The organism is Alkalibacillus filiformis (genome assembly GCF_030814115.1).
Lineage (GTDB): Bacteria > Bacillota > Bacilli > Bacillales > Alkalibacillaceae > Alkalibacillus > Alkalibacillus filiformis.
In genome coordinates this window covers 57,672-115,342 of record NZ_JAUSUP010000005.1, presented here as the reverse complement: position 1 = coordinate 115,342, position 57,671 = coordinate 57,672, and the positions used below count along the sequence as shown (strand labels likewise).

General features: G+C 38.0%; 58 protein-coding genes, 1 pseudogene, 1 riboswitch and 2 other annotated features (1 of these 62 only partly in view). Of the genes and pseudogenes, 25 read left to right on the top strand and 34 right to left on the bottom strand.

Annotated elements, in window-relative coordinates:
* Positions 1-123 precede the first annotated feature (123 nt).
* Positions 124-1,266 (bottom strand): M20 family metallopeptidase, encoded by a 1,143-nt coding sequence (locus tag J2R98_RS09675; RefSeq protein WP_307068446.1) that lies wholly within the window; start codon positions 1,264-1,266, stop codon positions 124-126.
* 166 nt (positions 1,267-1,432) lie between these two features.
* Here J2R98_RS09675 and J2R98_RS09670 point away from each other — a divergent pair, with 166 nt between their 5' ends.
* The 5 genes from J2R98_RS09670 (at position 1,433) to J2R98_RS09650 (ending at position 7,428) form a co-directional block, all read left to right on the top strand.
* Entirely contained in the window at positions 1,433-2,008 is a 576-nt protein-coding gene (locus J2R98_RS09670; RefSeq protein WP_307068444.1) for a sigma-70 family RNA polymerase sigma factor, read from the top strand.
* Entirely contained in the window at positions 2,001-3,122 is a 1,122-nt protein-coding gene (locus tag J2R98_RS09665; protein WP_307068442.1) for a DUF3221 domain-containing protein, read from the top strand. Before J2R98_RS09670 ends, J2R98_RS09665 begins: the two co-directional genes overlap by 8 nt.
* A gap of 247 nt (positions 3,123-3,369) precedes the next feature.
* Positions 3,370-5,100 (top strand): ABC transporter ATP-binding protein, encoded by a 1,731-nt coding sequence (locus J2R98_RS09660; RefSeq protein ID WP_307068440.1) that lies wholly within the window; start codon positions 3,370-3,372, stop codon positions 5,098-5,100.
* Positions 5,090-6,922 carry an ABC transporter ATP-binding protein gene (locus J2R98_RS09655; RefSeq protein WP_307068438.1) on the top strand — a complete coding sequence of 611 codons (1,833 nt, stop codon included), beginning with the start codon at positions 5,090-5,092 and terminating at the stop codon, positions 6,920-6,922. The genes J2R98_RS09660 and J2R98_RS09655 overlap by 11 nt, the downstream gene beginning before the upstream one ends.
* Before the next feature lie 281 nt (positions 6,923-7,203).
* Positions 7,204-7,428 carry a DUF3892 domain-containing protein gene (locus tag J2R98_RS09650; RefSeq protein WP_307068437.1) on the top strand — a complete coding sequence of 75 codons (225 nt, stop codon included), beginning with the start codon at positions 7,204-7,206 and terminating at the stop codon, positions 7,426-7,428.
* Positions 7,429-7,478: 50 nt separating this feature from the next.
* On the opposite strand, the gene J2R98_RS09645 is transcribed toward J2R98_RS09650, so the two are convergent.
* The 7 genes from J2R98_RS09645 to asnB all read right to left on the bottom strand — a co-directional run bounded on the left by J2R98_RS09645 (position 7,479) and on the right by asnB (position 14,674).
* Positions 7,479-8,291 (bottom strand): RsiV family protein, encoded by an 813-nt coding sequence (locus J2R98_RS09645; protein WP_307068435.1) that lies wholly within the window; start codon positions 8,289-8,291, stop codon positions 7,479-7,481.
* Between the two features lie 101 nt (positions 8,292-8,392).
* A complete protein-coding gene (locus tag J2R98_RS09640) occupies positions 8,393-9,955 on the bottom strand; it encodes a BCCT family transporter (RefSeq protein WP_307068433.1) in 1,563 nt (520 codons plus the stop codon).
* A gap of 45 nt (positions 9,956-10,000) precedes the next feature.
* The gene (locus tag J2R98_RS09635) at positions 10,001-10,723 is read right to left on the bottom strand and encodes an amino acid ABC transporter ATP-binding protein (RefSeq protein ID WP_307068431.1); all 723 of its coding nucleotides are present in this window, start codon (positions 10,721-10,723) and stop codon (positions 10,001-10,003) included.
* Complete coding sequence (locus J2R98_RS09630) at positions 10,716-11,375, bottom strand: amino acid ABC transporter permease (RefSeq protein WP_307068429.1); 660 nt, start codon at positions 11,373-11,375, stop codon at positions 10,716-10,718. Before J2R98_RS09630 ends, J2R98_RS09635 begins: the two co-directional genes overlap by 8 nt.
* Positions 11,376-11,403: 28 nt before the next feature.
* Complete coding sequence (locus J2R98_RS09625) at positions 11,404-12,189, bottom strand: ABC transporter substrate-binding protein (protein ID WP_307068427.1); 786 nt, start codon at positions 12,187-12,189, stop codon at positions 11,404-11,406.
* 199 nt (positions 12,190-12,388) lie between these two features.
* Positions 12,389-12,538 carry a hypothetical protein gene (locus tag J2R98_RS09620; RefSeq protein ID WP_307068425.1) on the bottom strand — a complete coding sequence of 50 codons (150 nt, stop codon included), beginning with the start codon at positions 12,536-12,538 and terminating at the stop codon, positions 12,389-12,391.
* A 288-nt stretch (positions 12,539-12,826) separates the two neighbouring features.
* On the bottom strand, positions 12,827-14,674 hold the full coding sequence (gene asnB / locus J2R98_RS09615) for an asparagine synthase (glutamine-hydrolyzing) (protein WP_307068423.1): 1,848 nt from the start codon (positions 14,672-14,674) through the stop codon (positions 12,827-12,829).
* 147 nt (positions 14,675-14,821) lie between these two features.
* Between asnB and J2R98_RS09610 the strand changes: the two genes are divergently transcribed.
* Positions 14,822-15,709, top strand: a complete 888-nt coding sequence (locus J2R98_RS09610; RefSeq protein WP_307068422.1) for a cation diffusion facilitator family transporter — start codon at positions 14,822-14,824, stop codon at positions 15,707-15,709.
* A 219-nt stretch (positions 15,710-15,928) separates the two neighbouring features.
* Here J2R98_RS09610 and mbcS read toward each other — a convergent pair whose 3' ends face one another.
* Positions 15,929-17,506: an acyl-CoA synthetase MbcS gene (mbcS, locus tag J2R98_RS09605; protein ID WP_307068420.1), complete on the bottom strand. Its 1,578-nt coding sequence runs from the start codon at positions 17,504-17,506 to the stop codon at positions 15,929-15,931.
* Positions 17,507-17,656: 150 nt separating this feature from the next.
* Between mbcS and J2R98_RS09600 the strand changes: the two genes are divergently transcribed.
* Positions 17,657-18,037, top strand: a complete 381-nt coding sequence (locus tag J2R98_RS09600; protein ID WP_307068418.1) for a RidA family protein — start codon at positions 17,657-17,659, stop codon at positions 18,035-18,037.
* 92 nt (positions 18,038-18,129) lie between these two features.
* Here the strand turns inward: J2R98_RS09600 and J2R98_RS09595 are convergent, their stop codons facing one another.
* The 9 genes from J2R98_RS09595 to J2R98_RS09555 all read right to left on the bottom strand — a co-directional run bounded on the left by J2R98_RS09595 (position 18,130) and on the right by J2R98_RS09555 (position 25,158).
* Complete coding sequence (locus J2R98_RS09595) at positions 18,130-19,761, bottom strand: b(o/a)3-type cytochrome-c oxidase subunit 1 (protein ID WP_307068416.1); 1,632 nt, start codon at positions 19,759-19,761, stop codon at positions 18,130-18,132.
* Between the two features lies 1 nt (position 19,762).
* Positions 19,763-20,236 (bottom strand): cytochrome c oxidase subunit II, encoded by a 474-nt coding sequence (locus J2R98_RS09590; protein ID WP_307068414.1) that lies wholly within the window; start codon positions 20,234-20,236, stop codon positions 19,763-19,765.
* 30 nt (positions 20,237-20,266) lie between these two features.
* On the bottom strand, positions 20,267-20,377 hold the full coding sequence (locus J2R98_RS09585; RefSeq protein ID WP_017186289.1) for a hypothetical protein: 111 nt from the start codon (positions 20,375-20,377) through the stop codon (positions 20,267-20,269).
* A gap of 159 nt (positions 20,378-20,536) precedes the next feature.
* The gene (locus J2R98_RS09580; protein WP_307068411.1) at positions 20,537-20,674 is read right to left on the bottom strand and encodes a hypothetical protein; all 138 of its coding nucleotides are present in this window, start codon (positions 20,672-20,674) and stop codon (positions 20,537-20,539) included.
* 173 nt (positions 20,675-20,847) lie between these two features.
* Entirely contained in the window at positions 20,848-21,537 is a 690-nt protein-coding gene (locus J2R98_RS09575; RefSeq protein WP_307068409.1) for a Crp/Fnr family transcriptional regulator, read from the bottom strand.
* An 86-nt stretch (positions 21,538-21,623) separates the two neighbouring features.
* On the bottom strand, positions 21,624-22,256 hold the full coding sequence (locus J2R98_RS09570; protein ID WP_307068407.1) for a trimeric intracellular cation channel family protein: 633 nt from the start codon (positions 22,254-22,256) through the stop codon (positions 21,624-21,626).
* Between the two features lie 115 nt (positions 22,257-22,371).
* Positions 22,372-22,827 carry a DinB family protein gene (locus tag J2R98_RS09565; protein WP_307068406.1) on the bottom strand — a complete coding sequence of 152 codons (456 nt, stop codon included), beginning with the start codon at positions 22,825-22,827 and terminating at the stop codon, positions 22,372-22,374.
* Positions 22,828-23,016: 189 nt separating this feature from the next.
* Positions 23,017-23,193: a hypothetical protein gene (locus J2R98_RS09560; protein WP_307068404.1), complete on the bottom strand. Its 177-nt coding sequence runs from the start codon at positions 23,191-23,193 to the stop codon at positions 23,017-23,019.
* Positions 23,194-25,158, bottom strand: coding sequence for an aconitate hydratase (locus J2R98_RS09555; RefSeq protein WP_307068402.1), 1,965 nt, complete (start codon positions 25,156-25,158; stop codon positions 23,194-23,196).
* Between the two features lie 254 nt (positions 25,159-25,412).
* Between J2R98_RS09555 and J2R98_RS09550 the strand changes: the two genes are divergently transcribed.
* Positions 25,413-25,520: a putative holin-like toxin gene (locus J2R98_RS09550; protein WP_307068400.1), complete on the top strand. Its 108-nt coding sequence runs from the start codon at positions 25,413-25,415 to the stop codon at positions 25,518-25,520.
* A 139-nt stretch (positions 25,521-25,659) separates the two neighbouring features.
* A pseudogene (locus tag J2R98_RS14535) lies at positions 25,660-26,198 on the top strand (LOG family protein).
* 15 nt (positions 26,199-26,213) lie between these two features.
* Here J2R98_RS14535 and J2R98_RS09535 read toward each other — a convergent pair.
* The gene (locus J2R98_RS09535) at positions 26,214-26,756 is read right to left on the bottom strand and encodes a histidine phosphatase family protein (RefSeq protein ID WP_307068394.1); all 543 of its coding nucleotides are present in this window, start codon (positions 26,754-26,756) and stop codon (positions 26,214-26,216) included.
* Between the two features lie 186 nt (positions 26,757-26,942).
* On the opposite strand from J2R98_RS09535, the gene J2R98_RS09530 reads away from it, so the two are divergent.
* Entirely contained in the window at positions 26,943-28,664 is a 1,722-nt protein-coding gene (locus J2R98_RS09530) for an aromatic amino acid hydroxylase (protein WP_307068392.1), read from the top strand.
* A 47-nt stretch (positions 28,665-28,711) separates the two neighbouring features.
* On the opposite strand, the gene J2R98_RS09525 is transcribed toward J2R98_RS09530, so the two are convergent.
* Positions 28,712-29,539 (bottom strand): hypothetical protein, encoded by an 828-nt coding sequence (locus J2R98_RS09525; RefSeq protein ID WP_307068390.1) that lies wholly within the window; start codon positions 29,537-29,539, stop codon positions 28,712-28,714.
* A gap of 76 nt (positions 29,540-29,615) precedes the next feature.
* On the opposite strand from J2R98_RS09525, the gene J2R98_RS09520 reads away from it, so the two are divergent.
* Complete coding sequence (locus tag J2R98_RS09520) at positions 29,616-30,029, top strand: hypothetical protein (RefSeq protein ID WP_307068388.1); 414 nt, start codon at positions 29,616-29,618, stop codon at positions 30,027-30,029.
* Positions 30,030-30,043: 14 nt separating this feature from the next.
* On the opposite strand, the gene J2R98_RS09515 is transcribed toward J2R98_RS09520, so the two are convergent.
* Together J2R98_RS09515 and J2R98_RS09510 are read right to left on the bottom strand one after the other, a co-directional pair.
* A complete protein-coding gene (locus J2R98_RS09515) occupies positions 30,044-30,736 on the bottom strand; it encodes an aspartate/glutamate racemase family protein (protein ID WP_307068386.1) in 693 nt (230 codons plus the stop codon).
* A 57-nt stretch (positions 30,737-30,793) separates the two neighbouring features.
* Complete coding sequence (locus J2R98_RS09510) at positions 30,794-31,696, bottom strand: cysteine hydrolase family protein (RefSeq protein ID WP_307068385.1); 903 nt, start codon at positions 31,694-31,696, stop codon at positions 30,794-30,796.
* A gap of 168 nt (positions 31,697-31,864) precedes the next feature.
* Here J2R98_RS09510 and J2R98_RS09505 point away from each other — a divergent pair, with 168 nt between their 5' ends.
* Together J2R98_RS09505 and J2R98_RS09500 are read left to right on the top strand one after the other, a co-directional pair.
* Complete coding sequence (locus J2R98_RS09505; protein WP_307068383.1) at positions 31,865-32,056, top strand: YfhD family protein; 192 nt, start codon at positions 31,865-31,867, stop codon at positions 32,054-32,056.
* Between the two features lie 172 nt (positions 32,057-32,228).
* Positions 32,229-33,653 carry an LVIVD repeat-containing protein gene (locus J2R98_RS09500; protein ID WP_307068381.1) on the top strand — a complete coding sequence of 475 codons (1,425 nt, stop codon included), beginning with the start codon at positions 32,229-32,231 and terminating at the stop codon, positions 33,651-33,653.
* A gap of 271 nt (positions 33,654-33,924) precedes the next feature.
* On the opposite strand, the gene J2R98_RS09495 is transcribed toward J2R98_RS09500, so the two are convergent.
* The 3 genes from J2R98_RS09495 to J2R98_RS09485 form a co-directional block, all read right to left on the bottom strand.
* Positions 33,925-36,324: a heavy metal translocating P-type ATPase gene (locus J2R98_RS09495; protein ID WP_307068378.1), complete on the bottom strand. Its 2,400-nt coding sequence runs from the start codon at positions 36,322-36,324 to the stop codon at positions 33,925-33,927.
* Positions 36,325-36,338: 14 nt separating this feature from the next.
* The gene (locus J2R98_RS09490; protein ID WP_307068555.1) at positions 36,339-36,635 is read right to left on the bottom strand and encodes a metal-sensitive transcriptional regulator; all 297 of its coding nucleotides are present in this window, start codon (positions 36,633-36,635) and stop codon (positions 36,339-36,341) included.
* A gap of 85 nt (positions 36,636-36,720) precedes the next feature.
* Positions 36,721-37,359 (bottom strand): NAD(P)/FAD-dependent oxidoreductase, encoded by a 639-nt coding sequence (locus J2R98_RS09485; RefSeq protein WP_307068376.1) that lies wholly within the window; start codon positions 37,357-37,359, stop codon positions 36,721-36,723.
* Between the two features lie 123 nt (positions 37,360-37,482).
* Here J2R98_RS09485 and J2R98_RS09480 point away from each other — a divergent pair, with 123 nt between their 5' ends.
* A complete protein-coding gene (locus J2R98_RS09480) occupies positions 37,483-38,049 on the top strand; it encodes a hypothetical protein (protein WP_307068374.1) in 567 nt (188 codons plus the stop codon).
* A gap of 30 nt (positions 38,050-38,079) precedes the next feature.
* On the opposite strand, the gene J2R98_RS09475 is transcribed toward J2R98_RS09480, so the two are convergent.
* The 6 genes from J2R98_RS09475 to J2R98_RS09450 all read right to left on the bottom strand — a co-directional run bounded on the left by J2R98_RS09475 (position 38,080) and on the right by J2R98_RS09450 (position 43,804).
* A complete protein-coding gene (locus J2R98_RS09475; RefSeq protein WP_307068372.1) occupies positions 38,080-39,270 on the bottom strand; it encodes an anti-sigma-I factor RsgI family protein in 1,191 nt (396 codons plus the stop codon).
* A complete protein-coding gene (locus J2R98_RS09470) occupies positions 39,270-39,983 on the bottom strand; it encodes a sigma factor (RefSeq protein ID WP_307068370.1) in 714 nt (237 codons plus the stop codon). The genes J2R98_RS09475 and J2R98_RS09470 overlap by 1 nt, the downstream gene beginning before the upstream one ends.
* Before the next feature lie 130 nt (positions 39,984-40,113).
* Positions 40,114-40,968 carry a DUF5667 domain-containing protein gene (locus J2R98_RS09465; protein ID WP_307068368.1) on the bottom strand — a complete coding sequence of 285 codons (855 nt, stop codon included), beginning with the start codon at positions 40,966-40,968 and terminating at the stop codon, positions 40,114-40,116.
* A 25-nt stretch (positions 40,969-40,993) separates the two neighbouring features.
* Positions 40,994-41,518 (bottom strand): hypothetical protein, encoded by a 525-nt coding sequence (locus tag J2R98_RS09460; RefSeq protein WP_307068365.1) that lies wholly within the window; start codon positions 41,516-41,518, stop codon positions 40,994-40,996.
* A 135-nt stretch (positions 41,519-41,653) separates the two neighbouring features.
* On the bottom strand, positions 41,654-43,087 hold the full coding sequence (locus J2R98_RS09455; protein ID WP_307068363.1) for an aldehyde dehydrogenase family protein: 1,434 nt from the start codon (positions 43,085-43,087) through the stop codon (positions 41,654-41,656).
* Between the two features lie 72 nt (positions 43,088-43,159).
* The gene (locus J2R98_RS09450) at positions 43,160-43,804 is read right to left on the bottom strand and encodes an HD domain-containing protein (protein ID WP_307068361.1); all 645 of its coding nucleotides are present in this window, start codon (positions 43,802-43,804) and stop codon (positions 43,160-43,162) included.
* Between the two features lie 81 nt (positions 43,805-43,885).
* Positions 43,886-43,988: riboswitch (TPP riboswitch) on the top strand.
* A 133-nt stretch (positions 43,989-44,121) separates the two neighbouring features.
* Here J2R98_RS09450 and J2R98_RS09445 point away from each other — a divergent pair.
* The 5 genes from J2R98_RS09445 to J2R98_RS09425 are packed head-to-tail and all read left to right on the top strand — an operon-like array spanning position 44,122 to position 47,667.
* Positions 44,122-44,712 (top strand): YkoF family thiamine/hydroxymethylpyrimidine-binding protein, encoded by a 591-nt coding sequence (locus tag J2R98_RS09445; protein ID WP_307068360.1) that lies wholly within the window; start codon positions 44,122-44,124, stop codon positions 44,710-44,712.
* 14 nt (positions 44,713-44,726) lie between these two features.
* The gene (locus tag J2R98_RS09440) at positions 44,727-45,335 is read left to right on the top strand and encodes an ECF transporter S component (protein WP_307068358.1); all 609 of its coding nucleotides are present in this window, start codon (positions 44,727-44,729) and stop codon (positions 45,333-45,335) included.
* A complete protein-coding gene (locus J2R98_RS09435; protein ID WP_307068554.1) occupies positions 45,322-46,710 on the top strand; it encodes an ABC transporter ATP-binding protein in 1,389 nt (462 codons plus the stop codon). Before J2R98_RS09440 ends, J2R98_RS09435 begins: the two co-directional genes overlap by 14 nt.
* Positions 46,711-46,718: 8 nt before the next feature.
* Positions 46,719-46,901 (top strand): hypothetical protein, encoded by a 183-nt coding sequence (locus tag J2R98_RS09430; RefSeq protein WP_307068356.1) that lies wholly within the window; start codon positions 46,719-46,721, stop codon positions 46,899-46,901.
* Positions 46,885-47,667, top strand: a complete 783-nt coding sequence (locus J2R98_RS09425) for an energy-coupling factor transporter transmembrane component T family protein (RefSeq protein WP_307068354.1) — start codon at positions 46,885-46,887, stop codon at positions 47,665-47,667. The genes J2R98_RS09430 and J2R98_RS09425 overlap by 17 nt, the downstream gene beginning before the upstream one ends.
* Positions 47,668-47,836: 169 nt before the next feature.
* Here the strand turns inward: J2R98_RS09425 and J2R98_RS09420 are convergent, their stop codons facing one another.
* The 3 genes from J2R98_RS09420 to J2R98_RS09410 all read right to left on the bottom strand — a co-directional run bounded on the left by J2R98_RS09420 (position 47,837) and on the right by J2R98_RS09410 (position 52,056).
* Positions 47,837-49,015 carry a GTP-binding protein gene (locus J2R98_RS09420; RefSeq protein WP_307068352.1) on the bottom strand — a complete coding sequence of 393 codons (1,179 nt, stop codon included), beginning with the start codon at positions 49,013-49,015 and terminating at the stop codon, positions 47,837-47,839.
* A gap of 19 nt (positions 49,016-49,034) precedes the next feature.
* Entirely contained in the window at positions 49,035-50,183 is a 1,149-nt protein-coding gene (locus tag J2R98_RS09415; RefSeq protein WP_307068350.1) for an FAD/NAD(P)-binding protein, read from the bottom strand.
* 106 nt (positions 50,184-50,289) lie between these two features.
* Positions 50,290-52,056: a glycerophosphoryl diester phosphodiesterase membrane domain-containing protein gene (locus tag J2R98_RS09410; protein WP_307068349.1), complete on the bottom strand. Its 1,767-nt coding sequence runs from the start codon at positions 52,054-52,056 to the stop codon at positions 50,290-50,292.
* A gap of 175 nt (positions 52,057-52,231) precedes the next feature.
* Positions 52,232-52,479, top strand: a binding site (T-box leader).
* A gap of 48 nt (positions 52,480-52,527) precedes the next feature.
* Positions 52,528-52,821, top strand: a binding site (T-box leader).
* Between the two features lie 58 nt (positions 52,822-52,879).
* Here J2R98_RS09410 and trpE point away from each other — a divergent pair.
* The 6 genes in view from trpE to trpB are tightly spaced (at most 11 nt apart) and all read left to right on the top strand, a layout consistent with a single transcriptional unit that may run on beyond the window.
* A complete protein-coding gene (gene trpE, locus J2R98_RS09405; protein WP_307068347.1) occupies positions 52,880-54,256 on the top strand; it encodes an anthranilate synthase component I in 1,377 nt (458 codons plus the stop codon).
* A 1-nt stretch (position 54,257) separates the two neighbouring features.
* Positions 54,258-54,866 carry an anthranilate synthase component II gene (locus J2R98_RS09400; RefSeq protein ID WP_307068345.1) on the top strand — a complete coding sequence of 203 codons (609 nt, stop codon included), beginning with the start codon at positions 54,258-54,260 and terminating at the stop codon, positions 54,864-54,866.
* Positions 54,841-55,866, top strand: coding sequence for an anthranilate phosphoribosyltransferase (gene trpD / locus J2R98_RS09395; protein ID WP_307068343.1), 1,026 nt, complete (start codon positions 54,841-54,843; stop codon positions 55,864-55,866). The genes J2R98_RS09400 and trpD overlap by 26 nt, the downstream gene beginning before the upstream one ends.
* Positions 55,866-56,633 carry an indole-3-glycerol phosphate synthase TrpC gene (gene trpC / locus J2R98_RS09390; protein ID WP_307068341.1) on the top strand — a complete coding sequence of 256 codons (768 nt, stop codon included), beginning with the start codon at positions 55,866-55,868 and terminating at the stop codon, positions 56,631-56,633. The genes trpD and trpC overlap by 1 nt, the downstream gene beginning before the upstream one ends.
* Positions 56,634-56,644: 11 nt before the next feature.
* Complete coding sequence (locus J2R98_RS09385; RefSeq protein WP_307068339.1) at positions 56,645-57,259, top strand: phosphoribosylanthranilate isomerase; 615 nt, start codon at positions 56,645-56,647, stop codon at positions 57,257-57,259.
* Positions 57,259-57,671 carry the 5' end (the start) of a tryptophan synthase subunit beta gene (trpB, locus tag J2R98_RS09380; RefSeq protein ID WP_307068337.1) on the top strand. 778 nt of this gene lie beyond the right edge of the window, so only the first 413 of its 1,191 coding nucleotides appear in the window; it begins with the start codon at positions 57,259-57,261; its stop codon lies off the right edge, out of view. Before J2R98_RS09385 ends, trpB begins: the two co-directional genes overlap by 1 nt.

The following is a 57,671-nucleotide window of genomic DNA, read 5'->3' as shown; positions in this document are numbered from 1 at the left end:
ATCTTCAAACTAAATGAAAGCGCTTGGCAGTCAAGGCACGAAGGCAGCTAAGGAGCGGAGTGACCATCATAGGTCATGAGCACCTCAGAAACCGATGCAACGACGAATGCGAGCGCTTGTCATTTAGTTTGAACCATAATCACACAACAACATCGCCAACAAAGCACTACGCTTCGGCATTTCTTTAACTACTAAATGCTCATGTTGCGCATGAGCTCCATCACCAACAGCACCTAAACCATCCAAAGTAGGTGAAAGGGATGCTGTGAAGTTCGCATCACTTCCTCCGCCTGTTGATTCTTCCTCAAGCTCAAACCCTAAATAGTCACGTGCTAAATCACTTGCACGGTCAAATAAAGCTTCAATTTCATCCGTTCGCTCTAACGGCGGGCGATAAATTTCGCCCTCTATATCAATTTCGATATCTTCATCATGAGATTTAATTTGTTCTATTAATAGGGCAACACGGTCCATCTCCTCTTGCGTTTGAACACGCACGTCAACAACTGCGTGTGCCTCTTCGGCGATTACGTTTTTAGACGAACCTCCATCAATAATACCAACATTTACTGATGTCCCTTTATCAAGGTCTGTTAAATTTGATAGATACGTAATTTGTTCAGCTAGCTCTTCTATAGCACTTGCGCCTTTCTCTGGTTCAATACCAGCATGTGAAGACACACCGTGAATCGTAATGTCATAAGTTCCAACACCTTTACGCGCTGTCTTAAGCGCCCCTTGACTACCTTGAGACGGCTCAAGGACAAATACAGCATCGCTCTTTTCAGCTTCTGCCATAATATAATCTTTTGAAGTTGGACTTCCTAACTCTTCATCACTCGTCATCATTAGCACGATTTTTTTATTTAAATGTTTATTCAAATCTTTTAAACTTTGAATAGCATAAAGAGCTTGGACAATACCGCCTTTCATATCAAACGTACCTGGGCCATAAGCTTTACCATCTTTAATTTCAAATGGCATGTCTTCTAACGTTCCCTCTGGCCATACAGTATCAAAGTGTGTGACGATTAATAGCTGACGCTCACCTTCACCCCACTCAGCTCGTATGTGTGATGAGTAATCATCACTAGGAAGTTTCGTAAACGTACCACCTGTCATTTCGATGAATTTTTCGCTTAAATAATTACCCATTTTCTCAGTTAAATGTGGTTCACTTGATGGTGATTCAATTAAAACTAAGTCTCGCAATAACGACACCATCTCGCCTTCTTTGTCTTGCAAATATCGGACTATGTCATCCATTCTATCTTGTTCCCCCGTTGTTTTATACATTGTGTATCAACTTTTATATTTTCCAAGTCTATTATACACTTTTTGAAAGAAATTCGTTAGGGGAGATTTTTCCTTAGAAACTTGCAACCTTGTTAAAAACCATTACGTCTAATAGTTAAAAGAAAGGAGGTTGGTTATGTCGGTCTCAGAACTCCAAGCATTGCAAAAAGAAACCATTACAGAACAAGATCGAGTAGAACTTCTTGATTACTGTATGTCACATTATGGCAGTGACGTTAAACGAATTGTCTACTCCTATGTTCAAAACGAAGTCGATGCTGAAGATGTTACGCAAGAAGTTTTTATTACGGTTTATCAAAAGATTGATCAATTTAATCAAGATTCACAGCTTAAAAGTTGGCTTATACGGATTGCCATTAATAAAAGTAAGGACCATTTAAGGTCGTTTAAACACCGTCAACAACGGTTGAAAGATAAACTGCTTCAATCATTTAATAAAGAATCAGCCGAAACAACTACACCAGAGGATCTGTCTATTCAAACCGATGAGAACAAACAATTAATTCAACAAATTTATCAGCTTCCCACTAAATATAAAGAAGTGATTATTTTATATTATTTTGAACAACTCACGGTAAAAGAGATGGCTGACATTTTAAATACGAATGAAAATACTATGAAAGCTAGGCTGAAACGCGGAAGGGATCGTCTGAAAACCATTATTGAGTCAGGAGGTGGCGACCATGGATGAAAAACTAAATCAATTACATGAAACTTATAAAAACGAAACAAATTTTACCGAAAAGGAGCGTTATGCGATTATGAGTAAAGTTAAACACGAAGCTTCCAATAAATCGGGTGGCCCGTTGTTTCCACTTAAAATAGCTATTCCACTTGCAACAACACTACTCATTGCGTTTATTATTTTCGCCAGTAATGATGGCGGACCTTTATTCCAGCCTACGACAGGGAGTCCAGGGGAAGAACAAGATGAACAAGAACCAATAACTGATGAAGAACCTAGTATTGAAGGGTATGTCGTAGAAATTGACAACGATCGAATCCTTGTGACTGATTCAGAGAAAAACGAGAATGATCAAAACCCTGCAGTTTGGTATTCAAGTGTTGATGAAGATGTCGAGTTAGGTCAAAAAATAAAAGCATGGCACACAGAACAAAATGACTCTTACCCAGCGCAAGCTGTACCTGATGAACTGCTCATTGTCGAAGAGGAATCCTATGAAGGTGCTGACATGACAGAATATGAAGCTATCGCAAGGGCCATAAATTCTAATTCAGACACCCTAAATGTACCAATTGTTTCTAGGGTTCACTTTGATAGTGGCGAAGGGATGTGGAATATCAATTTAAGAGATGTTCACGACCGTCAGTTAGTTAGAGTTACTGTAGATGATTCTGGTGGAGGAGTTGGTAGCTCCACAATGGTTGAGGAAGAAGATGAACAAATCTCAGAACCTAACATCGAAGACATTATAACTGAATTTGAAAATGCCTATGATCGATTAGTTGAAACAGATGATGAACAACGATTAGTCAATTTCAATACAGTTGAAGATATTCGTAATGACTTCTCTAGCATTATGAGTGACGAGATCATCGATTACTATCTTGAAACGTACGTTCAAGAAGAGGATGATGGGCTTTATATCATCCCGACTGGTATGGAAGTGTTCATTGAACTTGATCGAGATTATGAAGTCAATGAAGTTTCAGAAACTGAATACCATGTGATCCAAGAAGTTGATTATGAATTCACTGACCATATTGAGCTAACTTATATAATCGAATACCAAGATGAAAACTGGATTGTTCAAGATGTACTTCACGACCCCATTGATGAATAAACTGTAATAGCTGTCACTTTAAAAGTGGCAGCTTTTTTTCTATTCTTTGAACTCTTACATATGGTAATATATTAAATATATTTCGCATCCCTTAATAATAGTTGAACGACTACATCATAAAAAATAAGAAAATTCGGTTTTCTTCTATGGTTATTTAAAATTTCGCGATAAAATATAAAGCGTCTGATATGAAATACGCATTAAAAGAAACACTAATATATACCGTAACTGCTGGGGGCTACCAACGATGATTCATGTTTTAAAGAACTTATTACCTTACCGTTTTCATATGATTATTGCTTGGACATTAATGTTAATTGAACTAGGTGTCGAGTTAATGCTTCCATTCATTTTAATGAGAATGATTGATGAAGGCATTTTAGTCCAAGACTTAAACAATGTTGTCTTTTGGGGCTCTATTATGATCGGCCTTGCCCTTTTGTCGTTTGCGGCTGGAATTGGAAATTCATTTTTTGCAGCACACGTCACGTTTAAGTTTGGATATGACGTTCGTGGAAAGCTTTTTGACAAAGTTCAATCCTTCTCATTTAAAAACTTAAACGAATACCCAACATCATCATTAATCACTCGTTTTACAAATGATGTTAGACAAATACAAAACGGTGTGTTTATGGCATTAAGAATCATGTTACGTGCACCCCTTCTAGTACTTGGTGGTGTCACGATGGCGTTTGTCGTTAACTGGCGAATTGCCTTAATCTTTTTGATCTCTGTTCCTATTTTACTTATTTTCTTAACATGGGTGTTGAAAAAAGGAAGTCAGCTATTTGAACGAGTGCAAGCTAGACTCGACAACGTTAACAGCGTTATGCAAGAGAATTTAGCAGGCATTCGACTCATTAAGGCTTTTCTTCGACGTGATCATGAACAAAACCGCTTCGTTGGTGCGAACACTGGCTTAATGACTGAAATGAAGAAGTCCCTTCGCTTAATTGAAACGTCAATGCCAGTTTTGTTGCTCGTTATGAACTTAAGCTTACTATTCATTCTTTGGTTTGGTTATGGTGAGATCAATAACAACAATGCGACTGAAGGTGAGATTGTTGCCATTATTAACTATGCACTTCGTGTATCAATGGCTATTTCGATGTTTGGCTTTTTAACGATGGCTTTCGCGAGAGCTAAAGCTTCTGGAGAAAGGCTAAAGAACGTCTTTACAGCCCACATCGATTTAGTAGAAGCTGATGATGCTAACCCGTCGAAGCGAGTTACCGATGGCAAAATTGAATTCGATCACGTTAAGTTTAGTTACCCTAATTTAAAAGAAAACGTACTTTCAGACATTAGTTTTACCGCTCGCGCACAAGAACAAGTAGCTATTATTGGCGCGACAGGTTCTGGTAAGTCATCGTTATTTCAGTTGATTCCTAGATTATATGATGTAACAGAAGGTGCGATTTACATTGATGGAAATGATGTGCGCACATTAAAGCTAGATCATTTAAGAAAAGCAATCGGCTATGTCCCACAAGCTCCTCTTCTATTTACAGGGTCAGTTTATGACAATATTGCTTGGGGTAAAAACGATGCCACTGAAGAAGAAGTTATTCAAGCAGCTAAAGATGCTCAAATCCATCATGCGATCGCTGATTTGCCAAATGGATATAAAACAAAAATCGGTCAAAAAGGCGTTAACTTATCTGGTGGTCAAAAACAACGTGTTTCCATTGCACGCGCACTTGTTAGAAAGCCGAAAGTTTTAATGCTTGATGGTAGTACGAGTGCGTTAGATTTAAAAACTGAAGCTAAATTGTTAGATGCTATTGAACAATATGAATGTACGACTTTAATCGTAACGCAAAAAATCACAACAGCTATGAACGCTGATCGCATCATGTTGTTAGACGATGGTGAATTGCTAGCTGAAGGAACACATCGTGAGTTAATGAAACGCTCTGACATGTATCGTAAAATTGTAGAGTCGCAGTTTGGAAAGGAAGAAATCCATGAGCTTTAAAGACAAACTAAAAGAGCCTTTTCAATATGAAAAAATCGACTTAAACGAAGCTGAACAAGTCGATGAACATTCGAAGCCTAAAGTCCGCGACTGGAAAGGCACCGTTAAGCGAATATGGAAGTACTTATTAAGTGAGAATTGGTTGCTTCTTTTTGTCATCGTCATGGTCGTCTTTAGTTCAGCCTTCTCCCTATTAGGGCCGTATATGATCGGTATGGGTGTCGATGATTACATTGTGGAAAGGCAAACTGAAGGAATTGGCACTTTAATTGTGACGTTATTACTTATTTACTTTGGTTACTCGTTAGCGATCTTTTTACAAAACTTTTTCATGATTGGGATCGCGCAAAATACAGTTTATCGTTTACGTTCACAACTGTTCAATAAACTTCATGAACTGCCGATTAAGTTTTTTGACAAACGGCAGTTCGGTGAAATTATGAGCCGTGTAACGAACGACGTTGATAATATTAGTAACACATTAAACCAATCGGTCATTCAAATTTTCCAAAGTATTCTGACACTAGTCGGTACAGTTGCTGTCATGTTTTACTTAAGTCCATTATTAACAGTTGTGACATTAACGATCGTCCCTATGATGGTCTTCGGGATGAAATGGATCACGAAACGAACAGGACCGTTATTCAAGATTCAACAGCGCAGAATTGGTGAAATGAACGGTTATGTTGAAGAGACGATCTCTGGGCAACGTATTGTCAAAACCTTTTCTCAAGAAAACAGAGTGTCACGTGAGTTTGAACAACGCAATGATGATGTCATGCGCTCTAGTTATTGGGCTGCTGTTTTCTCTGGCTTTATTCCGAAGTTAATGAACATGTTAAACTCATTCGGATTTGCGATTATTGCATTTGTCGGAAGTATTTTTGCGATTAACGGTATGGTTACAGTCGGTACTATTGTCATCTTTACCGAATTGGCTCGTCAGTTTACCCGACCATTAAACGAGCTATCGAATCAATTCAATCAGCTACTTACAGCTGTCGCTGGTGCTGAGCGTGTATTTGATATTATCGATGAAGATAGCGAAGAGTTAGATGAATTAGATGCCATTGAAATCGATGAACCTGAAGGAGATGTAGAGTTTCAAAATGTCGTTTTCTCATATGATGAAGACGAAGTGGTTTTAAATGATGTTTCATTTAAGGCGGATGCAGGCAGTACCGTTGCTTTTGTTGGTCATACAGGTGCTGGTAAAACAACGATTATTAATCTAATGTCACGCTTTTATAACTACGATGACGGTAAGATCTTATTAGATGACACTGATATTAAAGATATTAGACGTTCTAGCTTAAGAAAACATATGGGATTCGTGCTTCAAGACGCCTTTCTCTTTGAAGGCACCATTCGTGAAAACATTCGTTACGGCAAATTAGATGCCACAGACGATGAAGTTGTTGAAGCTGCAAAAATGGCTAATGCACATTCCTTTATTACGAAATTCCCTAACCAATACGACACAGTATTAGACCCTGACGGAAGTGGGATTAGCCAAGGGCAAAAGCAATTATTGACTATTGCACGCGTCATCTTATCTGATCCGAAAATTTTAATACTCGATGAAGCGACAAGTAGCATTGATACAGTTACTGAAATTAAAATCCAAGAAGCTTTACAACGTCTAATGGAAGGACGAACGAGTTTCGTTATTGCTCATAGACTTAATACGATTCAAAATGCAGATCAAATCATCATGTTAGAGCATGGTAAGATTATTGAGAAAGGATCGCATCACGAACTCGTGAAACATGGCGGTAAATATGCTGACCTATATCAGACACAGTTGAAGCAAAAGGCTTAGATTGTGTTTGGGAGTTATTTTGGCGCTCGTGTGGACTTTTTGGCGTTCACGATTTTTATTTGGCGCTCGCATGAATTTTTTTGGCGTTCATCAACTTTTATTGGCGCTCACAACCTTTTTATCAGCGTTCATCAACTTTTATCGGCGCTCGCAAAATTTTTATCAGCGTTCATCACATTTTATCGGCGCTCACAACCTTTTTATCGGCGTTCATGACAATTTATCAGCACTCGCATAAAACCCTCCATTCCAAGACAAAATAATCTCAAGGAGGGATTGTGATGGCAACAGAATTTGTCGCAGTTCGCCACAACGAAGATGGTGATCTTACTCATTTCAAAACGGCTGATGGTAACATTTTAGATTACGATGAAGCTTTAGCGCTTGTAGAACAAGGCGAAGTAGATGGTGTCACAATCGGAAAAGCACGAAATGGGCGTACAACCATTCGTGGTGTTGCAGATGGCGACCCGAACAACAATTTAGATCATCTCGAAACGTTTTAATACAAGAAGAGAGCCTTTAGGGGGGCAGCACCCTCTAAAGGCTCTATTTTTTATAGGTAAAAATCCTGTCCAGTCTGATCTTCTACCTTCATTCTTTCAAGCCACTCTGGTTTGAATAAGTCTTTCACTTCATTAATTGGGATACTCACTTCAGGGGTTCCAGCAACGCCTGCTAATACTTCATACTTATTAAACTTAAACACGATATTACCATCTTCAATGTACATATTTGTAAAATGATAATCCGTTTGCGATAACCAACGTTGTAATTCATCGTCTAAAATATAAGCACTATATTGCTCTGAGTCCTTCAACTTCTGCTCAATAATTGGAAATATAGTACTTTGAGCTTCATCTGGGTCGATAAATAACTCAGATCGGTTGATTAACTCACCTGCTTTTAAATCAACCATATAAACGCTCGCTTTCTGATTGACACTGGCTCCACCAGTAAACGTTTCTTCACTAAATATAACAGAATACAATTCTTCTCCAGCAGGTTCAATTTCAACTTTTAAACTTAAGTTACCTGGCGTGTCTGCATCTACACGACCTAATTGTTCGACCTCATGAAAAAATTGATTCATCACTTGTTCAACATAATCGCCGAAAAACTCATTTAATTCTTCAGAGTCAAACACTGGTGCTTGAACAAACAAAATATAATCTTCTGTTTCTCGGGAAACCGTTCGAATATTAATGTTTGGGTATCCTGACTCTTCAATTTCACCAGTATCATTAACCGTCTCTAATGCATGTAGTTTCGAACTTTCATCAAAATCAGGTGCAAAAAATATTAAACCGACTAAATAACTCACCAGAAGTGATACTAAAAAATACCGTAACGTCTTTTTTGAGCTCATGATCACATAACCCCTTGTTAAGCTTAGTACTATTATTTAGCCCTATAAAAGAACAGATTATTCATAAAAAAACACCGACAGTAAGCCGATGTTTTTCCATTCTAATCTTCTTCCTTTTTCCTTAACTCTTTATTTTTCTTCTCAAGCTTTCTAAAACGGCGGACTTCTTGTTTACTAATTGGAACTTGTTCGTTTCGTAACATTTTTATTATCGAGTAAAGCAAAATGAGTAAGATTACAGTAAAAGGAAGAGCTGATACGAGTGATGCTGTCTGTAATGCATCAAGACCGCCAGCTAATAATAGTACACCAGCAATGGCTGAAATGAGCACACCCCAAACTAATTTCAAAAACAATGGCGGTGACAAACTTCCTTTTGCAGCCATACTACCCAGTACATATGAAGCAGAATCGGCTGACGTAATTAAAAAGGTGAAGATCAATAACAACGAGACTACCGATAAAATAGTTGTTAATGGTAAAGTTTCATACAACTCAAACAGCGCCACTGCCACGTCGTTATCAACCGCTTCAGCAATCATCGTTCCTTCATTTAAATCGCTATAAATTGCTGCACCACCAAACGCTGCAATCCATACACAAGCAATCGCTGGTGGAACAATCATCACACCAATGACATATTCACGAATTGTACGGCCTCTTGACACACGAGCAACAAATGCTCCAACAAAAGGTGACCACGCAATCGCCCACGCCCAATAGAACACTGTCCAATCCCGGACCCACGTTCCTCCTTGGTATGGTGTTAACCTCAAGCTATAACCGATAAAATTTCTTAAGTAATCACCTATGCCGGCCACAAATGCATTTAGAATAAACGTCGTCGGACCAGCAATAAATATAAATAAAAACAGTATGATACATAAAGATAAGTTCACGTTACTTAAATATTTAATCCCTTTATCAAGACCTGTCGTTGAGGAGATCATGTATGCTACAAACATGACAACAATGATTAACATTTGAACCCATATAGCTGTCGGTAAAGGAGTTACAGTTGATAAACCGCTATTCGTTTGCATAACACCTAAACCTAAAGTCGTCGCAACACCCATGACTGTTGCAATGATTGCCAATGCGTCAATTGTCGTCTTTAAGGCCGGTCTTTCACCTGTCACTGGCTCCATCGCTTTAGAGATTAATCCATTATCATTACGGCGAAACTGCATAAATGCTACAACTAAACCAACTATGGCAAAGACTGACCATTGACTAACTCCCCAATGAAAGAAGGCATAACCCATCGCGACACGAGCCGCTTCTTCTGTTTGAGCTTCCACACCAGCAAAAGGCGTAGAAAAATAGTGTGACATCGGCTCAGCGACTCCCCAGAAAACTAGACCTACACCAAACCCAGCGGAAAATAACATCCCGATCCATGTAAAGAACGGATATTCAGGTCGTTCCCCATCATCACCGAGTCGAATTTTCCCATAGCGACTAATAGCTAATCCAATTAAATAAATGATAATCACAAATACGGCAACTAAATAAAACCAACCGAAATGATCCGTCGTAAATACAAATAATGTCCCCGCTACATCACCAAATCGCTCTGGCATAACAGCCCCGACAATTACTAGCAATGTCACAACCGTTGCTGATATATAGAAAACAGGATTCTTAAAGTATTCTGATTTCATTCACTAGCCCTCCAAAGCTCATAGCATTTGAAGTGACCGAAAATATTAAAGCACTTTGTCTAAAAACGATTGCGCTCTTTCTGTTTTAGGCTTTTCAAAGAAAGATTTCGGATCACTTTCTTCTACTATTTTGCCTTCGTCCATGAAAATAATACGGTCCGCAACTTCCTTAGCAAAACCCATCTCATGCGTTACTACAGCCATAGTCATCCCTGAGTAAGCTAAATCTTTAATTACATCAAGTACTTCTTTAACCATTTCTGGGTCTAAGGCAGAAGTGGGTTCGTCAAATAACATCAGATCCGGTTCCATGGCTAAGGCTCTGGCAATCGCCACACGCTGTTTTTGTCCACCTGATAAGCTATTTGGGTAAGCCTTCACCTTCTCGCTTAAACCAACTTTACTTAATAATTGCTCTGCCTTACGGTTAGCTTCGGCTTTACTTTCCCCTTTTACAGTCATAGGTGCATAAGTTAAATTGTCCAACACATTCATGTGCGGAAATAAATGAAAGTGTTGAAACACCATGCCAATTTGTTGGCGTATGTTTAAAATATTAACGTGAGGGTTTGTTAGATCTTCTCCGTTAACAAACACTTGACCTGAAGTTGGTTGTTCTAATAAATTCAGACAACGAAGAAATGTTGACTTACCAGAACCAGAAGGACCAATAATTGTGACAACTTCACCACGTTCAATACTAGTATTAATGTCTTGTAAAACTTCTGTATCGCCAAAACTTTTGTGCAATTTTTCTACATTAATCACTTGCTCTCATCCTCCGTTCAACATACTTACCTATTAACGTTAAGATCATTACCATAGCGTAATATAGTAACCCAACGAAAATAAGTGGTTCAAAGCTTCGGTAAATGTCAGATGACACCACTTGAGCACGACGCATTAAATCTAAATAACTAATAACAGAGACTAGTGCCGACTCCTTCGTTAACGTAATAAACTCATTCATTAACGCAGGTAATATATTTTTCATAGCTTGTGGTAAAATTATTTTGATCATCATCGGTCGATAAGGTATACCTAATGCTTCTGCCGCTTCACGTTGCCCTTTATCAACCGCTTGAATACCAGCACGAATAATTTCAGACACATATGCCGAAGAATTCAAACCGAACGTTAATATAGCTGATAAAAACGGCGATATATCATACCCTGTAAGCTGAGGAACTGCATAATAAATTAATAATAACTGCAAAATTAAAGGTGTCCCTCTAAAAATCGATGTATAGAAATCAGCTAACCATTTCAATAATGTAAATCGACTAATTTTCACTAAAGCAATTAAAGAACCTAATATAAAACCAAAAATAATCGCTAATATGACAAACTGTAACGTGACCCATACTCCTTCTAACATAAAAGGAATATAAGGCACGATTTGGCTAAAATCCAAATTCATGCCTTATTCACTCCAATCCCCTTAAAAATTATTGTTCATCTAACTCCCATTTCTCTTCAAGTTCAGCAATCGTACCATCTTCTAAAAATTGTTCGATAACAGCACTAATGTCTTCTTGAAGCTCACTATCTTTAGGAAAAGCAATTGCCATTCCAGGAGAAGCTTCAGATGGATCTTCAAACCCTGCTAAGTCTTGTTCTTCAATGTATCCTTCAGCAACTGTCGTATCCATATAACCGACATCTATACGGTTTGTTAATAAGTCTTGAATAATATTCGTTGCTTCATCGACTGCATGAATTTCAAAATCATAATCTTCTTGTAGGGCTTGTGCACCTTCTTCTTGAATAGTTCCTAATTGAACACCCACTGTCTTACCTTCAATATCTTCTATACTTGTAATGCTTGAATCTTGCTGTGTAATAAACATTTCACCTGAGTGATGATAAGCTGGTGAAAAGTCAACATTCTCTTGTCTTTCTTCCGTAGCTGACATTCCCGCTAATACCATGTCAACACGATTAGATTGCAACGCTCCAATTAAGCCGTCAAAGTTCATATCCGAAACCTCTAATTCATAACCTAGCTCATCAGCAATCTTATGAGCTAAGTCAATATCGAAACCAACAAACTCACCATCTTCATCAATCGATTCAAAAGGCGGAAAATCTGCTGAAGTTCCCATTTCTAAAACCTGTTTTTCCTCAGAACTAGATTCTTCTCCACCAGCTTCTGTAGCACCCGTTCCGCATGCTGCCAATACAAGCATAAAGATTCCAACTAAAAAGATAATTCCCCAATTTTTGTTTTGCATTTTAACTCTCTCCTCTTTGTATATTTATGCGATTATATGTATATTAACACACGATAAGTCTTGTTTAAATAGTTTTTCTGCATAATTATTAATTTGTAATTTTCTAAATAGTGTAAGTGCTTACACTTTACATAAAAAAAGAAGCTGAAGAGAGTGTCTCTCATCAGCTTCTTCTATATATTATAGGGGGGGGAAGTTCTTACATGTCACCGTTGTCCATGTCGCCATCATCATCAGCTGGATCTTCTACTGGATCCTCTTCTGGCATTGGATCTTCTTCCATGTCACCACCACAAGCTGCTAATACTAAAGTAGAAATCATTAGAAAACTCATTAACCATTTTTTCATTTTTAAAACACTCCTTCTTAATTAATGTATCTTGAATTGTACTAGTGTTATACCTCGTATTCAATCGACATAAACCAACATTACAACATTGTAAGGTTTGATAAATTGTTGCAATTTTTTTAACCTAATTGTTACCTTTAGTAGTAATTTGAACCTAAAACGGACGATTTATACGAGTAAATATTTAAACTTATCATGATACTAAAATTAGAAATTATTCACTTTTACAGTTAATTAACTTTCAAAGGAGTATTCACTTAATTGCAAAATAGTTCAAATGCTCGTTTTTTACACTTCGATTTTCACATCGTAATGCTCCAGCCATGTGTTAATTTGCCATAAGTGTGCTAGTAGCTGCGGTCCTGTCATCAATTGACCATACCAAGGTTCTCTAAACTCTTCTCCTTGTGAACGAACTAACTGATCCACTTTATTTTTATCCAGTAATTCAAATAGTGGCGCGTCTTGTTTACTCAAAACCTCTTCCATCATGGATACGACTAAGGAAGTGTATTTCGGTTGGAATGTCTTAGGATAAGGGCTTTTCTTTCGGTATAGCACTTCTTCTGGTAACAATCCTTCTAACGCCTTTCGTAATAAACCTTTCTCATGTCCACCAGCTTGCTTCATCTCCCAAGGTGTATTCCATACATAATCGACTAAATGATGGTCAGCAAAAGGAACTCTCACTTCCAGTGTCGCTCCCATACTCATACGGTCTTTACGATCAAGCAACTGCGTCATAAACCATTGCATATTCACATAAAACATTTCACGCCGCTTTCTCTCTTTTTGACTTTCCCCTGTAAGCAATGGTGTTTCACGAACTGTTTGCTTATACCGTTCCATTGCATACTCTTGTATATTAAGTCGACTTTTCCATTTTGAATTTAACAAATCTTCTCGTAGCTGAAGGGATCTAATCCACGGAAAGCCATCTCCATCTTGTTTAAAATCATCTTGAAACCATGGATAACCACCAAAAATTTCATCAGCACACTCTCCTGATAAACTAACGGTTGTTTCTTGTTTTACTTGCTTACAAAACCATAGCAATGACGAATCAACATCAGCCATACCTGGTTGATCCCTTAGTAGTACCGCTTCTTTTAGAAAACCTGCTAAATCTTCTTCACTAATAAACAAGTCACGATGATCTGTGTTGAACTGATCAACAATTAACGATTTAAAATCTGCATCTGAGTTCGGTTGAAATTTACTTTTTTCAAAATATTGATCATTTCCTTTATAATCGACCGAAAATGTCGGTAAAACGCCTTTACCCTTTTCTTTATAATAGTTAGCTGCAATTGCTGTAATAGCACTAGAATCAATGCCACCTGATAGAAAGGTCGATAGAGGTACATCAGAAACTAATTGCCTTTCAACTGCATCTTTAAATAAGAAACGCACCTTTTCAACCGTCTCGTCAAAACTGTCAGTATGTTCTTCACTTTTCAAATTCCAATACCGCCAAATCTTTACACCTGTCGTCGAGCATGATAAAGCATGCCCGGCCCTTAACTCGTTGATCTGTTTAAACAAACCATGACCAGGTGTTCGTGAAGGTCCAAGCCCCAACACCTCTGAAAGACCTTCACGATCTACTACAGGCTCTATGTTTGGATGTTTGAGTAAAGCCTTTATTTCAGAAGCAAAGTACAATTGTCCGTTCACTTCACTATAAAACATTGGTTTTACACCAAGTCGATCACGTGCAATTAAAAGTTCTTCTTGCTGATCATCCCAAATGGCAAAAGCAAAAATTCCGTTTAACCGATCTAGACATTCCTTTCCCCACTTCACATAAGACATGACTAACACTTCTGTATCACATGTCGTGTTGAACGTGAAGCCATCTTTAACTAATTCTTTCCGTAAATCTTCTGTGTTGTACAACTCACCGTTATAAGCAATGGTGTAAGAATGGCCTCCATTTTTAACCGTCATTGGCTGCTTACCCTTTTCAGGATCAATAACCGCTAGCCTTTGATGACCTAAGGCTACATGATTATTTATGAAAAAACCTTGGTCATCTGTTCCACGATGCACTAATGTTTCTGTCATCTCCTTCAGTAATGGCAGTTGTCCCTCATTTGTTTGATTCCAATTTAACCAACCTGTTAGTCCACACATGATGAATCGTCCCCTCATATTTTTACTATGTAGTCATCATATGTCGGTTAAGCCCAAGTGTTTCATTACGTTGTCAAAAATAGTTAGACTGAACCGTTTATTTATTGGTATGATAAAAAATATAACTGACGAAAAGTAGGTTGTTTTATGGAGAACCGAACTAAAAAAGCACAGTTTGCCTCGATTGTAGGGATTGTGGCCAACTTAATATTAGCAGTAGTTAAAGGGATCGCAGGTGTAATTGGTAACAGTAAAGCGCTAATTGCCGATGCCTTTCACTCAGCCTCTGATGTCGTCAGTTCCATTGCGGTACTTGTCGGTATTCGAGCAGCTCAAAAACCACCAGACCCAGAACATCCATATGGCCATGGTAAAGCTGAAAATATCGCAACCCTGATTGTCTCAATCTTACTCGTAGTAGTTGGGGTTGAGATTTTACTTGATTCTATATCTACTTTGTTCTCTGATGAACAATCCGAAACAGGCATGATTGCTTTATATGCGATTATTTTATCGTTAATCGTTAAAGAAGCACTTTTTCAATACAAAAAGCGACTCGGTGATAAAATTAATAGTCCAGCGATTATAGCAGATGCATGGCATCACCGTTCTGATGCTATATCATCATTAATTGCTTTAGTTGGTATAGGCGCAGCCATGCTCGGAAGCCACTATGACCTACCATTTTTGCAGTACTTTGACCCAGTAGCAGGTGCATTTATCGCACTACTCGTCATGTGGATGGGCTTTAAAATTGGACGCGATGCGGTAAGTGTTACGTTAGAAACTGTATTAGATGAAGGACGAACTAAGAAATTCGAAATGACAACGATGAAGGTTGATGGGGTTGAGCGATTAGACTTGTTAAACGCAAGAACTCACGGTTCATACGTCATTATCGATGTTAAAATCAGTGTTGACCCAAACATTACAGTCGATGAAGGTCACAGTATAGCTGCACGCGTAAAAGAAAAGTTAATGGAAGACCACCACGAAGTGCAAGATGTATATGTACACGTTAATCCTTATCATTAACGAGCGCTGATAAAATTGCTCGAGTGCTGATAAATTTTCATGAACGCTGATAAGTTTTGCTGAACGCTGATAAACCCCTCACGAGCGCCGATAAATTTTGCTGAGCGCTGATAAACCTGACACGAGCGCTGATAAATTTGTTCAAGTACCAAATAAATTGAACACATAATCAAACTGCTCAAAGCCTATATAGCTTTGAGCAGTTTTTTCATCCTATTATTATGATTTACTCATCTCTTGCTTTCTTAATTCTACGCGTCGAATTTTTCCTGACGTTGTCTTCGGTAACTCTTTAACAAATTCAATTTCCCGTGGATATTTATACGGCGCTGTTAATTCTTTTACATGGTCTTGCAATTCTTTTACGAAACCATCTCGCTTTTCATCAACATTTTCTTTTAACACGATGAAAGCTTTAACGACCGCACCACGTACTTCATCTGGGCTTGCTACAACGGCACATTCTTGAACATCAGAGTGTTTGACTAAAGCATCCTCTACTTCGAAAGGCCCTATTGTGTAACCCGAACTAATGATAATATCATCACTTCGACCTTCGAACCAGAAGTACCCGTCACCATCTTTACTTGCCTGATCACCTGTTAAGTAATATTCACCGCGGTAAGTTGCACTCGTCTTTTCAGGGTCTTTGTAATACTCTTTAAACAGAGCTGGTGTCGACTGGTGTACGGCAATGTCTCCTACTTCACCTTCACCTACAGGTTGACCATCTTCGTTAATAATCTCCACCCGATTACCTGGTGTTGGTTTACCCATCGATCCAGGGCGTACTTCCATACCTTTAATAATACCGACTAATAATGTATTTTCTGTTTGGCCATACCCATCTCTTACAGTTAGGTTAAAATACTTCTCAAATGTATCAATAACTTCTCTATTTAATGGCTCACCAGCTGAAACGGCACTGTGCATTTGATCTAAGTCATACTCGTCTAACCCTTCAACTTTCGCCATTAGACGATACTCAGTAGGTGTACAACATAAAACATTCACACCATAAGTTTGCATCAACTTTAAATATTTCGTCGGAGAAAACTTACCTTGATAAACAAAACCAGTAGCTCCTGAACCTAACACTGATAAAAATGGGCTCCATAACCATTTCGCCCAACCCGGACCAGCTGTTGCCCAAACTAAATCTTTTTCATTGATCCCTAGCCAATTTGAAGCTGCTGTTTTTAAATGGGCAAAGCCCCAACCATGTGTATGTACAACCCCTTTAGGATTACCAGTAGTACCAGACGTATAAGATAAAAACGCCATATCATCACGTTTCGTATTGGCTGTTTTGAATTCTGTTGGTGCATGCTCAACTAACTCATCTAAATGAGCCCAACCGTCTTTCGCTTCGCCTAACACGAACTTTTTAAGCTCTGAAACTTTATTTACTTGCTCAAATTCATTAATATACGGATGATGTGTAACAACTGCTTTCACATCACCGTGTTGAATACGATACTCTAAGTCTTTAGCACGTAACATTTCTGAACTTGGAATAACGACTAGCCCTGCCTTAAGTAATGCTACATAAACTTCATATGCTTGTATTAATCTTGGAATCACAACTAAAACTTTGTCGCCCTTTTCAAGTCCTTGGCTAACGAAAACATTAGCTAACTGATTAGCTCGACTAAACAATTGCTCATAGGTCACTTGGTCTGTGTTACCATCTTCATCTTCCCATACAATTGCTTTTCGATCAGGGTCTGTTAAAAACTGTTCAAACTCGCTTACAATATTATAGTTTTCTGGTGCAATGAGTTCTTCTCTTTTCAAAATTTACCCCTCCTAATTGTTACGCTTATATGTGATTATATTAAAAATTCAAATTTTTTCAAACCTGCTTTTTTACTATTTAACTTGAAATCCTTATCTCCACACTAAACTTTTGCTAATATAGAGTTAATAGAAAGGAGAGATTTTACCATGAAAAAAGTTTATTCAACAGATCAAGCACCTGCTGCAATTGGACCCTATTCACAAGCTGTAGAAGTGGACAACACGCTGTATGTCTCTGGCCAAATTCCACTTAACCCAGCAACGATGGAAGTTGTCGGTGACAGTATTGAAGAACAGACTCATCAAGTGATGAAAAATGTTGGTGCGATTCTAAAAGAAGCAGGCCTCAATTATTCCAACCTAGTGAAAACAACGATTCTTTTAGATTCAATGGACGATTTTGCAACAGTGAATGATATCTATGCAAGTTACTTAGAAGAACCTTACCCAACTCGCGCAGCATTCGAAGTCAGCCGTTTACCGAAAGATGTTAAAGTTGAAATTGAAGGAATCGCAAAGCGCGCATAGAAAAAGCGTAACCAATGTTGGTTACGCTTTTTTTCTCCCCGTATATACAAGGCTGGTATTTTTATAACCTTATAGATGATGAGATTAACAACTTACCAGAACTGATACCCTGGTGATCCTGGTGGTGCATCTTGAATTAAGTCAATAACAGGAATTGTATAAGCGATTAGGATTAGCAATATAGCAATCGCAATCCATACTTTCCAATTCTCCAATAACTTTGGTAACTTGTGCGTTTCTTCAAACTCTTCCCCTATTGGAAATTCTTCGCTTCCCTTAGGTGCAAAAAATGCTAGATTAATCATTAATCCAATGAATAGGAAAATCGAGAATAATAGTAAAGTTCCACCGACAGACATGGCTACTTCATAACTTCCCCATGACGCTGCTGCTTCATGTCCGTTGTAACTTGTAATTTGTGTTCTTCTCGGATTGCCTGATAGACCTGAAAAATGCATGGCAGCTGACATAATAAACATACCAACAGTCCATAGAACGATCTGATATTTTCCGAGATTGTTAATATGCTTTGTCAATACCCGACCTTTTAAATGCGGAATTAACCAGTAACTAATACCGAAAAACGTTAGAATAACCGTTGCACCGATCGTAATATGAAAATGCCCTGTTACCCAAATCGTATTATGAACAACCTGGTTCATTTGGTGACTAGCATTAATAATGCCGCCTGCTCCAGCAGGAATGAAAAAGGCCATTCCGATAAACGGTGCTATAAATCTTACATCACTCCAAGGTAACTTCTTAAACCAACCTAATAACCCTGTCGCTCCTTTTTCCCTACCGGCAATTTCAAATGAAGCGAACATCGCAAATGCTGTCATAAGTGAAGGAATGATCACAGCAAAAGTTAAAACGACTTGAACATACTTCCACACTTCACTAATCCCTGGCTCGAGTAATTGGTGGTGGAACCCAACCGGAATAGAAAATAGAATAAATAGTAGAAATGCTAACCTTGCTAATGAATCACTAAATATTTTTCCACCTATAATTTTCGGGACAGTCACATACCATGCCATATAAGCAGGTAGTAACCAAAAGTATACTAACGGGTGTCCAAAAAACCAGAATAGCGTACGACTTAAAGCTACATTAATCGTCTCTGTCCAACCGAATGACCACGGTATAAACTGCAATGTCACCGCTGTCACAACTCCAATTGTCGCGATCAACCAAAGTGCCAATGTCGCAACTGCCATAAAAGTAAATAACGGACTCTTTTCACCCTTATGTTCTTTTCGCCAGCTTCGGTATTGAGAAATAATAGCATAAGCTGCAAAATAGGTTCCGACAATAATAAACGCTAAACCTATATAGAAAAACGGTGAGGCTTGTAAAGGCGCATAAAACGTATACAACACTGTTGCTTTATTCATTAAAATTAGCGTAATCGCCATAATCGTGCCGGTCAACATCAATACGAACCCTACCCATGCAGCCTTTCGACGGTGGCTTGCAAATTCACCAGTTGTTTTAACAACCCCTGCATACATAAAACCAAAAATGAAAAATGTCGTAAAAACAAGCGCCAACAAAACGCCGTGAGCGGTTAATACTTGGTAGTAGTTCAATTCAACAGGTAATGTCAGCTGTTCACTTCTAACTAACGTTTGAAGTAAACCGAAAAATCCACCTATTAATAAAGCCGCAAAAGCTGTATAAAAGTGATACATACTTAAACGTGCATCTAATGCGTTAACCATTTCAGTACACCTCCAATTCAGCGCTCATAAAATGATGACCAGTGCCACAATACTCGTTACATAAAATTAAATAATTGCCCTTTTCTTCAAATGTATAAGTCATCGAATTCACATGCCCAGGTGTGGCCATCATATTAACTGTCGTACCAGCAATTTCAAATCCGTGCACGACATCGATTGTTGTAATTTGAAAATGTACGGTCGAACCTTCTGGAATTCTTACTTCATGAGGTGTAAAACCGTAAGACTCTAAGATCATGACAAGTTCATATTCATTCTCGCCTACTTTGTGTAATCCAGGATCATCAAACGGCTCTGTTTCATGTACTTTCTCTGGGTTCAATTTCGTTAAATCACTTGGTGCTCCATGGTGACCATCAGAAGCAAAAGCTTGAATTCCGACAGTCGTTAAAAATGCCACCAATGTTACAAACCCTATTGCTAACCAAACTTTCTCTAGCTTATGAATATGCATGTTGCATCTTCCTTTCAATATGTTTTAGTACTACATAAACCCAAAAAAGATTGATACCCAAGCCATGACAATAAATAAGCCAACTAATAATACAGAAACAAATGTACCAAACAACTTAGGTTCCTTACTGTGATTGCTCATCATGAAGCCTCCTTATTGACCTTTTCTACTTTCATCTTACGTGTAATCGTTTTCAAACTTTGTGATTTAAATCACAAAATCCGTGTTAATGATTGACGATATTGTGAATGTTTTCACAAACTGAACGAAATAAAAGCCACGCGTTTTACTGCGTGGCCATTAGTTGAAATAATTAACGATTATACTTATAACAATAATTAATACAATCAAAACAAGCATACAACCAGGGTTCCCGATCAAGCCTCGATGGAACAAATCATTGCTTTCTTCACTTTGGTCATTTGTTCTTTCTCTCACTGGTTTCTCCCCTTTCATAACAATACCGGCGCACAAACGAACATTTATTACAAATTATGTATTTTATACATTGTATCAGAAACGCTTTTCTTGTAAAAACCATAATATACCACTTAATAAATAAACACCTCCGACAACAGATACTCTGCTATCGGAGGTGTTAGCTCTTAAAACTATGTCGTTTGATAACTTTTCAAATCATCCATGTTGTAAACGATGATTTCATTACGATTATAAGAAATCAACTCTTCTTTTCGTAGTTTATTAAATGTCCGATTAACTGATTCTCGGGTAACGCCGATCATATTCGCTAAGTCACTGTTTGTAATCGGAATATGAACATAAATGGAATCATCCTGACGGTGTTTTCCCATTTCCTCAGTAATTCGAATAAGCGTTGTTACTGTACGTTCAAAAACTGTTTGGGTACTCATTTGCTGGATACGGTCTTGAAGTTCTAATATTTTCTTACCCATTACTCGCATAACTTTGATTGATATTTGAGGCTTTTGAAGTAATAGGTTTTCAAAAGCTTCAATTGGAACGGCGATCACATTAACATCTGTTAACGTAATAGCCGTTGCAGGATATGGTGTTTGGTCAAAAAAGCCGACATGAGGGAACATTTCATCTGAATGAATTAAGTTAATAACTTGTTCTTTACCATCAACACTCACTTTATAAACTTTTATCAACCCATGGATGACAAAGTATACAGATTCCCTTCTTGCACCTTCTCGAAAAATGATATCACCTTTTTTAAATTTGCGGTGGTGTGCAATTTTTCCTACTTCTTCTAATTCTTCAGGCGATAAATCTTGAAAAATCGGAAACTGTTTAAAGAAATTGACTGAACAAGCCATTGCAGAACGCCCCTTTAAGTCTTTATGCCTACCACTATTATAAAGGATGATTAGTTGTTCTAGGTGACAGTAATGTTAACATTTTATCAACTTTTCTTTAAACGTTTTAAGAACCTTAACCAATCTCCCCTACTAGGCAAACGCCAATCATAAATGACCGACAGCATTCGTAGCGTAATAATCAATACTAATAAAACCATTAACTCCCACATCACTTCAGCAATGCCAAGTCCAATCACAAGAGCACCTAACACGGCCCACATCGCATAAATTTCCTTATGTAACACAAGTGGCTTTCTTCCAGCTAACAAGTCACGTACCATACCACCACCAGCACCAGTTAAGACACTTCCGACAATGACTGCTGGGAGTGGATAACCCGCCGCTACTGCGAACAGTGCACCTTGAATTGCGAAAGCCGACAACCCGATCGAATCAAAGAAAGCACCCCACTTCTCCCAACCAGTAAAGAACCAGTGAAATGGTATAAAAAAGATTAATGTTAATGTTATAAAAGCTATAAAAAACAACATGCTTTGTTCCCATACTTCAGAAACGGGCAAACCTAAAACAACATGACGTATTAAACCGCCACCAAAAGCTGTTGTGAAACCTAATAAATAAACACCAAACAAATCATATTTTTCTTCCAAAGCAACAATCGCCCCACTAATTCCAAAGGCCATCGTTCCAATTACGTTTAAAATTTCCCACGTCATGTTGTCACCTCATCTCTACACACTTCATTATTTTAACAATACCACATCTAAACGATTTTCTCCTCCAAAAAAAGAATCACAATTTAATGTGATTCTTACAGTAGTGACAGATGTCTTAAGGCATTGCTTGTTGTTGTGCCTTAGCAGTAGCCAAATGCATCGACTCATGTGCACATAAAAACAGAAAAGCCTCTTTTAGTGATTGAATATGATACAACTCAAAGCCTAAAGGTTCATCAAGTTTTCCTGAAGCTATTTGTTGCATTTTTTGATTATGTATTTCAAGCTGACTGATTAATTCTTCCTTTCTAGGAATTTCATCAGACCAATTTTGAGGTGATGTACCTTTCATAAATAACTCCTTATAATGTTCTGGCAATTGACTGCTCTCACCTAGTGAACTTGTAATAACACGATCCCATACCGCCATTACATGACCTATATTCCATCGCGGGTTGTTATTAAAACCTTCTGGAATTGTATCCAACTCTTTCTCGGTCATACTTTCTGTCAATTGAATGATCCCTTTTCGCCAAAAATTTGCATTTTCAAATACAGCCTTTTCGTTCATAAATCATCCCCCTTTTAAAGACATCATAACAAACAAATCAATTTCAAGGAAATTAGTTACTACATAACTGTATTTCGCCTTCGAAAGGTGCTTCGATTCTGGTTTCCTCTGTGCAAAGGACAACAAACTTAAGTATAGCTTTTTAAACAAAACGAACACCTCGTACCCTACGAGGTGCTCACCCTTTAATTAGTCTAATATTCGATTGTTCTCATCAACATTAGTAATACGACTTTCATCTTTGTTTTCATACTCAGAAACATAACCGTCTCCGCTACAGACGGTGCATGTGTAGCGCCATTCTTCATCGTCCATTAATAACCTGGCGCCTTCGCATGCTTTGCAACGAAATTGTTGTGAACCCATTTAGACACCACTTTCTTGTTGTTTGTTTTTAACCCAATTAATAATGCCACCTGCTAGTATTATGTCCAAATGACGGTCTGTTAAACTATGCTTCACTTTAACTTTTTCAGCCTTACCTCGTATACCTACTTCAAATTCATTCGACTCTTGGATCTTGTCACGAACGTTTTCAAATTCTAACACCGCACCTTGCTCAATTTTGTCGTATTCTGATTCATCTACGAACGTTAAAGGTAGTATGCCGAAGTTAATTAAGTTTTGTAAATGAATGCGAGCAAAGTCTTTCACAATGACAGCTTTTAAGCCAAGATAGCGTGGGGCTAATGCTGCGTGTTCACGACTCGATCCTTGACCGTAGTTATATCCACCGACAACAGCATGACCTCCATCGTCTCGAATCTCCATCGCACGCTCGTAGTAATTATCATCAACAATTTCAAAAGTAAATGTACTAATCTTCGGTAAGTTACTGCGATAAGGTAAGACGCGCGAACCACCGGCTAAAATTTCATCAGTCGAAATATTATCTCCCATCTTCAATAAGACAGGAACTTCAAAGTTGTCTTGAAGTGGTGCCATGTTCGGAATTGAACTAATATTAGGTCCTTTCTCTAACTCGACAGTTAAACCATCAGCTGATGTTAATGGCTCTTCTAACATGCCTTTTTCTTTTTCAAAGTCAACTTTCGTCGGCTCTTTTACTTTAGGGTAATCCATATCTAACGTTCTTGGATCGGTAATCTCACCTGTTAACGCTGAAGCTGCAGCGGTTTCAGGACTACATAAAAATACACTATCCTCATTTGTGCCTGAACGGCCAGGGAAGTTACGAGGCGTTGTTCTTAAACTATTGCGACCAGATGCAGGTGCCTGCCCCATTCCGATACAACCGTTACAACCAGCTTGGTGGAGTCTTCCACCAGCTGATAAAAGACTTGCAATATGTCCATCATCAACTAACTGCGTTAAGATTTGACGAGATGATGGGTTAATATCTAGAGAAAGGCCTTGTGCTACATGTTTGCCTTTAACAACCTCTGCAACAATCGCAAAGTCACGATAACCCGGATTAGCTGATGAACCAATGTATGATTGATAAATCGGTTCGCCTGCCACTTCACTAACTGGAACGACATTACCTGGGCTTGATGGCTTCGCGATTAATGGCTCAAGACTCGATAAGTCGATTTCTTCATGAAGGTCATAGCTCGCGCCACGGTCTGCTGTCACTTCTACCCAATCTTCTTCTCTTCCTTGTACTTTTAAGAAATTCTTAATTTCTTTATCCGACGGGAACACGGTTGCCGTTGCACCAAGCTCTGCTCCCATGTTGGCAATGACATGGCGGTCCATAGCTGATAATTCTTTAACACCAGGGCCGTAATACTCAATGACCTTCCCAACTCCACCTTTAACATCATGACGGCGTAACATTTCTAAGATCACATCTTTGGCACTAACCCAATCAGGAAGCTTTCCTGTTAGCTTAACGCCCCAAACTTGTGGCATTTTAATGTAATAAGGCTCTCCTGCAATAGCTAAGGCAACATCAATACCACCAGCCCCCATAGCAAGCATCCCCATACAACCGTTAGCACACGTATGGCTATCTGAACCGAGTAGCGTCTTACCTGGTACAGCTAACTTCTGCATATGAACTGGATGACTAACCCCATTACCAGGACGGCTATAATAAAGGCCGAATCGGTTAGCCGCACTACGTAAAAACATATGGTCATCAGCATTTCGGTAGTCATCTTGGATTAAGTTGTGGTCAACATACTGAGCTGATGCTTCTGTTTTCGCCTGATCAACACCCATAGCTTCAAGCTCTAACATGACCATCGTACCTGTTGCATCTTGTGTTAACGTTTGATCAATTTTTAACCCAATCTCTTCACCAGGCTTCATTTGTCCTGAGACAAGATGCTCTTGAATCAACTTCTGTGTCACATTCATTTTCACGTGAACATACCCCTTTCTACTATTTCCGCTCATTAAATAAGTATCTTTACTGTTAAAATTACCCACACCACTACTTTATTAAACGCGACTGTTCGATATACACGCCATTAATATAATGCTCAATTCTTCAGCATTTTACACAGCTAAATAGGACATAAGTCGTTTTTTGTTCGATTCACTTTACGAACATATGTTCTTATTTTATAATGTAGACAGCCTTATACCGAAGGAAAATTTTGGAGGTGTTGCTTTTAGTGGAAACGTACGGATTTTTGTTAGTCATGCTAGGGTTCGGTTCATTTATCGTGGCGCTTCTTTCTCTAATCATCCAAATCATTAACGCCATCATTAAAAAGAAGTAGCTCCTTAGTGACACTCAAAGGAGCTACTCGTTTTAATAAGAGGTATAATGCTGGTTTAAAACAAATGATATAATTTTACATAAAGCATATTATAATTGAATAAAAATAATAGACATCTTTAAAGAATGGGAGTTATTCGATGAAACGTGTAGCAATATTCTGTGGTTCGCGCGAAGGTCGCGATCCAATTTACATGGAAAAAGCTAAACAGTTAGGCGAAGTCTTAGCACAACACAACATTGAGCTCGTTTACGGCGGTGCGGTAGTCGGTTGCATGGGTGCTGTTGCTGAAGGTGTGTTAGAAAACGATGGGAAGGCGATTGGTGTAATCCCTGAAAACTAAAAACGATCGAAATCGCTCACGATGCACTCACTGAATTACATGTCGTTGAAACGATGCACGACAGAAAAGCCATGATGGCACGTCTTGCTGATGCTTTTATCGCATTGCCTGGTGGTGCTGGCACATTGGAAGAATGGTTTGAAGTCGTAACATGGGCCCAGATTGGATATCACGAAAAACCTTGTGCACTTCTCAATATTAATGATTACTATACACCCTTACTCGAACTATTCGATCATATGATTGAACAAGGGTTTGTTGACCAGTTACATAAAGAGTTAATTATTATGGAATCTGATCCACATGAATTAATTAACCATATCAAAGAGCTATAACACATAGCTCTTTTTTTATTGGTTCCAAATACGTTTAACTTCACGTCGAGTTAAGTTAATTTCATAAATATCAGGATTTGTGAGTTCCTTCCACCCTTTAAACCCAAATGTTGGATCAAAATGATTTAAAATCAATGAAATTAATCCACCATGCGAAACAACAATTGTCGCTTTATTTTGGCTTAATTTAATATCAGTCAAAACTTTAAGCGCTCGCTCAGCCGCTTCTCTACTTGATTCACCACCTGTAAGTTTCAAATCAAAATCTTGATACGTTTGTTCTAAGCGGTCCATCCAGTCAGACAGATTCTCACTACTTAACTTTCTTTCCTTTAAGTCTTCAGCTACAAATAAATCAAGTTGATGTTCTTGTGCTGTTGGCATAATGGATTGAATCGCCCGTTCATATGGGCTCGTTATAATCTGATCAACTCGCTGGTTACTAAAAAAATCGCGTAAACGATCAGCCTGTTTCTCACCTTGTTCTGTTAGCTGACTACTTGCTTCTTGTCCTTCTGCCTTACAATGCCTAACTATATAAACTTTCTGATCAACCATATAACACTCTCCTAATGACTCTATTAAACTACTTATATATGAAATAAAACTTTCAGTCAACTAAATTATAATTAATGGTTGCTAATTTACTATAAAAAATGATATATTAGTTTTTAAATACTCGTCACTTTATCAAGTAAAAGCGTTTAAGTGGACAAGCACAAAAGTGATAAAAGGAGTGCTAATATGCAAACAGTTGAAACGAAATCCGTACCTAAACATTTAAGGAAATACACAGCCGAACAACATTATGAACATTACACTGCTATTAATCATGCCGTATGGCGTTATGTCATGCGCCAAAACCATAATCTATTAAAAGATACAGCCCACGAAGCCTATACCGATGGCTTAAAAGCATCTTCCATTTCAATAGACAAAATTCCAAACGTTGATGAAATGAATGAAAGCCTTGCACCATCTGGTTGGGGAGCTGCAACAATCGATGGATTCATCCCTGGGGTTGCCTTTTTTGAATTCCAAGCACAAGGCATACTACCAGTCGTAAATGAAATTCGTAAGTTAGAAAACATACTATACACGCCAGCTCCAGACATTATTCACGAAGCTGCTGGTCACGCACCAATTTTAGCTGATCCTGAGTACTCAGCTTTCGTTAAGCGATTTGGTGAAATTGGTATGAAGGCAATTGCGACAAAAGAAGAACATGACCATTTTGAAGCTGTTAGAAACTACTCGAACCTATTAGAAAAAGGTAATGCTACTGAGGAAGAAATCAACCAAGCGAAGCAAGAAGTCGATGAATGCGAAGCAAAGATCACTGAGCTTTCAGAAGCACAAATCGTCGGTCGTTTTTACTGGTGGACAGTGGAGTTTGGCCTAGTCGGTGACCTTGACGACCCTAAAATTTACGGGGCTGGCTTACTATCTTCTGTTGGCGAAGGTTCCAATGCCTTAAGTGATGAAGTTGAGAAAATGCCATTTGATATGGATGCCGTCATTAACACAGGTTTTGATATTACTAAGCCTCAGCCTCATTTATTCGTATGTAAAGACTTCAAGCAACTACTCAATGCAGCTGAAGAATTTGCGAAAACGATGTCGTTTATGAAAGGAGGGACAGAAAGTTTAGAGAAAGCCGTTCGTTCTGCCAATACCGCTACAGCTGTATTTAGCTCAGGTCTTCAAGTGACAGGTGTTTTCACTGAGTTATTAAAGGATGATCAAGGAGAAGCAATCTACTTAAAAACAAATGGTGAGACAGCCTTAGCTGCAAGTGACCAACAGTTAGAAAACCACGGGACAGACGTCCACGCTGACGGTTTCGGTGCACCAATTGGTCAAATTACTGGACTTGAAAAACCACTTGAAGACTTAAGCGATGATGAGCTTAAAAATATCGGAGTTCAGATTGGAAATGACACTGAACTAAACTTTGAAAACGGTATTCAAGTTAACGGTAAAGTTACTGACCTTGTTCGCCATCATGAAAAGTTAGTATTAATTTCATTAGAAGATTGCACTGTCACTAAAGGGGATCAAGCCCTTTTCAAACCTGAATGGGGTACGTTTGATTTAGCTGTCGGAACTGAAATCACCTCTGTCTACGCTGGTGCGGCTGACGGTGAAAATTACTACAATGTCGATGAAGCTCAAAAAACGCCAATTCCAGAAAAGACACAAGTAAAACTAAACGAACTTTATGCACGTTTAAGATCCATTCGAGACAATGGTTCTAACAATTTAGTTGCTGACTTACAGCCGATTCATGAACAACTAAAAGAAGACCATCCTAAAGATTGGCTTCTTCGTCTAGAAATGGTGGAGCTATTAAGCGAACTTGCTGATACAGATTTAAAACAAACATTACTAGATGAATTAAATAAATTAAAGAGAGAGAATGAAGAGTTTAACACGTTAATCGAACGTGGATTATCAATCGTCTAATCAACCTTTTAAAGAGGAAAGCGAACGCCCGTTTTCCTCTTTTTACTTTATTGTATTTTTAACTTCCTTACATACATAACTAATGACACGCTTACAATAAGCGATATAAAAGCGATCCCGATCGCAACGTATGTCCAAATGTTAGGTGAAGTATTTAACTGTACATTATAAGCGATATTTAAATCACCTCTTACAGCCTCATTTAAATCGGTTTTATTATTTCTGTCTCTTAGATGCTCATGATTAGTTCCCTCGTCTATGACGAGCCACTGCCCACTAGTCAAAACATTAGAACCAGGTAAGGTTGGTTCGATGTTTTCGGCACCACGTTCTTCATCGAAATGGTTTAACTGCAAATGACTCTGTTCAGTTCCGTTATGGAATTGAGGAAACTGATACATCACGTTCACCACTTGAACATATATATTATCTCTTTGAGCAAATAGGCCAAGCCGTCCAGAAAAACCTGCTCCACTACTGCCGCCACTTTGTCCTCCTTCAACATATGTTGGAATATCAATTAATAACTCTACACGCACCTCCTCACCTGGCTCGAGATCACCTGATATATCGATTGTTTGTCGGGTTCCTTCATCTACATTAACATCGAAAGTTTCAGGTTTGTTAGCTACCTTCACTGTTAAACCTAGAAGATGTCCGGTAGTCGGCTGGAAACTTTCTGAAATACTTTGTGTCGTCGTACTCGTGTTTTCGTATTCACGTGACATTGTAAACGTCATATTACCACTGTAATCTCCAGCACCCTGGACCATAATGCCAAGCGACACTTCTCCTTCTTCCTCTTCGGCACTAATTTTTTGATTGATTCCTACTAGAAGTAATGCAACGACCGTCAATAATATGATCTTCCTCAAAATAAAACCTCACAATCTATCGAATCACTAATATCCATGATATGATAATGCTATATTTAATCAAGTAGGTGATTTTATGCTTCTTAGAAAATTTCTCGCCTTTTTACTCGCTTCGGTTATACTAACACCGACACTAACCGCTGTTTTATATTTAACGAATGGCGGAATGTTTCTATCCGTTTTATTACCAATAATCGCACTTTATGTCATTGGTGGTCTATTCTCTTTCGGCATTCCAGCATCTGTCCTATCTGATTGGTTAACCCGAAAAATGACTGAAGTTAAACGACGCCAATATTCCTTTTGGTTTCACGTCCTGTCCGGAATAAGCTTTATATTTATACTCGGAATTTTAGCAGACCCAAGTACGTTATTTAACGACTTCATAGAGTATTGGACAAATATGTACCCATTTTTCTTTGGTGCTTTGTTTGCTGCTATAGTTTTATGGTTTTGTGACGAATGGGTGCGAAAGAAACGCGGTAAATAGCTATGATGGGAAATTTATTCTCCCAATGCGTATTCAACTGCCTTTTGGACATGGATCTTTGATGTATCATAGACTGGCATGTCTAGATCCGTTTGACTTATGAGTAGTCCTATCTCAGTACAACCTAATATGACAGCTTTTGCTCCTTTTTGTTGTAAACGTTCGATCACTTCTAAGTAGTATTGTTTCGACTCCTGTTTCAGTTCACCCAAGACAAGTTCATTGAAGATAATCTCATTCACTTTCTTTTGCTCTTCATGTGTCGGAACAGTAACATCAATACCATATTCACGCACCCGACCTTTATAAAAATCTTGCTCCATCGTATATTGTGTTCCTAATAAAGCAATCGAACTAACATCATCTTCTTTTATCTTTTCTGCAGTCGCATCTGCAATATGAATAACTGGAAGATCCGTCATCCCTTCAACATAGTCAATCATTTTATGCATCGTGTTTGTTGCTAAAATGATTAATTCTGCTCCAGCGCTTTCAAGTTTTTTCGTCACTTCTGCTAACCTATCTCCCGAATCACTCCACCTACCTTCAGACTGGCATTTCTCGATCTCTGCAAAATCGACACTATAGATGATACATTCCGCTGAATGCAAACCACCTAATCGATGTTTCACTTCACGATTGATCTGTTGATAGTATGAAACTGTCGATTCCCAACTCATTCCGCCAATAATTCCAATTGTCCGCAACGTCATTCTCCTTCCAACGACAAATTCTAGCTATTTCCTGGGGAATTGACACAATTCCTACAAATTAAGCTCACTTGATTCTACAAGTTTAACACCGTATTTGTCAGATAATTGTTTCCAACCCTTCTCAGTCTCCTCTTCAAAGCTTGGAATACAACTCATTCCGTCTTTCAATACATAAATGTTGTGTGTTAAATCATTTGTCGCAAAGTGTTCAGCAATTTGCCTTACTGACTCAAAAACACAATGTGATTCCGCTTCCCCAGCTATAATAACCTTATCAAACTGACCAATATAATGAAGTAAACCATAATCCGTTTGGTCGTCCTGACTATATTCTGGCTCAATAATTCCGTATTTCTCACTTAGAGGGTCTAGGCCTTTAACGACCTTTTTCACTTCTGTATTTCGAACGATCGAATGAAAATGAATCAGTTTCGAAAACTGACTTTCTAATGCAGCACCTGGCGTCCCTTCTATACAATGAAATGGCCAAATGCACAGTTGTTTCAGACCTTGCCGTTCTAACCCTTTCACATATTGAATGCTCTTATCGTGTTCATACAGTGGTGTCCACTTACCTGCTTCAACATCTGCGACTGTAATAATAGTTAAAGGCTTCGGGTGATTCCCCTTTTGATCAATCCACCAAGATGGATGGAATATTTGCTTCATCGCATGAGTATCTAATGAAACGGCTATATTTGTAATACTGTATAAGTTACGGTAAATAAAACGCGTGATCGCATGAACATCTTCGTGCGACCCCGGCACTCCCAATGCGCCTTCTTCCAGAAAATCGTTTTGCAAATCGATCCCTAAAAACAACACCTTCTCCTCATCTTGCTTAGCATCATTTAATTCTTCTTGACTTGCTAAAGAATGCACTTCATTGAAATCAATCTTTTCATAATGACCTATAGCATGACGGTTAATGATTTGTTCAAATTTAGTATTCATCAATCCACCCTTTCTAAAACCATTTATATTTATTATGACGAAGCAAAAAGAACAATTCAAATTATTCAGACTAAAGTAATGGTACGAAAAAATAGGATGAACAACATAACTCACACCATATCATCGCATACTACATTTGTACTAAATAATAAGTGAGGTGATCTTAAGATGGGTAGAGATGAACACAAAGGTAAAAGCCGCAAACCTTTAGGTCAAACACCGAAAAGTGAACAGCTAGAAGCGCGTGATGTAGAGTTTGCAGAAGAATTAGCTGATAGTGCTGACATTGAAGCTCAACGTCGAGCAGAAGCTGCAGATCAACGTTCGAGTCAACACCAACATAACCGTCGTAAATCTTAAAATGATGAAGTGGCCGTCCAATGACGGTCACTTTTTTGTTAAACTTTTACAATATCTAGTTAATTAGACTGTCGAAATAATAAGTCTATCTTCATGTTAACTTTTTCTTCCAAATCTATTAAACTATTGAATAGAGTGAATATTCACTAAATTTAATTTTGGAGGTATGTGTATGAAAAAACGAAGTATCCTAATGACTTCAGCATTGTCAGGCGCCCTTGTCTTTTCAAGCTTTTCACCAACTGTTTTTGCACATGATGAGTTCGATGAGTCAGGTGCAGAGAAAGGAGAAAGAACAGTATTCACAGAAGAGGAGCTTGAATCACTAGGATCACCACTTATTGAAGGTGATAAAAACGTTCAATTCTTAAATGAAGCCGCCTCTTTACAACTCGAACAAATTCGAGATGGTATTCAAAACAATGCAGCAGATGTATATTCACATAAAGGTTTTGCCTATGTAGGAACTCACACAGCAGGTGGCGGTGATGGCGGGGTTCGTGTCTTTGATTTACAAGACCCTGAAAACCCTGAAGAAGTAGCTGTCTTCGCTCACGATGATGTTCCGGGTACATGGCATGAGAAAGTAATAGTTAAATCAGTGAACACACCTGATTTCAACGGTGACTTAGCCGTTGTAAGTGTTCAACAATTAAATCGTCATGCAGATACTTCTGGAGGTTTTCTACTTTATGATGTAACAGACCCTTATAATCCTGAAAAAATGGGGTATTGGGAAGTATTTAGTGAAACGCGCGGTACTCACGAACTTTATATGACAACCCAAGGAAATCGAGCACTCGTACTAACAGCAAATCCATATGCAGACATCTACAGTGGTGGAGAAGAACATGACTTTCAAATTGTTGATGTATCAGACCCTAAAAACCCTGAAACATTGTGGCAATTTGACCCGAGAATGTTACCCGAGGTTTCAGACAATTTTAACGGTTACCACTGGGAGTCTCCGGACGGCAAAACAAGACCTGTATTCGCTCACAGTGTTATAACGGACAACAACGGTAAACACGCTTATGTATCAATGTGGGATTTAGGGACGATCATTTTTGACATTGAAGATCCTGAAAACCCTGAGTACTTAGGCCGTACAGACTTTGCCTCTGATCAACAAGGTGCTGCTCACTCAGCTACTGTAGCTAAAGGCGGAAATGTTCTAATTGAGACTAGGGAAGTTTATGTCCCAGTCCGTGATGGATATGAAGAAGCTTATGGGTACACGCGCATTTTCGATATTAAAGACCCTACTAACCCAGAGCTACTAAGTGAATTCACGACAGACTTAACTTTCCAAGTTGAAGACGGTGCGACATTTGCTAATACCGTTCACGACCCTAAAGTAAGAGGTAATACTCTTTACCTTTCTCACTATGCTGGTGGGGTATATGCAGTTGATATTACTGACCCGGCTAACCCAACTCAAATCGGGCAATACAAGTCAGACCAAGCTAACGTTTGGGGCGTGTTTGTAGACCGAAACTTTGTTTTAGCATCTGATATGGGACAAGGGTTAAAAGTTTTAACGAAAAATAATCGTGGTGGTAATGGGAATGGCAATGGTAACAACCCTACACAATAACTTCAAAAGTAATCGCTAATGGCGGGCACCATGAAGAAGTGCCATCTATAACCTTGATCAAAACTACCTTAATGATCAAACTGTCATTGCTTCCGAGAGTGATGAAGAAGTTTTAACAAATCAGTTTAAAACAATGCTTTCTGATTGGTGGTTAGACCAAGAGAAGTTAATCTTAACAAGGCGAACACCCTATTACACACCTCTTGTGACAAGGATTCCGCCGTTTTAGAAAAGTAAGAAGCCACTCCTAATTGGAAGTGGCTTCTTGCTTTTAGATATTCTGTCTTTTAAGTCTTAATGAATTCGTTAAAACTGAAACTGAACTAAACGCCATAGCTGCACCAGCTACCCAAGGTGCTAAGAAGCCCAATGCCGCAACTGGGATGCTTGCTGAGTTATAGAAGAATGCCCAGAATAAGTTTTGACGAATGTTTCGCATTGTCTTTTTACTTAACTTGATCGCTTTCGGAATGTTGTTTAAGTCGCCACCAACTAGTGTGACGTCTGCCGCTTCAATTGCGACATCGGTACCAGTTCCAATTGCCATACCAATATCCGCCATTGCTAATGCAGGGGCATCGTTAATCCCGTCACCAACCATCGCAACTTTTTTACCTTCTTGTTGTAGTTTTTCAACTTGATCAGCTTTATGCTGCGGTAATACTTCTGCAATCACATTTTCTTCAGGAATCCCAACTTCACGTGCAACGGCACTAGCTGTTCTTTTGTTATCACCTGTCATAATATAAACGTCAATCTCGTCATTTTGTAGCGTTTCGATCGCTTGCTTAGATGTTGATTTAACAGTATCTGCAATCGCAATAACAAATCGTAATTGACCGTCGATCGCCGCTAAAACAGCAGTCTTTCCGTCGTCTTCAAACTGTTGTAACACTTCTTCTGCTTCAGTAACCTCAATACCTTGTTCAGTTAACAATTTACGAGTTCCGACTAATACGTTTGATTCGTCAATCGAAGCTTGAACACCGTGCCCTGTAATGGCTTCAAACTGATTAGGGTTGTTTACTTCAACATCCTGTTCTGTTGCATAAGCAACAACCGCTTCAGCTAATGGATGTTCAGAGCGCTTCTCAGCTGACGCGATTAATGCAAAGTCACGTTCATCACCTGAGATTGTTTGAACATCTGTAACACGTGGACGACCTTCTGTAATCGTACCTGTTTTATCTAATAATACAGCTTGAATACCTTGAGTACCTTCTAAGTACTCGCCACCTTTAAACAGAATACCATTTTCAGCACCACGTCCTGTACCAACCATGATTGAAGTTGGTGTCGCAAGTCCTAAAGCACACGGACAAGCAATCACAAGTACTGCTACCGACGCTGTAAGAGCAGGTGCCCAAACGCCTGGATTAACGATAAAGAACCAAACGGCAAATGTTATAATCGCAATGACGACAACGATTGGAACGAAGATACTTGATATTTTATCAACCATTCTTTGTATAGGAGCTTTAGACCCTTGAGCATCTTCAACGATTTTAATGATACCTGCTAAAGCTGTATCTTTTCCGACTTTTTCTGCAACCATTGTAATGGTACCGTTTTTGTTAATCGTTGAACCAATTACTGTAGATTCTTGTTGCTTATCGACTGGAATGGCCTCACCAGTAATCATCGATTCATCAATCGAAGTCGTTCCTTCAACTACTTCTCCGTCCACCGGAATCTTTTCACCTGGTCTTACGACGATATGATCACCGACTTGAACTTCTTCTACAGGAACTTGAACTTCTTCACCGTTTCTTAACACGGTTGCTTCTTTTGCTTGTAAATTAAGCAATTGCGTAATCGCAACTGTTGTACGTCCTTTGGCAACTGCTTCTAAATACTTACCAAGTACAACAAGTGTAATAATAATCGCACTCGCTTCGTAATAAAGTTCAGCATGATGTACAACTCCCATTTGCCATAACACTGATTGAACGAAACTGTACATGAATGCTGCAGTCGTACCTAATGCGACTAATACGTCCATGTTGGCACTTTTATTTGTAAGTGAGCGGTATGCCCCTTTATAAAACTGCGCACCAATATAAAACTGAACGACAGATGCTAAAACAAACTGGGTCCAAGGATATTCAATCCAAGCAGGGGCAGACAAATTCGTCTCAAATGGCATGTGACCAAGCATCGTTAAAAGTAACGGTGCAGAGAAAATCGCCGCAATTATAAATTTGACCTTTTGCTTTCGGATTTCTTTTTCTTTAGAAGACTCTTTTTCTTCTTGGTCTTGTTTCAATAAAGCTTCAAAACCTAACTTCTTAACTTTCTCTTGAATATCATCTACCGATACCATTCCAGGGGTATAAGAAATGGTTCCTGACTCTGTCGTTAAGTTGATATTCGCTTCACTAATACCATCCATTCGAGCTAAACCTTTTTCTATTCGCGTTGAACAGGCTGCACATGTCATGCCTTTAATATCAAGCTCAACCTTTTCTTCTTTAACGCCGTAACCTAATTTATCAATCTTCTCAACGACATCATCAACAGAGACTTGATCCTCATCATACTTAACATCCGCTCGTTCCATTGAAAGGTTAACGTTTGCCTCAACCCCATCCATTTTGTTAAGTACTTTTTCTATTCGTGTTGAACAGGCTGCACACGTCATTCCTTCCACGTTTAATCTTGTTTCTTTCATCGTTGCACCTCCCTTTATTTTGTATATTGTTGCACGACTTTCATTAATTCTTCCATATATTCGTCCCCTTCACCTTGCTTGGCTGCTTGGTGGACACACATTCTCGCATGACGTTCCATCATGGAGTAACCAACTTTGTTTAATGCCGCATTCACTGCAGATATTTGAACTAATACATCGACACAATAACGGTCTTCTTCAATCATTTTTTGTAAGCCTCGTACTTGGCCTTCAATTCGTTTTAATCGATTGAGCATCTGTTCTTTTTCAGAGTTCGTACGGGGTACTACTGGCTCCTCATCAGAAACCATTTTTGGGTCTATATTTTCATTTTGAGACAATACCAACACCTCCTAAGTGCTTCTACATTTACTATACCCCCCTATAGTATTATTGTCAATGATTTAGTTTGCCCAATTTTAATTCTTCTTTAATATTTTCAAACCCATAACGTGAAATAAACTTCGAAAACTTCTCTCGCTTTCTACCATTCTGTCTGTAAACCTCCAATACTCGGTCTACTAGATCAAATAATTCTTCAGAAGTTAAATCATCAGCAAACAATTGTCCAACCTTAGCATTGTAACCTTTTGCTTGGCCACCTATGTACAATTGATAATGTTCTTTTTTCTTCATTACACCTATATCATTTACTAATGGTTCACCACAACCTACAGGGCAACCTGTGTACGCTGGTCTTAAAGTAAAAGGAACTTCTTGACCAGCAATCCTATTATTTAACTCTTTCGCAACAGGCATCCCCTCTTCTTCCTCACCTTTACAAAAATTGCACGTCCTTAAACTTTTGACATAGTTCCCTACCTTATAATAGTAAAGACCAACCTCATCGAACTTTTTCTTAGCATCTTCGAATTGTGATTCTGGAATTTTTACAATTAATTGTTGTAAGGTAGTCAGTTCAATTTCTTGATCTTCACCAAGGTACTCACCCAAAACGATTAGCTGTTTAGGCTTCAACCATGAGCCATAACCAATACCACCATTTATAGCTAAAGGTATATAACGTTCAGTCATTCATACCTCTCCTTTTTATTTTAAATTTTCAAAAATTATATCATACCCCGGTAGCGTATACAACTTTTATCATACTTTGAATCTATTATCATAGATTATTACTAACAAGGGAGGACAAGTGTTATGACTGCTGAAATCTTTTCAATGCTTATTATTTTTCTAAATATTTCAATCGTCTTTTTTGCCTTACACTATAATAAAGAACGCTCATTTAGCATGGGAATGATGGTCTTGATCATGGTCGTTACTATGACTTTCGGTTTTGTGTATGGGTTTTTATTTGGAATTGTATTTGACCATAACCTTTTAATCAGTACACTCATAAGCTGTGGGATTGCTGCTTTAACCGGTTTAATCATGGGGGTATTTACAGATGGACTAGCTCAGCTCGAAGGTACATTCACAGGCATTATGGCTGCAATGATGGGAGCGATGTTAGTTGTCATGCTTCCTCTATCAGAAGGGTTATTTATTTTATTAATTGGACTTCTTCTACTTACAGGGACATCATTATTTATGATGACGGCTCTCATAAAAAAGAACAACTCACGCTTCAAGTCTAAGCAGGAGTTGATCTTGTTAGGGGTTACGTGTTTATCGATTGTTATAATCTTCTTTACTTTTCCACATGAGAAGCCTATATATGAGGAAGAAGACAAGATTCATAACCACACATCTGCGTCAGTATAATTGGATATATAGAAGAGATTGTTACTTCGGTCAAGGTCTTTTATCTGACGATTGATCTTTGTTATTACCAGCATCTTCATTTGATTTTTCTTCATGGTTTTTATTACTTCCTTCTTCACCATGATCACTTGATTCTTGTCGTTCTTTATCATCTGTTTCTTTATCGTTTTCGTTTTCATTTTTTCGATTATGTGAATCATCTTGCGTTTCATTTTCACTCACATTTGAACCTCTGTCTTCTGCTTTTGATTTTTCTGCGTTTCCGCTTTCACTTTTTTCTTCATTTTGATCATTGGAGGGTTTGTCTTCCTCTTTATTTTCAGTAGCTTGATTAGTACTAGATCTATTATCTCTGTTTTCGTGTTCCGGTTTGTTGTCTTGCTGTTGTTCCGGATCAGGTTTTTCAACATTTTCTTGTTTATTTTCTTGGTTAGGGAGTTCCTCAACTTGTGAGGACTTTTTATTATTACTTTGAACTTCGTTTGGGTTAGGATTTGATTCATCTTGCTTTAGCTTATCTAATAGTTGACTTACTGACTCTCCGATGACTTCTGATGCATCATTAACCTTACTTTCTTCAGCTAACCTTTTCCCTAAAAGATATTTATTTAAAGAGATATTTTTTTCACTTGATTCAGAAAGATCTTCTTCACTACCATGCATATAATCAATATTAACTTGTTTATTTTCGGATGCTTCCTCTAAATCTCTTTCAATCTGTTCTAAGTTAGCTTCATGTTCTGTAGATAACGAAACAGCTGAGGTGACCATTGTGAATGGCGTGCCTTCCTCTATATACCCTTTTTGTTCTAATTCCTCGTGAATGGTCATAACTGCTTCTGAAAAACTTCGATTGAGAGATAAATTTTCAATAATTGTTTCGCCCTCATCATTGTTTCCAATCATTCTAATTACTTCAAAATCCTCATTAAGTTCTAATTCAATACTTGGATTTACATCAATAGCAACTAAATAAGCGGGATCTTGATGCTCTGAGGAAAAAATGCTATAAAGCATTATTGAGAACATGAGAATAACAGCAACTGATACATACTTCATCCAAGAGACAGAACTTTTCGTGGAATATGCCACATATGACTGACCAATTAATGGAAACTCATTATCTGGTCTCACAACATTCTTGAAAGTTCCTTCTTTTGTCATTAGAACTATTTCATCATCAGTAACTTTCACTACAGTACCGACTATCTCTTTCTTCATCAAGATCCCCCCTTCTCATTAGATGGTTTTAAAAATCCCTGTAATTGCACCCATTCAGGATGCAGTTTAATAAGTATTATTGTTACTAGATATTTACGATGTTTTTCTAGTGTTTTGTATTTATAAGAAGTTTCTTTTACGAGTTTTGAGATGGGCAATTTCTTTTTAACAAACAGTTCTTTGACAAGTTCCTCTTTTTGCACAAAAAATGTAGCTGCTTCTAATAAAGATTGCCGCGTTTTTTTATGTTTTGGTGAATAATCTTCCAATTCTTCAAAAACGACACCATACTTAGTTAATTGCTCATTCAAATCCATTATCTCATCAACTAAATCTCGTTTTCTTTCTGAACCTTCATAAAAACCGATTGAATATTCTTCTCGACTAATAACATCTCCACCCTCAACATCTAACGAGAGGTGATGCCTTTGATTCTCTTTCTTAAAAAAATCAACTAAATCTCGTTTAATTATTAGATAGGCATAGCTTGTAAATGTACGGTCTTGGTCATCTTTATATGTATCTATGGCTTTATTAAAAGCAAGCAAACTAATACTTGCTTCTTCATCGCTCCATGAAATATATCGTTTGCAAACATTCCCTGCAACATTAAGAATATATGGTTTATAGTATTTTATCAGCCTTTCACGGGCTAACTCGTCCCCATCTTTAATAGAATGTAAGATCTCTTCAACCTCTTGTGTTGTATCCATATTACCGCCTACCTAATCATTTATAGTTTCTATACACAATAAATCATTTTTGGCATTAGGTAAACAACTAAATGTCCTACAATTTTTGAGGCAACAACTTCTCTGTTGTTGCCTCGTTTACCCTGATAAGTTATGGTCTATTATCGTTTCCTTGTTCTCTATTCTCTTCACCTTGTGAACCAGATTGACCATTTTCCGCTTGGGTTTCATTACTATCTTCGTTTCGATTAGCGCCTTCTTCACTTACTTCTTCTCGTTGTTCTACGCTCTCTTGATCTTGTTCTCCATTTTCACGTGCTTCTTCTCTATTCTCTTGACCTTGTTCTGCATTTTCACGCGCTTCTTCTCTATTCTCTTGACCTTGTTCTGCATTTTCACGCGCTTCTTCTCTATTCTCTTGACCTTGTTCTGCATTTTCACGTGCTTCTTCTCTATTCTCTTGACCTTGTTCTGCATTTTCACGTGCTTCTTCTGCTTTTTCTTGTGCTACTTTAAAGTTCTCCATTGCTTCTTCTTGATTAGCTAAAGCATTAGAAACCCCTTCTTTTGCTTCTTCAGGTAAATCTTCACGTTCTAACATTGACTCAAGATTACTTGAACGCTTCTCAGATTTTTCTGCTACAAGCTCTTCTACATCAGATACATCTTCATTATTTTCCTTAGCTTGTTCAATGTTATAATCTACTTCTTCTAAATGATTCTCGTAGTCTTCTAAAATCTCTTCTGCTTCTTCATGCTTTCCTTCCTCTATTAACGCTTGTGCTTCTAACAACCTTTTATCAGAAAATTCATCTTGTAATAATGCTTTCTCACCGTAAACCTCAGTTAAATCATATTCAGCATCCTCGATCATTCGACTTAATTCATAAACCTCTGATTCAGGATTAACAAATGACTGTTCTTGTTCACTTTCTTCATCAGCATGAATCGTCGTTCCACCCACCATTAAGACAAACGTACTTAAACCAACTACAAATTTTTTCATAATCTAACACCCTTTCTATATATAATTAATATTTCACTTGTTCATGAAAACCTAAAATAACGTCTTCTACTTCACCGTACTCATCCGCTGCAGTAACAAAAGTTAATACAATTGTGTTTCCATTAGATATTGAAAAATAGACATCAGACCTTACACTTTCCTGACGATCCGTCTCATAAGCTAGGAATTGCTCCTCATCTTCCACAACGGTGACATTATTTGCTCCAGATAACAACTCATCCTTTAAATCTTGAACACTTTTTTTAGTCGTAAGCAAAGTTAATATAGACGTTACATCCTCATGTTCAAAAACGACATTTGTCGGATCATTTTCTTCTTTACTTAACGACCAACCTTCTTGCTCATAAACTGCAACTCCAAAAGTTTCATTTTCATACATTGCTGTTTCAGAATTAACCTGTTCTTTTTCAGAAAGACTTATATCTACGTCTTTCTCCTCTTGCCCTTCTCTAACCTCATCATCTGAACAGCCAATCATTATTACAACTGTCATTAACATTATTGCAATTACTCGTATGTTTTGCTGCAATTTCTATCCCCCTATAAAGATCCATCCAAATTTCCTTTGTCCTACTATACGATTCTTTTGTCGAATTTTAGAGGGGAGAATAAAAAAATTTTAAAAAAATAAGCCCTCCATTTAAGGAGGACCTAAAACGAAAATTCAAAACTTATAATTCAAACTAATCATTTTACGATTCACCATTTCTTGAATGGCATATTTCACACCTTCATAACCATATCCAGAGTTTTTCCTACCCCCATATGGCATATGGTCAAACCTTAACGTTGGTAAGTCATTAATAAGTACTTGACCAACATTTAATTCGTGACCGAACTGAAGTGCTTGTTTCATATCATTCGTAAACACGCCTGCATTCAAGCCGTACTGACTATTGTTAATCGACTTTAGTGCTTCTTCTCCACTTTCAACTGTATTAACAATGACGACTGGTCCAAATGCTTCTTCTTTATAGATTTTAGACTCAGGTTTAACATCTGTTAAGATCGTCGGTTGTAAACCGCCATTAAGTTGCTTTCCACCTGCAACAACCTTCGCTCCATTTTTTTCTGCCTCATCAATCCATTTTAATAACCTTTCTTGGGATGGTTCATCGATTAAGTTAGAGATATCTGTCGTTTGATCTAAAGGGTCCCCATAGACAAGCTTTTCTGTTTCAATTTTAAACTTCTCTAAAAAGGCTTCGATTAGATCTTCATGAACATAAATACGCTGTGTACTAATACAAACTTGACCATTGTAAGAAAAAGCGCCTGTTACAGCTTGTTTGGCGATGTCTTTCACACGGTCTTGTTGACTTTTATCAATATATAAAGCTGAATTGTTGCCTAACTCAAGTGTTACTTTTTTCAACCCTGCTTGGGATTTAATTTCACGGCCGACTTCAGGGCTTCCAGTAAACGTCACCTTTTTTATTACGTTACTTCTTAGTAACACTTGCCCAAGTCTCGGACCATCACCTGTTATAACGTGATAAGCATCTTCTGGAAGACCTGCTTCAACTAATGCTTCACGCAGTAAAATGGCTGATAGAGGTGTTTTTTCTGCTGGTTTGACGATAATTGAATTACCAGCGGCAATGGCTGGTCCTACTTTATGAATAACTAAGTTTAATGGGAAGTTGAAAGGGGTGATCGCCCCAATGACACCAATTGGTTCAAAAATGGTGTAAGCATCTCTTCCTGCCCCATTCGGTGCTGCGTCTAATGGAATGGATTCACCTTCAAGTTTACGCGCTTCAATCGCTGAAAACTTTAACGTTTGAACCGTACGATCCACTTCACCTAAAGCATATTTCATCGGTTTGCCCGCTTCTTTAGCAATTGTTTCGGCAAATAAGTTTTTATAATCTGACACAACTCTAGCTGCTCGATCTAATACCTCTGAACGTTCATACGCTGGCATACTTTTCATCTTTTCAAATGCCTTTTCAGCCTTTTGAATCGCCTCTTCCATCTGGTCTTCTGTACATTCTGGGATCCTTATAATTTCTTCTTTCGTATGTGGATTGACTAATGCGTATGACTCGTGTGAGTTTTGATTTAACTGATTTATATAATCCAAATAAGTTAACATAACGATCACCTTCCTCCGTTTATATATTCTAACTGTTAGTATTCCACGAATTGTCTTAAACTTAACCTTAAATTACCGCATACCCTTCCATTCTGCATAAAACTGATCTAAATATTGATTCATAAACTGATGACGTTCTTCTGCTAACTTATACCCAGTTGAAGTGTTCATTAAATCTTTTAACTTCAATAGTTTTTCATAAAAATGGTTAATAGCTGTTCCATTCCTTTGGCGGTAACGTCCTTGAGACATGTTTGACTCAGGTTCTTCATGAGGGGCGTAAATTAAGTTACCTTGTGATCCTGCAAAAGCAAAGCACCTCGCAATGCCAATAGCTCCGATCGCATCTAACCGATCAGCATCTTGAACGACTTGTGCTTCAATACTAGTTAACGTATCGTTACCATCCTTAAAAGAAATCGTTTGGATGATGTTTAAAATATGTACTTGATTATGCTCATCAACTTGTTGACTACTCATCCAAGTTTTAACCTCATGTAAAGCTACTTCTTTATCCACTACAACTTTATCGTCAATCAAATCATGTAATAATGCAGCCATAACAGAAATAAACGGATCAGCCTCTTCATCTTGCGCTATTCTCTTCGTTATTTCTACGACTCTTACAATATGCCACCAATCGTGTCCAGTTCCTTCTTGTTCTAGCTTTTGCCGCACAAACTCTTCCGTATTTTGAATAACAAATTTCTGATTCATGAGAAGTTACCTTTCTTTTTTAGTTTACAAACGTTAATAGATTTATTATGCTATAAGTATAACAAAACTGCATACGTGATTTACAAGCACTAGGGGAGCTACAAATGTGGCTGAGAAGGTGGAAACCTGACCCTCATGACCCGAACTAGATAATACTAGCGTGGGGAAGTGCGGTGAAGCTTTATGTCTTTTTCATGATTAACACAAGCTGAACTGCATTCCCACGGGATGCAGTTTTTTTATGGTTAGCTAAGGGAATTGATTATCAACTAAGCTAACTACTATACGGTTTTAAAACATTTAAGGAGGAGATTTTCATGACAAATCAACAATGTGGAACAAGCAGAATCGCGGGGTGCCAATTCACTCTATACCCAATGAGTGACAACTTCGTCGACATTATTTTATCAGCGCTAGATGAGGTCGATAGCACAAAAGTATGGAAAGACACTGATGATGTGACAACTTGTGTACGCGGAAAAATGGTTCATGTTTTTGACGTAACGAAGGCCATCTTCCTTCACGCAGCAAAAACAGGTGAACACGTTGCGATGAGTGGCACATTCTCAATCGGATGCCCTGGAGATAATGAAGCTGATGCTTATATGGCTGAAACGGATGAACCTATGAATCTAGAAAAATCACAAACAGTGGATCAACAAGCTGGTTGTAAATTTTCACTTTACCCTTTAGGTCGTGAAGATTATATGGATAAAATCTATGAACAAATCGACCTTTCAAAAGCTCGTGGTGTTGAAGTGAGCGCTTCTCACTATATGACACGGCTAGATGGCGATGTGAAAGATATCTTCAACGCTATGGAAGACTCTTTTGAAGCTGTGCAAGAAAAAGTATCACACACGACGATGACGTTCACGATTTCAGCGAACAGTCCATCAAATAAATAATTCGGAGGTTAATTATGACTAATAAATGGCATCTTAAAGAAATAGTTTTACTTTCCATTCTAGGGGTCGTATTTGCTGTAATCTACCTTTTAGCATTTGGTATTGGGCAAGGTTTAGTCGGTTTTCTGACACCATTTGGGTTAGGGCCTCTAGGTTATGAATTTATTTTCGGCATTTGGTTTATTGTTTCAATCATCGCGGCCTACATTATACGTAAACCAGGTGCTGCATTTACTTCAGAACTAATTGCAGGTACTGTTCAAGTTTTAATCGGCAGTCCTGCTGGTCCAATGTTAATTATTACTGCTGCAATTCAAGGCCTAGGTGCTGAATTTGCCTTTGCGGTAACGAAATGGCGCGACTATCGTTTACGTGTATTAGTAGCTGCTGGTGTGTTTGCCGCTGTATTCAGTTTCGCATGGCACTTCTACAGTAGTGGTTTCTTCGCTTATGCAATGTGGTTAGTAGCAGTCATGTTCATTGTTCGTATGATCAGCGGTGCTTTACTAGCTGGTTTATTAGGTAAATGGATTAGTGACCAATTAGCTAAAACCGGTGTACTTCGTGGTTATGCATTAGGAAAGGAGCTGCAAAAGAAACGTGAAAGAAATGACGCAGCTTAAACCACTGATCGAAGTCAATCAATTCTCATTTGATTATGAACAATTAAATGAACCACTAATCTCTGAAGTGAGTTTCACTATTAACAAAGATGAAACAGTTTTACTAATGGGCTCTAGTGGCTCTGGAAAATCGACCATTTCGTTATGTTTAAATGGTTTATACCCTGATGCGGTAGAAGGTGTCGCGTCAGGGGACATCTTTTTCAAAGGTATTAACATTAAAGACTTTGAGAAAGGTGAGTTAAACCAAAATGTCGGGATTGTTTTTCAAGATCCTGAGAGTCAATTTTGTATGATCACTGTTGAGAATGAGTTGGCTTTCACTTTAGAAAATATTGAAACACCAAGAGAAGAAATCGAACCTAAAATAGATCAAGTCTTAAAAACAATCGGCATGGTAGATTACAAGTATCATAATATCCATGAACTTTCAGGTGGACAAAAGCAGAAAGTTGCACTTGCTTCTGTCCTATTATTAGACCCTGAACTGATCATTTTAGATGAACCAACAGCGAATTTAGACCCCGTTTCAAGTATAGAGTTTATTAATTTAATTAAAGGGTTAAAGCAAGAAACTCAGAAATCCATTTTCATTATTGAGCATAAGGCTGATGACTGGTTAGATTTCACAGATCGTGTACTCGTTTTAAATAAACAAGGTCAATTAATCGCAAATGATACTCCTAGATCACTTTTCACAACAAATAAACCCTTAGTTGAAAACGAAGGGTTATTCATTCCTAAAACTTATCAAAAACAAACGTTAAAACCTCAAAACGAAGGAACAAGTAAACCTGTTGAAGCAAATATGGTTATAAATAATCTTAGTTTCAACCGTAAAAAGACTATGATCCTGAATAACATTAATATGACATTGAATAAAGGTGAAATGGTGGCGATTGTTGGTGAAAATGGTGCTGGTAAATCGACTCTTCTCCAACTTATGGCTGGTATTTTAAAACCAAAGAAAGGAAACATCACCTTTTTAGGAGAGCCTATGCAAAAGTGGAAAGAACAAAAGCTTAGACAACATATGGGCTTTGTCTTCCAAAACCCAGAACACCAATTTATTACGGATACGGCTTATGACGAAGTGTCTTTTGGCATGACGTTAAACGGATATAGCGAAGATGTCATAAAAGAACGCACTGAACAATTGCTTCACAACTTTCAGTTAAGTGCTCATAAATGGAGCAACCCTTTTGCATTAAGTGGTGGGCAAAAACGCCGACTAAGTGTTGCGACGATGTTAGATGAAACCCCAGACTTATTACTTTTTGACGAACCAACCTTTGGTCAAGATGCACAAACGACAAATGAATTAATGTCTATTGTAAAAGATTTACAAACTAAAGGAACAACCATTTTTTTGTAACCCATGATATGGACTTAGTCGATTTATATTGTGACCAAGTTTATGTCATTAACGAACAACAAGTGGCTTATGAAGGGCATCCACACCAACTGTGGCAACAAAATGCACTTCTTGAACGAGCGAGGTTACGACTACCAGACCGTTTACGTCACGGGCAAGAAGTAGGTGAGACATATGATCTCGTCTATTAATCCTACAATAAAAGCTGGAGCCATTTTAGTTCCTGGCGTCTTGCTCGGTTTAATGTTCGATATTTTCACGCCACTAGTGTATTTGATCTTTATAATTGTGGTTACTTTCGCTTTTACTGATATATCACTGAAACGATGGTTACTCATTTTCTCGCCGTTTGTTTTGTTCATACTTTCTTTCAGTTGGACTCGAATGCTATATACGAGTGAGTCGTTTCAAGGTGGATCTATATTATTTGAGTTTTGGTATTTTCAAATGACAACGGAAGCCTTGATGGTATCGATTAGCTTAGCACTAAGGTCGTTATGTTTTATCGCATTATCATTACTGTTCATTTTAACGACAGATTCAACAAAATTAATGCTTAGCTTAATGCAACAATTGAAGCTTCCACCAAAAATAACTTACGGCGTATTAGCTGGGTATCGCTTCCTCCCTACTTTTAGGCATGAGCTTGAAATTTTACGCCAAGCTCACCGTATTCGCGGAGTTGGGCGTGCTAAAGGAATTAAAGGAAGAGTTCAACAGTTTAAGAGGTATTCGATTCCGTTATTAGCTAATGCCATACGCAAAGCAGAACGAGTGGCTAACGCAATGGAATCTAAAGGATTTACAGGCGACCGTAACCGGACCCACTACCACGAAATGAAAGTCCGCAGACGTGATTGGGTATTCTTCGGAAGTATGGTTGGAGCGCTTTTCCTTACAGTATTTATGTCTTACTATTTTGGCTACCTCAACATTTTTGGAAGAGAAATTAATTAAAAAGCTGAAGTTAAAGTGTCAGCTACAGAACAAAACCCGAACGATTATTCAATTTAAATCGTCCGGGTTTTGATTTATTATCTTTTCTAATAATACGGTTTATAACTATTTAAAAAAGCTAATCATTCGTGCTTTCATATCATTTGAACGCTTTTGTCCTACAACCATTTTACACATACTCTGGTAATGGATCTTCAAACATGCTCCAATTCTCTTGCATTTCGTCATCAGTTAATAATGTTTGATCCAGCATCTTCCTAATCATAGCTTCATCCATTTCTAAACCTATTAGAACAAGTTCTGTCACCCGATCACCATGCTGTTCATCCCATTTTTCTCTTATTTCTGGTTCTTCTTCAAGAATGACTTTTTGCTCTTCCTCAGAATATGAAGCAACCCATTCACCTGCTGATTCAATCATAAGGGAGGTGCCCGCCTGTGATAATAAACCGGCAACATCGTTTCGAGAAGATAACCAAAAGAAACCTTTTGCTCTAATCACATCTTGTGGCCAATTTTCCAAGAAGTCCATAAATCGTTTAGGATGAAAAGGCCTTTTACTTTTATAAACAAAAGAAGAAATGCCATATTCTTCAGTCTCGGGAACATGTTCTTCATTCAGCTCTTTAATCCAGCCAGCTCCTTGACTGGCCTTTTCAAAGTCAAAAGAATACGTATTCAATACCTCTTTCAGTTCAACCTCTGCAAAAGATGTTGTTAATATTTTAGCTTCAGGATTTAACTTCATGAGTACTCGTTTCAATTCTTCAACATCAATGTCTTCTAACAGATCAGTCTTATTGAGTATTAGTACATCTGCAAACTCCACTTGGTCTATTAATAAATCGACCACTTCTCTCGTATCATCTTCTGAAACAGCCTCTTGACGTGCTAAAAGGGATTCACCTGATGCGAAATCTTCCCAAAATCTATTACCATCCACTACAGTTACCATAGTATCTAAACGGCAATAATTCATTAAGTTAACCGACAGTTCTTCATCAACGTATGTGAAAGTTTGCGCCACAGGTATTGGTTCTGAAATTCCCGATGATTCAATCACAATATAGTCAATATCACCTTTTTTAGCAATTTTCTCAACTTCAATCATTAAATCTTCACGTAATGTACAACAAATACAACCATTTTGAAGCTCTACTAATTTCTCTTCCGTTTCTGAATAAGGTCCATTCTTAATAAGGTTTGCATCAATGTTTATTTCACTCATGTCATTAACAATAACTGCAACCTTTAGATTTTCCGTGTTTTTTAATATTCGATTCAACAATGTGGTTTTACCAGAACCTAAATAACCACTTAGCACAGTAACAGGAATTAGTTTATTCATCGTAATCATCCTTCTTTATTTATTTCGATTGCGTAATGAGTTTAGCAGCCTTTCGTGCCCCAGCTATATTTTTAGCAATAGGCCCAACTTCCAGTTCAGCTAATGAGCCTGCAACATATAAATGTGAACACCATTCCAATTGGTTAGTAATTGGAAATCCACATTGAGCACAAGGTAAATTTTCTTCAATAATTAATCGAGATAGCCAACTTTGATTAGGGAGTCCTTGTTTGAAACCAGTTGCAAGCAATACTGAGGATGCTTCCACCGTTGGATTACTTTCTAATAATAAGTTTACCTTTTGATCATCTTTACAACTTAGGCTTTTAACTTGATCAGTCACTATAGATATTTGCCCTTTTCTTTCCAATGATAAAAGTGTGAAATATAAATCTCGTGGGATCGACCCTTTGTGCCTCGCGTTAGTAATAATTTCTCTCCGCTTTGTTAACTCTTTTTCTTTATTAAAACTATTCAGGTATTTAGGTCCAAGCCAACCGGGATCACTATCAAACAAGTGAATCTTAAAAGGCTTCCGTTTAAGAAGTGTGACCTTGCCTGGAAATAGGTTGGCAAGCTTAATTACTGAATGTGCTGCACTAATCCCACCACCCACAACAACGACTGGTGAACTTAATTCACTAAAATTAGTAACACTTGAGCTAAAAACATGATGAACATTTTCAAACCCTTTAGCCCAGTCAGGAATATGTAAATCATGGGTTGAGCCAACTGCAATAACTAAATTGGTAGACTTAAATACCTCTCCATTATTAGTTTTTACACACCAACTTGAACCTTCTTTTTTAACGTCACAAACGTTTCCTCTATGCCAACAATCTAGTATAGAACAAGAATTCAACACATATTGAGAATGTTGGTTAAATAATTCTAGTGCGGGCCTTTTATATTTACCAAAAAAACTTTTATCATTATACTTCTTAGCATAATGCTGTAAGCTGAAGGGATTTGTATCAATTTGATGGACTGAAGGCGACCGTAAAAAAGGCATACCAATTTTTGAAGTTAGTTCTTGCCATCGATGCATGGGCTTTTCGTATGAATCAATAATCAGTAATTGATTTGCATCTACTTTCTTTTGTCTAATTAGGTGAGTTGCAATAGTACAACCTTGAACTCCCCCTCCAATTATGATCCACTTGTACAAAATCCCACCCCTCTTTCAAATCGTAACGGTTACGATTTATACCTATAATAACGCTTAACTGTCCTTTTGTAAAGCAAAAAAAAGAGGCTGGTAATCCAACCCCTTTCTACTCTCTAAGTTCAAACATTCTTAACACGACATCTGGTGTTTTCGTAATAATTCCATCAACATCATACTGTAATATTTGGTTTGCTGTCCTGTCGATGTTCGTTGACCATACCCATACCCCTCGCCCGTCTTGACGAGCTTCTTCAACTAAACTTTCTGATAACATTGTTTGGTGTACAGTATAAAAGTCCACATCTAAACGAGATAGATCTCCAACAGCGGTAAAGAGAATTTGCCCAATATAAACATCTTCATTCAAGGCACGAATTTCTCTTAACACTTGGTTATTAAACGCCATTACGTAAAAGTCATTTTCCGCTTCATATTCTTCAATTAAACGAACAATTTCCTCAGCCAACTCTGATTCATTATCATCTGGTTTCAAATCTAATAAAAGTCGAACACCCGCTTCTTGAGCCACTTCAATCACATCTTCTAGTTTGGGGATCGGTTCACCAGAAAACTCTTCAGAAAATGACGACCCAATCTCAAGCTCAGACAATTCATCATACGTTAATTCACTTATTCGCTCTGGCTCACCTGCCATCCGCATTAAGCTCATATCATGGTGCAACACAGCCACACCATCTTCTGTTAATTGTATATCAATCTCAATGACATTAATCCCCTTCTCAATTGCTGACTGGACACCACTCATCGAGTTTTCTGGTGCATTGACTGAATCGCCACGATGCGATGCAACCTCTACACTCCAATCTAAGTAAACTAAATTCCCACTCACGGTTTGGTTATAAGCAAAAACCCCTGTAACGTAAACAACTAACAACAGTACGACTAAATAACGTTTACTTTTAAAAAACTTAAACGCTTTACGTTCTGTCTTGGCAAGCTTTTTACTTTTAACTACTTTTAACTCATCTTCCACTTCGTCATAATCCTGTTTAAATTGGTAAAACAAATTCGTTAAAATAATCATATTAATCGGCACTAACACTAAAGTGGATAGCGCAGCAATAACGGTTGAGATTGTCACTAAATAATGTTCGATTAAATCTCCAATAACCGTACCAATCATGCCGGACGGAATTAATGAAATAAGGTAAATTAACAGTGTACTTAATGCGAAAATCAACAAGTTAATCGCAATTATATTAACTAACACAGACTTTTTATTTCGTTTTGTTAAACGCATACTTTGTTTGATTGCTTTTCTTACATTTAAACCTTCAATCACGATATAGTGAATAGCAAAAATCCATCTTAGAATAATGTAAAGAACTAAGAGTAATAGTCCAAAGTAAATAGCAATGTAAAGATTAGACAACGCTAAGTGCCCTGAATACAATATATCCATATTCAAGTCATAAACGACCCGGTCGATCGGCGTCTCCACAAACGGCACAAGTAAAAACAGCACCATAATTAAAGGCAAAATACTAACACTGATCAACTTAGGCGTTTTAGATACAGCTGTTAAAAATGCGTTAGCTAAAGTAATCGACTGGTTAAAAAACTGTTGTTGTGCTAGAACAATAAAAACGCCAAACTCTATAAATATTAATGCGAAAACCATTAGTCCAACGACAGTTAAAGCAATAGCCCCAGAATAACTTAATGCTATACTGTATACATCATGATTAATGGCTGTTGGCGCACCGATCAACATTAAAATTCTATTGAAAATAACAGAAATGATTGGCATAAACAAAACACTCGTTAAAACCATGTATATTAAAGCGAACGTTATATGTTTAGGATAAGTTTTTCTAAAATCATTTAGGCTTTTGTTAAATACTTGAAACATATGATCCTCCACTTAAACTTTTATAATAAACTGATTCCCTTTTGTAATTTATGCTAAACGAAGAAGTAAGGAAACACAACCAGACTAATTTTCTAGGTATTTGTATCATTATTTAATAATAAAGGTTGACAAAACATAAAGTGATACCATATGATAAATAACAAATCTTAAAAACGGATTGGCATAGATGAAGAGAAGTAGTTTAGTAAGTTACTTCAGAGAGCTAGTGGTTGCTGTAAACTAGTGTGACGAACTAAATGAATGGACTTCTGAGCCTCCAACCGAACGTCTTTTGACTAATAAGGTTGGCGAACGTCTCATCGTTACAAGAGACACGTATTCAAGCATTAAGCTTCGATACGCGCTAAGTGGACTGAATCTTTCAGTCAATTAAGGTGGCACCACGGGTCTTCCGTCCTTACAATATAAGGACAGAAGGCCCTTTTTTATTTGGCAAAATAACATAAACATATTAAATCGTTGAGTAAGAGAAGTAGACGAATGTTAAGTCATTACAGAGAGCTAACGGTGCTGAGAAGTTAGCGTGAACAACATCGTTGAATGGACTTACGAGAGGTTGCCTGAACTGCAGTATGGCAACTCGGACTTCCACCGTTAACAGGATAGGGTATCGGAAGAGCTCTATATTTGAAACGTCTTCCCCTTTTGAAATCCAAGCTCTTCCCGTACCTGAAACTATGAGAGGAAAAGTATATACTTTATACTTTTCAATAGAGGTGGTACCGCGATCTAATCGTCCTCTGTACACACAAATTGTGTGTGCAGGGGACTTTTTTTATACCTAAATAAGGAGGTACGAAACATGGTTCAATACCAACACAAAATCATTGAAGGCGACCAACATACACCTATTTCCATTTTTCAATCACTTGAAGGAACTAAGAAATTCTTATTAGAGAGTTCTCTAAAACATGAAGACATTGGGCGTTACTCATTGATTGGCGAAAATCCATACTATGAGTTTCAAGCTCATGGACGTACAGTTACTGAAACAAACCTACAAACAGATGAAGTGACTACAAAGAATGGCGACCCAATTCAGTCTCTATCTGAGCTAGTCAAAGGCGAACTGTCTTTACCTTTTGACATTCCTTTCATGGCTGGTGGCATTGGGTATATAGCCTATGACATCGCTAAACAATTCGAACCAATTGGATTCGGACAACATGATGACCTTAACATGCCAGACATTCATTTCATGTTTTACGAGAAGATAATTGTGTATGATCATTTATTACAAAATGTCCATTGCTTCGTATTTGATCAGTGGATTACAAATGAAAAAGTTAATTTAGAAAAAGAAATGACGCAGTTAATTAACCAAATAAATGGTCAAGAAGCCAAAAACAAACAGGGTTTTACACTGGGAGAATTTAAATCGAATATCGCCAAAAATGATTATTTAAACAAAGTTGAACAAATAAAAGAACAAATCAATCAAGGAGAAATATTCCAAGCTGTGTTGTCACAACGACTGACTGCTGAGTATGAAGGTGACCCTTTTAGTTATTACCGTCAATTAAGAAAGCATAACCCATCACCTTACATGTATTTCATTAATTTCAATGATTATCACATATTAGGTGCTTCACCTGAAAGCTTAGTTAAAGTTCACGGTAACCAAGTAACAACGAACCCAATTGCAGGTACACGCAAAAGAGGTCAATCAAGAGATGAAGACATCAAGCTTGAGAATGAACTGTTAACGGATGAGAAAGAAATTGCGGAACATCAAATGTTAGTCGATTTAGGGAGAAATGACATTGGCAGAGTTGCTCAACCTGGAACTATTGAACTAACAAAATATATGGTCATAGAACGATACCGTTTCGTTATGCATATCGTCTCTGAAGTAACTGGGGTGTTAGATAAAAGTGCAACACCGCTTGAAGCATTAAAAGCATGTCTACCGGCAGGAACCGTTAGTGGTGCACCCAAGATTAGAGCGATGCAAATTATTAACAGTCTCGAACCAACTAAACGAGGAGCATACTCTGGCGGAATCGGCTACTTATCGATCAATGGCAACTTCGATTTCGCTTTAGCGATTCGAACAATGATTTTGAAAGACAACCTAGCTCATGTTCAAGCTGGTGCTGGTGTCGTATATGATTCAAACCCTGAAAGTGAATATGAAGAAACGCTAAACAAAGCAAAAGCGCTTATGGAGGTAGATTAAAATGATTTTACTTATTGATCATTACGATTCATTTACTTACAACTTATATCAATACATTGAAGAACTAGGCTTTTCAGTCGAGGTACGACGTCATGATGAAATCAATATATCAGAAATAAAGGAAATGAACGTTCATGCCATTGTCCTATCACCAGGACCTGGGAAGCCGATTCACTACGAACAATCTATGAATATCGTTAAAGAATTACACACACAGATTCCCATTTTAGGTATTTGTCTAGGTCACCAAATAATAGGTGCGACCTTTGGAGCTCAAGTCAAAAAGGCGAGTATCATTATGCATGGTAAGCAATCGTTAATTTTACACAAAGGCCAAGGGCTGTTCGAGTATTTAAGTCAACCATTACAAGTGATGCGTTACCACTCACTAGTCATTGACGAACAAACTTTGCCACCTTATTTTAAACGAAAAGCTATTTCAATGGATGATGATGAACTGATGGCGATTGAGCATCAAACATTCCCCGTATTTGGCATCCAATTTCACCCAGAATCCATTGGGACAAATGAAGGCAAACAGATCTTAAAACAATTTTTAAGTAAAACACGAAAGGAGAATGACCATGAATCTACTTCAAAAATTAGTTGAAGGAAATAAACTAACTCAACAAGAAATGACGTCAGTTTCACACCATTTATTTAGTGAAGAGATCTCTGACAGTGAAATCGCCTCTGTTCTTACAGCTTTGAAAGTTAGAGGTGAGTCTGTAGAAGAAATTGCTGCTATTGTTGAAGTTCTTCGTGAAAAGGCAATGCCTATTAAGAAAAGTTTGATTGGTGTCATGGACAATTGTGGAACAGGGGGTGACGGCTTACAAACCTTTAACATCAGCACGACGTCTGCTTTTGTATTAGCAGGTGCAGGAGCGAAAGTCGCTAAACACGGAAATCGTAGTATTTCAAGTCGTACAGGAAGTGCTGATGTATTAGAAGAACTTGGTGTTGCACTTGACTTTACGAGTGATGAAGTCGAACAACTGATCGAAACAAATGGTGTTGCGTTTTTATTCGCGCCATACGTTCACCACCGATTAAAACGCATTATGAAAGTTCGAAAAGATTTAAACGTTCCAACGATCTTTAATTTAATCGGTCCACTTACAAATCCTGTTGCATTAGATACACAGTTTTTAGGGGTTTACCGTCGCGATCATTTAATGAAAATGGCCGCTGTCTTACAACGACTTGGGCGAAAAAGAAGTATCGTCGTCAATGGTGCAGGTCATATGGATGAAGCGTCACTCGCTGGTGAGAACCACTTTGTCTTATTAGAAGAAGGTGAACTAATCCCTTTTACACTAACTCCAGAAGACGTTGGACTAAACACTTATTCCAATACAGACATTACTGGTGGCAATGCGAAAGAAAATGCGCAAATAATGCTTGATGTGTTATCTGGCAAGGAAGGTGCTTATTACGAAACAACACTTTTTAATGCTGGAATTGGTTTATTCGCATCTGGTATTGCTAACTCGATTCAAGAAGGCGTTGACTTAGCACGCGATAGTATTCAATCTGGTCGAGCTTTAGAAAAACTGAACTACTTAATCCATTTTAGTGAAAAAAGAAAAACAAAGGAGATTTCGTAATGGGGACAATTTTAGATCGAATCTTAGATCAAAAACGAAAAGAAGTCGAGCTGCTAAAATCACAACCCGTGATAAAAAGCGGTTCGACGAAAAACATCACACCTTTATATGATACACTTCGTCAATCCAATCAATTGTCTGTTATTGCAGAGATCAAACGTGCTTCTCCTTCCAAAGGTGACATTAACGTCGGAATGGAGCCACCTGAACAAGCCAAGTTGTATGAACAAAGTGGTGCTAAAGCCATTTCTGTTTTAACAGATCAACCTTTTTTCAAAGGGACAATTGAAGATTTAAAACAAGTAAGAGAGACTGTTCAACTTCCGGTTTTATGCAAAGATTTCATCATCGATCAGGTTCAAATCGATCGAGCAAAACAAGCCGGCGCTAATGTCATTCTACTTATTGCAGCTGCCTTACCCGAAGAACAACTAAAAGCACTAAACGACTATGCCATTTCATCTGGACTAGAGGTGTTGTTTGAAGTGCATAATGAAGTGGAACTAAAGGCGGCTGAATCTCTTGGCGCTAAAATAATCGGCATTAACAACCGTGATTTAAAAACGTTCAAGACTGATCTGGCTGTAACAGAACGGCTCGCCTCTCAAATTCAGAACCCTGATGTCATGGTCATTAGTGAGAGTGGAATTAAAACAAATGAAGATGCTAAGCGTGTTTTTCAAGCTGGGGCAAACGGCATCCTCGTTGGTGAAACACTGATGAAATCGAACAACGTACCAGATGCGTTACAACAACTGATCGTCTAGGAGGTAATGAAATGACACACATTAAAATATGTGGAATCAAGCATGCCACCCACGCCTTTGAAGCTGTTCAGGCTGGTGCACAATTTTTAGGTTTCGTTTTTGCCGAAAGTAAAAGACAAGTAACGATTGAAAAAGCAAAACACATCTCTTCTCAACTCCCAACACACGTCAAAAAGGTTGGCGTATTCGTCAACGCATCACAAGAAGAGCTAGAGCATACAGCCAAAACGGTTGGACTTGATTTTGTTCAACTACATGGCGATGAGACACCTGAATTTTGCAAGCAGTTAACCGTCCCATATATTAAGTCATTCCGCGTTCGTAACGAGAGTGACTTAAAGCTGACACGAAAGTACGATGATGCAGATTACTTACTGTTAGATAGTGCAACAGGTCCATACCATGGCGGCAATGGGACGACATTTGACTGGCGTTTAGTCGAACAACTTCCTTTCAAGAAAGACCGTTTCATCTTAGCTGGCGGACTTAATCAAGACAATGTTAAGTCCGCTATTGATCAAACAAACCCTCGTGTCGTCGACGTCTCTAGTGGAGTTGAGTTAGAAGGTCAGAAAAACATTAACCTCATTCAATCATTTATCGAAACTGTAAAGGAGAATTCATAATGAATTATAGTGAACCTAACGCATATGGAATGTTCGGTCAATACGGCGGCCGCTTCATACCCGAAACATTAATGAGTGCAGTTCATGAACTAGAAGAATCTTATGAAAAAGCAATTAACGACCCAGCTTTCAATGATCGATTTCAAGAGATGCTAAAACAATACATCGGTCGTGAAAACCCGTTATACTTCGCCGAAAACTTAACAAACGAAGTAGGCGGAGCCAAAATCTATTTAAAACGTGAAGACTTAAACCATACAGGTGCACACAAGATTAATAATACAATCGGTCAAGCTTTGTTAGCTGAACGTATGGGGAAACGTAAAGTCGTTGCAGAAACAGGGGCAGGCCAGCATGGTGTTGCAACAGCGACAGTGTGCGCACTACTTAACTTAGAGTGCGTCATCTTCAT

Coding starts and splice junctions, on each gene's coding strand:
- J2R98_RS09500 (WP_307068381.1), top strand. CDS start 32,229: ATGAAAAAACGAAGTATCCTAATGACTTCAGCATTGTCAGGCGCCCTT.
- J2R98_RS09670 (WP_307068444.1), top strand. CDS start 1,433: ATGTCGGTCTCAGAACTCCAAGCATTGCAAAAAGAAACCATTACAGAA.
- J2R98_RS09640 (WP_307068433.1), bottom strand. CDS start 9,955: ATGAAATCAGAATACTTTAAGAATCCTGTTTTCTATATATCAGCAACG.
- J2R98_RS09450 (WP_307068361.1), bottom strand. CDS start 43,804: ATGAATCAGAAATTTGTTATTCAAAATACGGAAGAGTTTGTGCGGCAA.
- trpD (WP_307068343.1), top strand. CDS start 54,841: ATGAATCTACTTCAAAAATTAGTTGAAGGAAATAAACTAACTCAACAA.
- J2R98_RS09520 (WP_307068388.1), top strand. CDS start 29,616: ATGCTTCTTAGAAAATTTCTCGCCTTTTTACTCGCTTCGGTTATACTA.
- J2R98_RS09630 (WP_307068429.1), bottom strand. CDS start 11,375: ATGAATTTGGATTTTAGCCAAATCGTGCCTTATATTCCTTTTATGTTA.
- J2R98_RS09625 (WP_307068427.1), bottom strand. CDS start 12,189: ATGCAAAACAAAAATTGGGGAATTATCTTTTTAGTTGGAATCTTTATG.
- J2R98_RS09610 (WP_307068422.1), top strand. CDS start 14,822: ATGGAGAACCGAACTAAAAAAGCACAGTTTGCCTCGATTGTAGGGATT.
- J2R98_RS09475 (WP_307068372.1), bottom strand. CDS start 39,270: ATGAAGAAAGAGATAGTCGGTACTGTAGTGAAAGTTACTGATGATGAA.
- J2R98_RS09575 (WP_307068409.1), bottom strand. CDS start 21,537: ATGGCTTGTTCAGTCAATTTCTTTAAACAGTTTCCGATTTTTCAAGAT.
- J2R98_RS09420 (WP_307068352.1), bottom strand. CDS start 49,015: ATGAATAAACTAATTCCTGTTACTGTGCTAAGTGGTTATTTAGGTTCT.
- J2R98_RS09385 (WP_307068339.1), top strand. CDS start 56,645: ATGACACACATTAAAATATGTGGAATCAAGCATGCCACCCACGCCTTT.
- J2R98_RS09600 (WP_307068418.1), top strand. CDS start 17,657: ATGAAAAAAGTTTATTCAACAGATCAAGCACCTGCTGCAATTGGACCC.
- J2R98_RS09530 (WP_307068392.1), top strand. CDS start 26,943: ATGCAAACAGTTGAAACGAAATCCGTACCTAAACATTTAAGGAAATAC.
- J2R98_RS09655 (WP_307068438.1), top strand. CDS start 5,090: ATGAGCTTTAAAGACAAACTAAAAGAGCCTTTTCAATATGAAAAAATC.
- J2R98_RS09410 (WP_307068349.1), bottom strand. CDS start 52,056: ATGTTTCAAGTATTTAACAAAAGCCTAAATGATTTTAGAAAAACTTAT.
- J2R98_RS09440 (WP_307068358.1), top strand. CDS start 44,727: ATGACTAATAAATGGCATCTTAAAGAAATAGTTTTACTTTCCATTCTA.
- J2R98_RS09400 (WP_307068345.1), top strand. CDS start 54,258: ATGATTTTACTTATTGATCATTACGATTCATTTACTTACAACTTATAT.
- J2R98_RS09480 (WP_307068374.1), top strand. CDS start 37,483: ATGACTGCTGAAATCTTTTCAATGCTTATTATTTTTCTAAATATTTCA.
- J2R98_RS09560 (WP_307068404.1), bottom strand. CDS start 23,193: ATGGGTTCACAACAATTTCGTTGCAAAGCATGCGAAGGCGCCAGGTTA.
- J2R98_RS09585 (WP_017186289.1), bottom strand. CDS start 20,377: ATGAGCAATCACAGTAAGGAACCTAAGTTGTTTGGTACATTTGTTTCT.
- J2R98_RS09425 (WP_307068354.1), top strand. CDS start 46,885: ATGATCTCGTCTATTAATCCTACAATAAAAGCTGGAGCCATTTTAGTT.
- J2R98_RS09660 (WP_307068440.1), top strand. CDS start 3,370: ATGATTCATGTTTTAAAGAACTTATTACCTTACCGTTTTCATATGATT.
- J2R98_RS09645 (WP_307068435.1), bottom strand. CDS start 8,291: ATGAGCTCAAAAAAGACGTTACGGTATTTTTTAGTATCACTTCTGGTG.
- J2R98_RS09510 (WP_307068385.1), bottom strand. CDS start 31,696: ATGAATACTAAATTTGAACAAATCATTAACCGTCATGCTATAGGTCAT.
- J2R98_RS09595 (WP_307068416.1), bottom strand. CDS start 19,761: ATGGTTAACGCATTAGATGCACGTTTAAGTATGTATCACTTTTATACA.
- J2R98_RS09445 (WP_307068360.1), top strand. CDS start 44,122: ATGACAAATCAACAATGTGGAACAAGCAGAATCGCGGGGTGCCAATTC.
- J2R98_RS09565 (WP_307068406.1), bottom strand. CDS start 22,827: ATGAACGAAAAGGCTGTATTTGAAAATGCAAATTTTTGGCGAAAAGGG.
- J2R98_RS09535 (WP_307068394.1), bottom strand. CDS start 26,756: ATGGTTGATCAGAAAGTTTATATAGTTAGGCATTGTAAGGCAGAAGGA.
- J2R98_RS09650 (WP_307068437.1), top strand. CDS start 7,204: ATGGCAACAGAATTTGTCGCAGTTCGCCACAACGAAGATGGTGATCTT.
- J2R98_RS09470 (WP_307068370.1), bottom strand. CDS start 39,983: ATGGATACAACACAAGAGGTTGAAGAGATCTTACATTCTATTAAAGAT.
- J2R98_RS09435 (WP_307068554.1), top strand. CDS start 45,322: ATGACGCAGCTTAAACCACTGATCGAAGTCAATCAATTCTCATTTGAT.
- J2R98_RS09455 (WP_307068363.1), bottom strand. CDS start 43,087: ATGTTAACTTATTTGGATTATATAAATCAGTTAAATCAAAACTCACAC.
- J2R98_RS09485 (WP_307068376.1), bottom strand. CDS start 37,359: ATGACTGAACGTTATATACCTTTAGCTATAAATGGTGGTATTGGTTAT.
- J2R98_RS09430 (WP_307068356.1), top strand. CDS start 46,719: ATGGACTTAGTCGATTTATATTGTGACCAAGTTTATGTCATTAACGAA.
- J2R98_RS09675 (WP_307068446.1), bottom strand. CDS start 1,266: ATGGATGACATAGTCCGATATTTGCAAGACAAAGAAGGCGAGATGGTG.
- trpE (WP_307068347.1), top strand. CDS start 52,880: ATGGTTCAATACCAACACAAAATCATTGAAGGCGACCAACATACACCT.
- J2R98_RS09495 (WP_307068378.1), bottom strand. CDS start 36,324: ATGAAAGAAACAAGATTAAACGTGGAAGGAATGACGTGTGCAGCCTGT.
- J2R98_RS09465 (WP_307068368.1), bottom strand. CDS start 40,968: ATGAAAAAATTTGTAGTTGGTTTAAGTACGTTTGTCTTAATGGTGGGT.
- J2R98_RS09570 (WP_307068407.1), bottom strand. CDS start 22,256: ATGACGTGGGAAATTTTAAACGTAATTGGAACGATGGCCTTTGGAATT.
- J2R98_RS09590 (WP_307068414.1), bottom strand. CDS start 20,236: ATGCATATTCATAAGCTAGAGAAAGTTTGGTTAGCAATAGGGTTTGTA.
- J2R98_RS09665 (WP_307068442.1), top strand. CDS start 2,001: ATGGATGAAAAACTAAATCAATTACATGAAACTTATAAAAACGAAACA.
- asnB (WP_307068423.1), bottom strand. CDS start 14,674: ATGTGTGGACTAACAGGTTGGTTAAATTGGAATCAAACAAATGAGGGA.
- J2R98_RS09505 (WP_307068383.1), top strand. CDS start 31,865: ATGGGTAGAGATGAACACAAAGGTAAAAGCCGCAAACCTTTAGGTCAA.
- J2R98_RS09490 (WP_307068555.1), bottom strand. CDS start 36,635: ATGGTTTCTGATGAGGAGCCAGTAGTACCCCGTACGAACTCTGAAAAA.
- J2R98_RS09620 (WP_307068425.1), bottom strand. CDS start 12,538: ATGAAAAAATGGTTAATGAGTTTTCTAATGATTTCTACTTTAGTATTA.
- trpC (WP_307068341.1), top strand. CDS start 55,866: ATGGGGACAATTTTAGATCGAATCTTAGATCAAAAACGAAAAGAAGTC.